Genomic DNA, 56,187 nt, shown 5'->3' with positions numbered 1-56,187 from the left:
GGAGGGCGGCGATGCGGAGCATCGGCAACCGACGACAACGCGGCAGATGCGCGTGCCAGGCCCCGCGTCTGCGATCTGATCCAAACGACAGGCCCAAGGTGTTCCGGAGGTGATCGTCATGATGCACACCACAATGGGATGGCACGTCGAGCTGGAGTTCATGGAGGACGACCAGCACACTCGGGCGGCCGCGATGGTCCGTCTGCCCGACGGCAGCGAGGTACGGGCGCACGGGCACGCGAGCCGGCACCGGTCCGACGCCAATCAGCCCAGGGTCGGGGAGGAGATCGCCGGGGCCCGGGCGCTCAACGAACTCGCCATGCAACTGCTGACCAAGGCGCACGAGGAGATCGACCAGGCGTCCGGGCGGACCTCGCACCCGATCCACGTCTGAAGGACGCGCTCGGAGGCTCTCGTGTCGGGCCGAGGACCAAGGTGTGCCCGGGCGGGCTCGTGGCGGCGGGGCGCGGTCCGGCGGGAGCAGCCCTTCACTCTCCCGGAGCGCCCCGCTGAGCGGTGAGCGCGACCCGGGCCAGGAGGTCTCGGAACTGGACCCGGTCCTCTTCGCTCAACTCCGCGAGCAGCCGTGATTCAGTGGCCGCGACATCGGTTCGCACGCGCTGCAGCTGCGCTCGGCCTTCGTCCGTAAGGATCACGTGGCGAGCCCGCCGGTCCCGCGGATTCGGGCGTCGCGACAGCAGACCCAGCCCTTCCAGGTCGTCGAGAAGGTAGGTCATCACCGTTCGGTCGAGGCCGACCCGGCCGGCCAGTTCGAGCTGCGTGGGGGGTTCCTCGGTCGCGGCCAACGCCATGAGCACCAGGTAGGCGCGTGCTCCGCCGGGCAGTGCCTCCGCGGACTCGTCCGCAGCACGCCGAAGCGCCCCCGAAATGATGCGGATGGCCCACACCAGGTCGTTGTCCAGGTCTGCGCATTCAGCGCTGCCGCTCGCTCGGCCGCAGGGTTCAGAGGACATCCCGTCACCGTAGCAGCATTCGGCATGCCGACAGACAGTCTTGCCTCAAGATGTTCTGCTGGACATACTATCTGTGTCACAGCAGAACTTTGTGGAGGTACCGCACCGTGAACCTGTTCCGTCTCGACGCGAGCATCCGTACCGAAGGATCGGCGAGCCGCGCCCTCGCCGACACCGCCGAGCAGGCGTGGCTCGCCCAGCACCCGGGCGGGGTCGTGACCCGGCGCGACCTCGGCGTCCAGCCCTTGCCCGGGGATGTGTGGACCGCGCTCGCCGGCGCCGTCGTCAACCCCTCCGTGCCGGCCCCGGACGAGGCGCGCGAGCTCCTCGACCGTCTCGGTGCGGAACTCCTCGACGCCGACGCGTTCCTGTTCGCGGTGCCGATGTACAACTGGAATGTCCCGGCGCAGGTCAAGATCTGGCTCGACCTGATCCTGAATCACCCCCGGCTGGGCGTGCACGGTGACTGGCCGCTCAAGGGCAAGCCGGCGATCCTGGCGTTGAGCCGGGGCGGCGGTTACGGGCCCGGCAGCCCGAAGGAAGGCTGGGACCACGCCACGCCCTACCTGCGCAGGATCCTGGCCGACGTCTTCGGCCTCGACCTGCACATAGCCGAGGCGGAGCTGACCCACGCGTTCTGGGATCCGAACATGGAGTCGCTGCGAGGGCTGGCCGAAGAGTCGATGAAGACGGGGCACGAGCAGGCCGCCGAGCACGGCCTGCGGGTCGCCCGGCTGATCACGGCCTGACGCCCCGGGTCTGTCTCGGCCCGAACCTGGCGCAGGGGGCTAGCCCCCCAGCACGCTCCGTACCGCCCGGACCAGCCCCTGCGCCCGTGGGTCCGCCGTCACCGTCTTGCGGAAGCCGTTGGTGACGTAACCGAAGGCGATGCCGGTCTCCGGGTCGGCGAAGCCGAGGGCGCCGCCGCGGCCCGGGTGGCCGAAGGAGCCCGGGGTCAGCATCGGCGAGGCGCTGCCGTGCAGCATGTAGCCGAGGCCGAAGCGGGTGCCGACCACCAGGACCCGGTCGGGGCCCGCCGACTCCTCGGCCCGGGCCAGCTCCACCGTCCCGGGCGTGAAGAGGCGGGCGGCACCGGCCGTGTCACCGATCAGCGTCGCGTAGAAGCGGGCCAGTCCGTCCGCCGTGGCGATGGCGTTGGTCGCGGGCAGGGCCGCCGCGCGGTACGCCGGGTCGTTCTGCTCCGGGAACGGGGTGATGGCGGCGAAGGCGCGGCGGGTGAGGGAGTCCGGGTCCTGGTAGGCCTCGGTGACCGAGCGCTTGGGGCGGGCGCGCAGACCGCCGGCCGGCTCGGGCCCCTCGACGCGGCCCGCCCGTCCGACCCGGCCCGCCTCCGACTCCGGCAGGCCGAGCCACAGGTCCAGGACCAGCGGCCCGGTGATCTCGTCGGCGAGCCACTGGCCGGTGCCCCGCCCGGTCACCCGCCGCACCAGTTCGTCGACCAGCCAGCCGTACGTCAGCGCGTGGTAGCCGTGGTCGGTGCCGGGCTCCCAGACCGGGGCCTGCGCGGCCACGGCCGCCGGGCCCCGCAGCGGGTCGAGGGCCTCCTCGGGGGTGAGGGGCCGGTCCAGGACGGGGAGTCCGGCCCGGTGGTTCAGTACGTGCCGGACCAGCACCCGCTCCTTGCCGCGCGCCTTGAACTCCGGCCAGTAGTGGCCCACGGGGGCGTCCAGATCCAGCTGTCCGCGCTGGTGCAGCAGCAGGAGGACGGCGGCGGCGACCCCCTTCGTCGCCGAGCGCACGACCTGGGCGGTGCCGCGTTCCCAGGGGGCCGTGCCGTCGACGTCCTTGGTGCCGCCCCACAGATCGACGACCTTGTGCCCGTCCCGGTAGACGGCGACCGCCGCGCCCCGGTCACCGAGCGTCGCAAAATTACGTACGAACGCTTCCCTGACCGGCTCGAAGCCCTCGGCGACTGTGCCGTTCACGTCCACGTCGGTACCTCTCGTCTTGCGGGCCGCTCCCCTCTAGCCAAGCAGGATGGTCACGTCGATGTTCCCGCGGGTCGCGTTCGAGTACGGACAGACCTCGTGGGCCGCGTCCACCAGCCTGGTCGCGAGGTCGGCGTCGACGACCGGCAGGGAGACGCTGAGAGCGACCGCGAGGCCGTAGCCGCGCTGTTGGTTGGGGCCGATGCCGACCTTCGCGGCGACCGTGGAGCCGGTCAGGTCGTACCCCTCGCGGTTGCCGACGAGGATCAGGGCGTTGTGGAAGCAGGCGCTGTAGCCGGCCGCGAAGAGCTGTTCCGGGTTGGTGCCGTTGCCGTCGCCGCCGAGCTGCGGGGGCATGGCGACCTTGAGGTCGATCTGACCGTCCTGGCTGGTGACATAGCCGTCGCGACCACCGTGGGCGGTGGCCTCCGCCACGAACATGATCTTCGTCGGGCGGGTGTCGACGGCGGGGCCGTCAGTCATGCTGTCCTCCCCCGGAACCAAGTGCGCACAAACACATCGTGCACAAGGTACTGGCCGGTAACCGACCTGTCGTACCAGGGGGTATGCAACCGGGGGTAACCCTCAGCGGGCCCGGGCTGCCGCCGACTCCGCCCGCTCGGCCAGCCGCCACAGCTCCGCACGCAACCGCCCGGCCTCCGTGCCGTCGAGCCCCGTCGCCGCGACCAGTGCGCCGGGCACCCGCCCCGCCCGCTCCCGGAGTTCCTCCCCGCGGCCCGTCACGGCCACGAGCACCGACCGCTCGTCCCGCGCCGACCGCTCACGCCGGACCAGACCGGCCGCCTCCAGCCGCTTCAGCAGCGGCGAGACCGTGCCGTAGTCCAGACGCAGGGCCGCGGCCAGCTCCTTCACCGGCGTCTCGCCGCGCTCCCAGAGGACCAGCAGCACCAGGTACTGGGGGTAGGTGAGGCCCAGCTCGTCGAGGAGCGGGCGGTACGCCGCCGTCACCGCGCGCTGGGCGGCGTACAGCGCGAAGCACAGCTGGTCGTCCAGCCGTGGTGATCCGTCGCTCTCCTCGTTCGTCACGCGGCCATTGTCACGGACGGGCCGGAGCCGCCGGCACGGAACGCGGATCGAAACCGAACGGCAGCTCCAGACGGTGGGCCCGCATCAGCTCCTCGTCGGAGAGCAGCTCGCCGGTCGGCCCGTCGGCCGCGATCACCCCGTCGCTGAGGATCAGGGAGCGCGGGCACAGCTCCAGGGCGTAGGGCAGGTCGTGCGTGACCATCAGCACGGTCACGTCCAGGGAACGCAGGATGTCGGCCAGTTCGCGGCGCGAGGCGGGGTCGAGGTTGGAGGACGGCTCGTCCAGGACGAGGATCTCCGGCTCCATCGCCAGCACGGTCGCGACGGCCACCCGGCGCCGCTGTCCGAAGGAGAGGTGGTGCGGCGGCCGGTCCTTGAACTCCGCCATGCCGACCCGCTCCAGCGCCCGGTCCACGCGCTGCTCCAGCTCCGGGCCCTTCAGCCCGGCCGCCGCCGGCCCGAACGCCACGTCCTCCCGGACCGTCGGCATGAAGAGCTGGTCGTCCGGGTCCTGGAAGACGATGCCGACCCGGCGCCGGATCTCGGCCATGTGCTGCTTGCCGACGGGCAGCCCGGCGACCTTCACCGTGCCGGTGCCGCCGGTCAGGATGCCGTTGAGGTGCAGCACGAGGGTCGTCTTCCCGGCGCCGTTCGGCCCCAGCAGCGCGACCCGCTCGCCGCGCGCGATCGAGAAGTCGACGCCGAAGAGGGCCTGGTGCCCGTCCGGGTAGGCGAAAGCGAGGCCCGAGACCTCGAGGGAAGCAGTCACAGGGTCCATCCCAGCAGACAGACGGCGAGCGCCGCGCACGGGAGGGCGAGGGCGTACGACCACTGCGCCCGGGACGCGGTCACCTCGTCGATCACCGGCATGGAACCGGCGTAGCCGCGGCTGACCATGGCCAGGTGCACCCGCTCGCCACGTTCGTAGGAGCGGATGAACAGCGCGCCCGCGGACTTGGCGAGCACGCCCCAGTGCTTCACGCCTTTCGCCTCGAAGCCGCGTGACTCCCGGGCGATCCGCATGCGCCGCATCTCGTCCGTGATGACGTCGCCGTAGCGGATCATGAAGGACGCGATCTGCACGAGCAGCGGCGGGAGCTTCAGCCGCTGCAGGCCGAGGAGCAGCTCGCGCAGCTCGGTGGTGGCGGCGAGCAGGACGGAGGCCGCGACGCCGAGCGTGCCCTTGGCCAGCACGTTCCAGGCGCCCCACAGGCCGTTCACGCTCAAGGACATCCCGAGGACGTCGACCCGCTCGCCCTCCGCCACGAACGGCATGAGCACCGCGAACGCCACGAACGGCACCTCGATCAGCAGCCGCCGCAGCAGGAACCCGGCGGGCACGCGCGCGACGGCCGCGACCACGCCCAGCAGCACGGCGTACAGCCCGAACGCCCACATCGCCTCCCGCGGTGTCGACACCACGACCACCACGAACGCGAACACGGCGGCGAGCTTGGTGTGCGGCGGCAGACCGTGCACGGGCGAGTGCCCGTGCCGGTAGAGCCTGTGCGCGTGTCCCGCACCCATGTCAGAGGCTCGTGGTGCTGGTCGTGCTCGTGGTGCTCGTGGTGCTCGTCGTCTCCGACGGGGAGGCGTCGGCCGTGCGGCGCCGGCGCACCGCCCAGAACACCGCGCTGCCCGCGACCACCGTCACGCCCACGCCGATGACCCCCGCCAGCCCCCCGGACAGGCGGGCGTCGTCGACGTCCTTCACGCCGTAGTCGGCGAGGGGGGAGTCGGCCACCGCGTGCTCCTCGGTCTTCCGGTCGATGCCGTGGTCGGCCGCGACCTTCTCCAGGCCGTCGGGGTCGGCGGAGGCGTAGAAGCTGACGAACCCGGCCAGGACCAGGGAGGCGACGAGACCCGCGGCCCACACCTTGCGGTGCGAGGTCCGGGCGGCGGCCGGCACCGGCTCGGGCTCGGCGCCGGGGGCGTCGACCAGCTCGCCGTTCACCCGCAGCTTGAGCTTCCGCGTCAGGCCGCGCGCCCCGTACACCAGGTCCGGGCGTACGGCGATGACCGCGCCGACGGTCAGGGCGGTGATCACGGCCTCGCCGATGCCGATCAGGACGTGCACGCCGACCATGGCGGTGGCGACCTTGCCGATCGAGACGTCGGTGGTGCCGCCGACGGCGTACATCAGCGTGAAGGCCAAAGCGGCGGCCGGGACGGAGACCAGCGCGGCGACGAAGGAGGCCGCGGTGACCGACCGGCGGGTGCGGGGCAGCACCTTCACCAGGCCGCGGAAGAGGGCGTAGGCCACGACCACGGTGACGATGCCCATGTTGGTGATGTTCACGCCGAGCGCGGTCAGGCCGCCGTCGGCGAAGAGGATGCCCTGCATGAGCAGGACGACGGAGACGCACAGGACCCCGGTACAGGGCCCGACGAGTATCGCGGCCAGCGCGCCGCCGAGCAGATGGCCGCTGGTGCCCGCGGCGACGGGGAAGTTCAGCATCTGCACGGCGAAGATGAACGCCGCGACCAGCCCGGCCAGCGGCGCCGTGCGCTCGTCGAGTTCCCGGCGCGCGCCGCGCAGACTCACGGCGATGGCGCCCGCGGCGATCACACCGGTGGCGGCGGACGTGGGGGCGTTGATGAAGCCATCAGGTACATGCACCGTTCGATGATGTGGCTTGATGCGAACGATGTGCAAGAGCGTGACGCTCGTTTTATCTCATCCGTGATATGTGCGGCCTCAGGGAGCGCAATCCGGAAAATATGCGACATTGGAGGGGGAGTGCACGCACAGTTTCTCCATAGATGGCGCACGGTGAAGGGGCCGTCCGATGTCCGTAGTCGAGCAGTACGCGCGAGCCCACATCGTCACGGACGCGGACGTGCCACTGGCGGACGAGCTGGAGGCGGTTCCGGTCACCCTGCGGTACGACCCCGAGCGGGACCCCCGTGCCGTGCGCATCGCACTGCCCGGGGCCGGGGGACGGGAGTGGGCCTTCGACCGGGCGCTGCTGGAGGAGGGGCTGCGGGCCCCGACGGGCAGCGGCGAGGTACGGGTGTGGCCCTGCGGCCGGGTGCAGGCCGTGGTGGAGTTCCACTCCGCGCACGGGGTGTCGGTGGTGCAGTTCGAGCGGCAGGCGCTGCTGCGGTTCCTGCGGCGGACGTACATGGCCGCCGCGGAACCGGTCACGCACTGACCTTCCGAAGCGCCGACCTTGCGGGCTCAGTCGCCCATCTTCAGCAGCGCCGCCACGATCGGGCCGGCCGTCGAGCCGCCGTGCCCGCCCTGCTGGACCACGCCCGCGGCGGCCAGGTCGCCCCGGTAGGCCGTGAACCAGCCGTTCGGCTTCTTCTGGCCGTCGACCTCGGCGGACCCGGTCTTCGCGCCGACGTCGCCGCCGACCCCGGCCATCGCCTCGGCGGCCGTGCCCGCCGCGGCCGTGTACGCCATCAGCTCGCGCAGCTGGGACAGCGTGCCCGCCGACATCGTGCGCGGGGCCGTCGCGAGCTTGCGGCCGTCGACGTCCGGGGAGACCAGGTAGGGCTGGTGGAACGTGCCGGACTTGACCGTCGCCGACACCGCCGCCATGTTCAGCGGGTTCATCCGGACCCCGCCCTGCCCGATCAGCGAGGCACCCATCTGGGCCGCCGACTGCACCGGCACCGCGCCGTCGAAGGACGGCACGCCGATCGCCCAGTTGTTCATGCCCAGTCCGAACACCTGCTGGGCCTGCTTGGTGAGGTCGTCGTCCTTCAGCTTCGGCGCCTGGCTGATGAAGGCCGTGTTGCAGGAGCGGGCGAAGCTCGCCTTGAACGTGCCGCCCTTGATCTCGAACTTGTCGTCGTTCTGGAACTTCCAGTGCCCGTACGTGAAGTACTTCGGGCAGGGGTGCTTCTTGTCCGCCGAGGCGAGGCCCTTCTCGATCAGCATCGAGGCCGTGATGACCTTCATCGTGGAGCCGGGCGCCAGGGAACCCTGGAAGGCGGTGTTGAAACCGGGCGAGGCGTTGGCCGCGGCCAGGATCTCGCCGGTCGAGGCGCGCATCACCACCACCGACGACCGGGCCTTCTTCGCGACCTGCTGCTCGGCCGCCGCCTGGAGCGCCGGGTCCAGGGTGGTCTTCACCGTGCCCGGCGTGCCCTCGCTCAGCTCCAGCAGGGTCTTGTCGGACAGGTCCTTCGCCTTGGAGGCCTTCCCGCGCACGACCCGGAGCTCGATGCCGGCCTTGCCGCCGGCCTTCTTGCCGTACTTCTCGCGCAGCCCGTCCAGCACGGGGCCGATCGAGGCGTACTTCCGCTTGGTCAGTTCGCCGCCGTCCCGGTCGAGCGCCTTGACCGGGGGCGTGCCCGCCTCGCCGGTGACCAGCTCGTCGCCGTCCTTCAGATCGGGGTGGACGACCGCGGAGTGCCAGTCGACCAGCGGTTTGCCGTCGCTCGTGCGGCGGACGACGGTGAGCGCGCTGTCGTAGGCGAGCGGCTTCTCGGTGCCCTTGTAGGACACCGTGGCCTTGACGGAGAAGGGCACCTTGGCGCCGGTGGGCGTGCCCGGGGTGAGGGTGACGTCCTTGATGCGGGCGTCCTTGCCGTAGCCGGTGAGCAGGGCCCGGGCCGCGGCCGCGTCGTCGGTGGCCGCCGCGGCCTGGGGGACCTTGCCCGACTGCCAGGCGGTGAGGAAGGCGCGCGCGGTGGTGGTGACCTCGGAGGGTGACGGCGGGCCCGTCTTCACCTTGGGCTTCTGGTCCGAGGCCGCGCGCGACCCGTCGTCGGCCGCGGCACCGCCGCCGTACAGCGCGTAGGCGCCGGCCCCGGCCCCGACGACGACCACGGCGATCATCCCGCCGATCACGGCGGGCTTCGTCTTCCGTCGCTCGGCGACGCGCCTTCTGTTGCCCACTGCTGTCCGTCCTCCGGTGAATCCCCAGGGTCCCCGTTGCCCTCAGCTGTCCCAACGACGGCCACCACCCTAGAGTCCCGTCACGCGGAGGTGAGATCAGCCACCTGTTCGTAGCACGGCTGCGACAATCGGCCCGGCCGCGTCGCCGCCGTGGCCGCCCTGCTCGGTCATGGCCGCCGCCGCGACGTCGCCCCGGAACCCGGTGAACCAGCTGTTGGACTTGGCGTTGCCGTCGACCTCGGCGGAGCCGGTCTTGGCGCCGATGTCGCCGCCCAGCCCGGCCATGGCCGCCTGGGCGGTGCCCTGGGTCGCGGTGAGGCGCATCATCTGCTTCAGCTGTGCGACGGTGCTCGCCTTCAGGCCCTCGGCCCGGGCGAGCGGCCGGTCGTCGAGCTCCGGCGAGACGAGGTAGGGCTGGCGGAAGGCGCCGGTGATCGCGGTCGCGGTGACCGAGGCCATGTTCAGCGGGCTCATCTGGACCTGGCCCTGCCCGATGGCGCCGGCCGCGCGGTCGGGTCCGCTGACCGTGGGGACGCTGCCGTCGAAGGAGCCGATGCCGGTCTTCCAGTTGTCCTGCCCGAGCCCGAAGTGCTGCTCGGCCTCCTGGGTCAGCGAGGCGTCGGTGAGCGGCTTCTCGTCGATGAGCTTGATGAAGGCCGTGTTGCAGGACCGCATGAAGCTGTTGGCGAGGGTGGCGTTCTCGTTGGGCTCCATGCCCGCCAGGTTCTTGAACGTCTGGCCCTGCCACACGGCGGTGTCCGGGCAGGGCGCGGGGCCGTTCATGGAGGTCACGCCGTTGTCGATGAGCATCGCGGCGGTGATGATCTTCATGGTGGAGCCGGGGGCCGCCTCCCCCTGGAAGGCTGCGTTGAAGCCGTCCGTGCGGTTGTTGGCCACCGCCAGCACCTCGCCGGTGCTGGGCCTGACGGCCACCACCGAGGACTGGGCGAATCGTTTGACCGCCTTCTCGGCAGCGGCCTGCGCGCTCGGGCTGATCGTGGTGGTGAGCTTGCCCGGCTTGCCCTTGGCGAGGGTCAGCAGCGGGGTGTCGGGGGCGCTCTCGCCGGCGTGCCGGATGACCAGCTCGATGCCCGGGGTGCCGCCGGCCTCCTTGCCGTACTTGTCGCGCAGGGCGTCCAGGATCGGGCCGAGGGAGGGGTACTTCTCCTTCGTCAGCTCGGAGCCGTCACGCCCCACGGCCTCGATCGGCGGGTTGGCCGACGTCTCCGTGACGAGGGTGTCGTCCCGTCTCAGCTCGGGGTGCACGACCGACGGCTGCCAGTCGACCAGCGCCCGGCCGGTGGTGAGGCCGCGCACGACCTTCAGCTCGCTGCCGTAGCTCAGGGGCTTGGACTTCCCGCCGTAGGACACCTTCGCCTTCACGGTGTACGGCACGGTGGTGCCCTTCGCCGCGCCGGGCGTGATCCGCACGTCCGTGATGTGCGCGTCGTCGCCGAAGGCCGTCAGCAGCTGCTCGGCGGCCGCGTCGTTGTTCGTGTACGACGCGGCCTGGGCGGCCTCGCCCTTCTCCCAGGCGGTGAAGAACGCGGTCGTGGTCTCCTTGACCTCGTCCTGGTCGGGCGGACCCGACTTCTTCTCCGCGGCCACCCCGCTGGTGCCGCCCCCGTCACCGTCCAGCGCGCTCACGATGTTGAAGGCGCCGTACCCGGCCCCACCCACCATCACCGCGAACACGCCGCCTATGACAGCGGCCTTGACCCCCTTGCCCATTGGGCGGTCCCCTCCCCGTTGAGCTCACGCGCCCTCTTGAACGCGTTCAGAAAGCTCGATCCGGGTGCACTCTATGCGCAGGGGGTGTCAACCGGGACGTGAGTTTCGATTTTTGACCGAACGGAGGTCAAACCCAGGTGTCCAGCCACATCCGCGCCCGCCAGTCGTCGATCGGGATGGCCTGGCCCGTGTACAGGGGCCAGAAGTAGATGAAGTTCCAGGTGATCAGCAGGACCAGGACGCCCGCTGCCGTGGCGCCCGCGACGCGGCGGGTGTCGGAGGAGCGGGGCGGGCCGATGATCGCGCCGAGGAGCATCGCCACCGCCAGGCACAGGAAGGGCAGGAAGACGACGGCGTAGAAGAAGAAGATCGTGCGCTCCTGGTACATGAACCAGGGCAGGTAGCCGGCCGCGATGCCGCAGGCGATGGCGCCCGCGCGCCAGTCGCGGCGGAAGAACCAGCGCCACAGCACGTACAGGACGGCGAAGCAGGCGACCCACCACAGCAGGGGCGTGCCGAGCGCGAGGACCTCACGGGCGCACTTCTCGCCGGCGTCGGCGGGGCAGCCGTCCTTGCCGGGAGCCGGGGACTCGTAGAAGTACGACACCGGGCGGCCTAGGACGAGCCAGCTCCACGGGTTGGACTGGTACGTGTGCGGTGAGGACAGCCCGACGTGGAACTCGTAGACCTGGTGCTCGTAGTGCCACAGGCTGCGCAGCCAGTCGGGCAGGAAGCTCCAGGTGCCGCCCTTGCCGTCGGTCGCGGCCCAGTTGCGGAAGTAGCCGCCGGAGCCGTCCGTGGCGGAGAGGATCCAGCCGGCCCAGGAGGCGAGGTAGGTGAGGAGCGCGACCGGGACCGTGGCGATGAACGCGAGGTTCATGTCACGCCGGATGACGGCCTTGTACGGGTGCCGGGCACCGGCGACCCGGCGCGAGCCGACGTCCCACACCAACGCCATCAGGCAGAACGCGGCCAGGACGTAGAGGCCGTTCCACTTCGTGCCGATGGCCAGGCCCAGCATCAGGCCCGCCGCCCAGCGCCAGGGCCGCCAGCCGAGGCGGGCCGTCTCGGCCGTGTGCCGGTCGGGGCGGACCCGGCCGTCGGCGTCCGCGGGGAGCGCGGCGGCGAGTTTCTCGCGGGCCTTGTCCCGGTCGACGAGCAGGCAGCCGAACGCGGCCAGCACGAAGAACATCAGCACGCCGTCGAGCAGCGCCGTGCGGCTCATCACGAAGTGCAGGCCGTCCAGCGCCATCAGCGCGCCGGCGAGGCAGCCCAGGAACGTCGAGCGGAACAGCCGGCGGCCGATCCGGCACAGCAGCAGCACGGACAGCGTGCCGAGCAGGGCCGTCATGAACCGCCAGCCGAAGGGGTCGAACCCGAACATCAGCTCGCCGAGCCCGATGACGTACTTCCCGATCGGCGGGTGCACGACGTACGCCGCGTCCGTCGGCAGTGTGACGTTCCCGCCCGACGACAGGATCAGGTCGTTGGCGTTCTTGTCCCAGTTGAGCTCGAACCCGCGGTGGACGAGCGCCCACGCGTCCTTGGCGTAGTACGTCTCGTCGAATATCACCGCCCTGGGGCTGCCCAGGTTCCAGAAGCGCAGGACCCCGGCCAGCAGCGTGACCAGCAGCGGGCCGATCCAGCCCGACCAGCGCACCAGCCGGCCCGCGAGCGCGTGCGGGACGCCGAGCGCCGCCCACAGGCGCGGGGAGGGCTCGGTGTACGGCGGCACCAGCCGGTCGCGGACGTCACGGGCGTCGCTTCTGGGCTGCCCCTGGTAGCCGAAGCGGCGCAGCCGCTGCTGCCAGGACGGCCGCTGCTCGTGCGGCGCCTGGCCCTGCCGGGTGTCCGTCGAGGACGCGGTACTGGTCACCGCGCCATCGTAGGGAACCGTTCTGTGTGAGTCCCGTGCATGGCCGGTATGCGTCCCCATCCTCCGCCCCTGGGAGGAGTCCGCGTCCCGCGCCCCTGGGAGGATGGGGGGCGTGACCGGAACCCTCGTACTCGCAGGCACCCCCATCGGCGACATCGCGGACGCCCCGCCCCGGCTCGCCGAGGAACTGGCCGGAGCCGATGTCGTCGCCGCCGAGGACACGCGGCGGCTGCGGCGGCTGACCCAGGCGCTGGGCGTCACGCCCAAGGGGCGGGTGGTGTCGTACTTCGAGGGCAACGAGTCCGCGCGCACGCCCGAGCTGGTCCAGGAGCTGGTGGGCGGGGCGCGGGTGCTGCTCGTCACGGACGCGGGGATGCCGTCCGTCTCCGACCCCGGCTACCGGCTCGTCGCGGCCGCGGTCGAGAGGGACGTGCGGGTGACCGCCGTGCCCGGGCCGTCCGCGGTGCTGACCGCGCTGGCGCTGTCCGGGCTCCCCGTCGACCGGTTCTGCTTCGAGGGGTTCCTGCCGCGCAAGGCGGGGGAGCGGCTGGGGCGGCTGCGGGAGGTGGCCGGGGAGCGGCGGACCCTCGTGTACTTCGAGGCTCCACACCGGCTGGACGACACGCTCGCGGCGATGGCCGAGGTGTTCGGTGCCGAGCGCCGGGCGGCGGTGTGCCGGGAGCTGACCAAGACGTACGAGGAGGTGCGGCGGGGCGGGCTGGCGGAGCTGGCCGCCTGGGCCGCGGAGGGCGTGCGCGGGGAGATCACCGTGGTGGTGGAGGGCGCGCCCGAGAAGGGGCCCGAGGAGATCGGCCCCGAGGAGCTGGTGCGGCGGGTCCGGGTCCGGGAGGAGGCCGGGGAGCGGCGCAAGGAGGCGATCGCGGCGGTGGCCGTCGAGGCCGGGGTGCCGAAGCGGGTCGTGTTCGACGCGGTGGTCGCCGCGAAGAACGCCGGCTGACGGCCGCTGTCGTTCCGCGTCCCGAAGGTCGCACCGTGCCCCGAAGACGGTCGCGTGCCTCGAAGACCGTCCCGGGCCCCGAAGACCGTCCCGTGCCTCGAAGATCGCCCCGTGCCCTAAGCGGGGCGTAAACCCCCTCTGAGCAGGGCGCATGTCGGATGAGCGTGCGCCCCATGGGCCGGCAAAGGCGACCGGGGTCTGGGGCAAGGAACGCCCAAAACAGCGCCAACAGTCGACAGGTCTGCTGCCTTCGGTCCGGCTGAGGAGTCCACTGGGTTGCGGGGACGGAACCGTCCTCACGCCACAGCGGAACAGGAGCTGGCATGAGTGAGATCGCAGGGCAGACCGGGCTCCGCGCCGGTGCGAGCGCCGTCGTCAACGAGTCGTACTCCTTCGCCTGCATGCGCTGCGGGTACGGCTGGGAACAGTCCTACGAGATAGAGCACCATACGGACGCCGCGGGGCACGAGTTCGTCCTCTACGTCGCGGACGGCAAGGTCGTGCCCTCCCCGCTGAGCAAGCCCACGTGCCAGAACTGTGACGGTCACGTCGTACGGATCATGCGGCCCGGCCGGGTCGCGTCGGCGCGCAACGCGGCGCAGCGGCCCGGCCGGGTCGCGTCGGCGCGCAACGCGGCGCACCGGCCTCACCGCGTGCCGCCGCCCGCCGGGCCCGTGGAGGCCCCCGCCACGGCAGCCGAGTCCGCGTCCGGGTCCGGGTCCGAGTCCGAGTCCGTGCAGGACAGGCCCGAGGACCACCACTGGCACCTGTCCGACCTGCTGCACCCCTTCCAGCGCAAGGCGAGCTGACCCGTCCGGCTCCCTTGTCCGACGCCCTCCCCGGTCCTCCCCCATCGGGGAGGGCGTACCCCTTTCGTAGGATCGGGGCATGCCTTCGAACGACTCCGACAAGCACGCCGCGCCCCCGCTGCCGGACCCCCTCCGGGTGCCGGTCGCCGACTCCCACACCCACCTGGACATGCAGTCCGGCACGGTCGAGGAGGCGCTGGCGAAGGCGGCGTCGGTCGGAGTGACGACCGTCGTGCAGGTCGGCTGCGACCTCAAGGGCTCCCGCTGGGCGGCCGAGACGGCCGCCGCGCACGACGCCGTCCACGCGACGGTCGCCCTGCACCCGAACGAGGCGCCCCGGATCGTCCACGGCGACCCCGACGGCTGGTCGCGGCAGGGCGCGCGCGAGCCGGGCGGCCAGGCCGCCCTGGACGACGCGCTCGCCGAGATCGACCGGCTGGCCGCACTGCCCCAGGTCAAGGGCGTCGGCGAGACCGGCCTCGACTACTTCCGCACCGGGCCCGAGGGCAAGGCGGCGCAGGAGCGGTCCTTCCGGGCGCACATCGAGATCGCCAAGCGGCACGGCAAGGCCCTGGTGATCCACGACCGCGAGGCCCACGCCGACGTCCTGCGCGTACTGAAGGAGGAGGGCGCCCCCGAGCGGACCGTCTTCCACTGCTACTCCGGCGACGCCGAGATGGCGGAGATCTGCGCGAGCGCGGGCTACTTCATGTCCTTCGCCGGCAACGTCACCTTCAAGAACGCCCAGAATCTGCGGGACGCGGTGGCGGTCGCCCCGCTGGAGCTGCTCCTCGTGGAGACGGACGCGCCCTTCCTCACGCCGGTGCCCTTCCGGGGGCGGCCCAACGCCCCCTACCTCGTGCCGATCACGGTGCGGGCCATGGCCGAGGTGCGCGGCATCGACGAGGACGCGCTGGCCACGGCACTCGGGGCGAACACGGCACGCGCGTTCGGTTACTGAACCGGCTACTCCCTCCCGCCCCTTCCCACCCTTCCGACCTGCCGCACGACTGTGCGTAGTCGCGTCGCTTTGGAGAGTGACGGCCGCTCCGCTAGGTTCTGGGGGCCCGATCCGGACCCCTCTGGACCCCCTCCGGCCCCTGGAGCGTGTCGGCGTGAGCAACTCGCAGTACGAGACGTACGAGACCTACGGCCCGGCCTACGCGGACCCCGTGTACGGCGGTTTCGACGCACCGCCCACCGATCTGCACAGCGCCGAGACGCTCGGGTATGGGGACACGTACCGGCCCGCCTACGAGGTGCCGACCCTGCCCGGGCTGCCCCGGCAGGGCACTCCCGACGACGAGCCGATGCCCAAGCCGATGCCCGAGCCGGGTACGAAAGGGGCGCGGGCCGGAGCGCGCGCCGCGTCACGCACCGGCTCGCACCGCAGGTCCGCGCGCCGGCGCAAGGCGCGGTACGCCGAGCGCCCGGACGGGTCCATGCGGCGGCTGCTCCCGCAGGCCCTGGTCGTCGCCTTCCTGGCGGGCGGCACCACGGCGTTCGTCGCCAAGGACAAGGCGATCGAGCTGAACATCGACGGCAAGGCGCGCACGCTGCACACCTTCGCCGACGACGTCACCGAGCTGCTCGCGGAGGAGGGCGTCGAGATCGGCGCCCACGACGTGGTGGCGCCCGGGCCCGGCACGGAGATCACCAGCGGTGACGAGGTGGCCGTGCACTACGCCCGCCCGGTGCGGCTCACCCTCGACGGCCACCGGCGCGAGGTGTGGACGACGGCCCGCACGGTGGCGGGCGCGCTGCGGCAGCTGGGGGTGCGGCAGGAGGGCGCGTACGTCTCCACCTCGCGCTCCCGGCGGATCGGGCGCGAAGGGCTCGCGCTGGACGTACGGACCGAGCGCACAGTCACGATCATGGCGGACGGCCGGGCCCGGACCGTCCGCACCAACGCGGCGACCGTGCGGGAGGCCGTCGAGGAGGCCGGGATCACCCTGCGCGGCCAGGACACCACGTCCGTCCCGCAGGGGAGCTTCCCGCGCGACGGGCAGACCGTCACGGTGCTGCGCATCACCGGCGGCAAGGAGGTCCGCGAGGAGGTGATCCCCTTCCAGGTGCGGCGCACGCAGGACCCGACCCTGTTCAAGGGCACGGAGGTCGTGGAGCGCGCGGGCGAGCCGGGCCTGCGCCGGGTCACCTACGCCCTGCGCACGGTCAACGGCGTCAAGCAGAAGCCGCGCCGGGTCGGGTCCGAGGTGGTGCGCGAGCCCCGCCCGCAGGTGGTCAAGGTCGGCACCAAGCCGCGCCCCGCGTCCGTGCAGGGCGCCGACCACCTCGACTGGCAGGGCCTCGCGGCCTGCGAGTCCGGCGGCCGCCCCGACGCGGTCGACCCGTCGGGCACGTACGGCGGCCTCTACCAGTTCGACACCCACACCTGGCAGGCCCTGGGCGGCACGGGCCGCCCCCAGGACGCCCCGGCGGCGGAACAGACGTACCGGGCGAAGAAGCTGTACGTGCGCCGCGGCGCCAGCCCCTGGCCGCACTGCGGGGGACGGCTGCGCGGGTAGGCCGGCTGCACGGACCGGCCGGTCGCACGGGCGGGCGGTGGCACGGGTAGGCCGGTGGCACGGGCGGGCCGGTGGCACGGGCAGGCCGACCGCTCGGGCGGGCGCGAAGGAAACCCCCCGTACCCTTGTCCCCGTGACCAGCCCCGCCCCCGACGCCCTCCTCGGCCCCGCCGACATCCGCGAACTCGCGGCCGCCCTCGGCGTACGCCCCACCAAGCAACGCGGACAGAACTTCGTGATCGACGCGAACACGGTCCGCCGGATCGTCCGCACCGCGCAGGTCCGGCCCGACGACGTCGTCGTCGAGGTCGGCCCGGGGCTCGGGTCGCTCACCCTCGCGCTGCTGGAGGTCGCCGAGCGGGTCACCGCCGTGGAGATCGACGAGGTGCTCGCCGCCGCACTGCCCGCGACCATCACGGCCCGCATGCCCGAGCGCGCCGACCGGTTCGCCCTCGTCCACTCCGACGCGATGCACGTCACCGAGCTGCCGGGCCCCGCCCCGACCGCGCTGGTCGCCAACCTCCCGTACAACGTGGCCGTCCCGGTCCTGCTGCACATGCTCGAGACCTTCCCGACCATCGAGCGCACGCTCGTCATGGTCCAGTCGGAGGTCGCCGACCGGCTCGCCGCCGCCCCCGGCTCGAAGGTCTACGGCGTCCCCTCGGTCAAGGCCAACTGGTACGCCGAGGTCAAGCGCGCCGGCGCCATCGGCCGGAACGTGTTCTGGCCGGCGCCCAACGTCGACAGCGGCCTGGTCTCCCTGGTCCGCCGCAGTGAGCCGCTGAAGACGACGGCCTCGAAGCGCGAGGTGTTCGCCGTCGTCGACGCCGCCTTCGCCCAGCGCCGCAAGACGCTGCGGGCCGCGCTCGCCGGCTGGGCCGGCTCCGCCGCCGCCGCCGAGGAGGCACTCGTCGCCGCCGGTGTCTCGCCGCAGGCCCGGGGCGAGTCGCTGACCGTGGAAGAGTTCGCGCGTATCGCCGAGCACAAGGCGAACCAGCACGAGGAGAAGGAGCCCGCGTGAGCGTCACGGTCCGCGTCCCCGCCAAGGTCAACGTCCAGCTGGCGGTCGGCGCCGCCCGGCCCGACGGCTTCCACGACCTGGCCAACGTCTTCCTCGCGGTCGGCCTCTACGACGAGATCACCGTCACCCCGGCCGAGGAACTCCGCGTCACCTGCGAGGGCCCCGACGCCGACCAGGTCCCCCTGGACCGCACGAACCTCGCGGCGCGCGCGGCGATCGCGCTGGCCGAGCGGTACGGCCGCAGCCCCGACGTGCACCTCCACATCGCCAAGGACATCCCCGTCGCCGGCGGCATGGCGGGCGGCAGCGCCGACGGCGCCGGCGCCCTGGTGGCCTGCGACGCGCTGTGGGAGACCGGCGCCCCCCGCGAGGAACTCCTGGAGATCTGCGCCGAACTGGGCAGCGACGTGCCGTTCAGCCTCGTCGGCGGCGCGGCCCTCGGCATCGGGCGGGGCGAGCGGCTGACGCCCCTGGAGGTCGGCGGCACCTTCCACTGGGTGTTCGCCATGGCCGGCCGGGGCCTGTCCACCCCGGCGGTCTTCCGGGAGTTCGACCGGCTCGGCGAGGGCACCGACATCCCCGAGCCCGTCGCCTCCCAGGAACTCCTCGCCGCCCTCGCCAAGGGCGACCCGGACGCGCTCGCCGCCGCCGTCTCCAACGACCTGCAGCCCGCCGCCCTGTCCCTCTTCCCGGAACTCGCCGGCACCCTGGCCACCGGCCGGGCCGCGGGCGCCCTCGCCGCCCTCGTCTCCGGCTCCGGCCCGACCACGGCGTTCCTCGTCCGCGACCCCGAGTCGGCGGCCGCGGTGGCGCAGGCCCTGGTCGCCTCCGGCACGTGCCGCACCGTTCGGACGGCGTCGGGGCCCGCGCCCGGGGCGACGGTGGCCGGGCGTTAATCACGTGCGGCGGCCGGTCACCGGCGCTTAGGCTCCCCGGGTTCCCAGGGACCTTGGAGGGCGCGGGCGTGCAGGCACTGGTCACGGCGGTACGGCGGGGGGACGCGGACGAGGTCCGGGCCCTGCTGGAATCCGGAGCCGACCCCGAGACCCCCGACGACGGCCTGCCGGTCCTGTGCCGGGCGGTCGCGGCCTACGACGAGGCCGTGACAGAGGCGCTGCTGGAGGGCGGCGCCGACCCACTGCGCCGCCTGCCCGACGGCACCACCCCGCTGCTGCGGGCGGTGGACGGCGGATCACACCTGCTGACCCTCACGCTCGCCACCCACCGGATCCCCGTCCCCGCCCCGGCGCGCGAGGAGATGCTGGCCCGCGCCCGGTCCTGGGTGGAGACCGGCGTGGAGGCGGAGCTGCGGCGCCGCACCGGCCTGACCGGACCGGTCGAGCGGGTCCGGGTCGAGGACGCCGAGATCGGCTGGTGGTGCGAGCAGCTCACCCTCGGCGGGCTGACCGTGCGCGACGAGCACCGGGCCGTCCTCACCTCCCTGGAGGTCCGCTACGGCATCCGCACGCCCTTCGACGAACTCGTCGAGCGGGCCCTGGCCCACCCCGACCGGGACCACGTCGTCTGGTCCGACGTGGTCTTCACGCTCGGCCGCCGCCTCGACGAGGAGACCTGGCAGTGGACCAGGGACCTGCTCAACCACCCGGACCGGCTGTACCGCCTGCTCGCCGCCGAGGTCCTGCTGTTCCTGATCCTCGGAGACGCCTTCCGGGGGAAGGACCCCTTCTGGGAGCGGGGCAGGGAACTGGTGCCCTGGGCCAAGCAGGAGCAGGACCCGGAGGTGCTGGCGGCCCTCCTCAACGCCATGACCCACGACAGTGACCCGGAGATCGAGGCCGTCGGCCTGTCCTTCCTCACCCACCCGGATCCGAGGGTGCGCGCCCTGGTGCCGGACGCCGTGGAGCGGTCGGAGGACGGCCGGTCCCAGGTCCGCCCCGAGAGCCTCACCGCCGTGCTCACCCTGGCCCGCGACGAGCACCCCGACGTCCGCGAGGCGGCGTGCCGCTGGCTCGGGCACTACAAGGGGCGCGAGCCCGAAGTGGGGGACGCGCTGGTCGCCCTCACCCACGACGAGCGGCAGCCCATCCGCATCTGCGCCGTGTCCGGACTGGCCTACCGCGACGATCCGCGCTGCGTGGCGGCCGAGGACCGGATCGGCCCCCTCGACCCGGAGCTGCCGTTCGACCACCGGCTGATGGACGTGTCGCGGTACCGGCAGCGCCGGGAGGCCGCCGCCCGCTCCTGAACACCCCGGCCGGAGCACCCCGCCGCCCGACTACCCTGGAGGGTCGATCCATCCCCCTCGTCAGGAGCGAAATGGCCGTCAACCTGGTCAATGTCGAGAACGTCAGCAAGGTGTACGGCACCCGCGCCCTGCTCGACGGCATCTCCCTCGGCGTCTCCGAGGGGGACCGCATCGGCGTCGTCGGCCGCAACGGCGACGGCAAGACCACGCTGATCCGGATGCTCGCCAAGCAGGAGGACGCCGACACCGGGCGCGTCACCCACTCCGGCGGCCTGCGCCTCGGCGTGCTCACCCAGCACGACTCCCTCGACCCCGCGGCGACCGTGCGGCACGAGGTCATCGGCGACATGGCCGACCACGAGTGGGCGGGCGACGCCAAGGTCAGGGACGTCCTGACCGGCCTGTTCGGCGGCCTGGACCTGCCGGGCTTCCCCAAGGGGCTCGACACCGTCATCGGCCCGCTGTCCGGCGGTGAGCGCCGCCGTATCGCGCTGGCCAAGCTGCTCATCGAGGAGCAGGACCTGCTCGTCCTGGACGAGCCCACCAACCACCTCGACGTCGAGGGCATCGCCTGGCTCGCCCGGCACCTGCAGAACCGCCGCTCGGCGCTGGTGTGCGTCACCCACGACCGCTGGTTCCTCGACCAGGTGTGCACCCGCATGTGGGACGTCCAGCGCGGCACGGTCTACGAGTACGAGGGCGGCTACTCCGACTACGTCTTCGCCCGGGCCGAGCGCGAGCGCATCGCCGCGACCGAGGAGGCCAAGCGGCAGAACCTCGTCCGCAAGGAGCTGGCCTGGCTGCGCCGCGGGGCGCCGGCCCGGACGTCCAAGCCGCGCTTCCGCGTGGAGGCAGCCAACGAGCTCATCGCCGACGTGCCGCCGCCCCGGGACAGCAGCGAGCTGATGAAGTTCGCCTCCACCCGGCTCGGCAAGACCGTGTTCGACCTGGAGGACATCACCGTCCAGGCGGGCCCCAAGGTCCTCCTCAAGCACGTCACCTGGCAGCTCGGCCCCGGCGACCGGATCGGCCTCGTCGGCGTCAACGGCGCCGGCAAGACGTCCCTGCTGCGGGCCATGGCCGAGGCCGCCCGGACCGACGGCGACGCCCAGCCCGCCGGCGGCCGCGTCCGCGTAGGCAAGACCGTCAAGCTGGCCTACCTCTCCCAGGAGGTCGCCGAACTCGACCCGGCCACGCGGGTGCTGGAGGCCGTGCAGCAGGTGCGCGAGCGCGTCGACCTCGGCAAGGGACGCGAGATGACCGCCGGGCAGCTGTGCGAGACGTTCGGCTTCGGCAAGGAGAAGCAGTGGACGCCCGTCGGTGACCTGTCCGGCGGTGAGCGCCGCAGGCTCCAGCTGCTGCGCCTGCTCATGGACGAGCCCAACGTCCTCTTCCTCGACGAGCCCACCAACGACCTCGACATCGAGACGCTGACCCAGCTGGAGGACGTCCTCGACGGCTGGCCCGGCTCGATGATCGTCATCTCCCACGACCGGTTCTTCATCGAGCGCACCACCGACCGGGTGTTCGCCCTGCTCGGCGACGGCGCCCTGCGGATGCTGCCGCGCGGCATCGACGAGTACCTGGAGCGCAGGCAGCGCATGGAGGAGGCCGCGGCCGCCTCGGCCCCCGCCGCCGCGCAGCAGCAGTCCGCCGCCCCGGAGAAGAGCGCCGCCGACCAGCGCGCCGCCAAGAAGGAGCTGCAGAAGATCGAGCGGCAGCTCGACAAGGTCTCCGACCGGGAGACCAAGCTGCACGCCCAAATCGCCGAGAACGCCACGGACTTCGCGAAGGTTGCCGAACTGGACGCGGAGCTGCGGGAGTTGGCCGGTCAGCGCGAGGAGCTGGAGCTGCGCTGGCTGGAACTCGCCGAGGACGCGTGAAGGGTGCGTGAAGGCGCATAACAACGGCATCACGGGCCGGTCCTCCCTTGGGAACAGGGGATGACACGGCCCGGTGTGCTGTCGGTACCGGGTGATAGAAAGAGCCGTCTGAGAACTTTATGAAACGACTCTGAGCCCATCGCGAACCTCAGGGCGTGGCTAGAAATCAGTGATCGAACGGGGGGAGCGACTGATGACTCAGCCGCCCAGTCAGCCACCGCACGGTGGTTTCGGAGCACCGCAGGACCAGCCGCCGCAGGGCGGAGGTCACGGAGCACCGCAGACCCCGCCACCGCCCCAGGGCCCGCCCCAGACGCCACCGCCCCCGCAGGGCCCGCCGCAGCCCGGGTACGGCTACCCCCAGCAGCCCCCGCAGCAGCCCGGACCGTACGGCCAGCCCGGACCGTACAACCCCGGCTCCTACGGCCAGCCCCAGCAGCCGGGTCCCTACGGTCAGCCGCAGCAGCCGGGTCCGTACGGCCAGCCGCAGCAGCCGGGCGCGTACGGCCAGCCCGCCTACGGCTACCCGCCGCAGCCGCAGTACCCCGGCGCGCCCGGCACCCCGCCCCCGGGCGGCTCCCGCAACCCCTTCAAGGGCAAGCCGGCCCTCGTCATCGGCGCGGCCGTCGCCGCGCTGCTCGTGGTCGGCGGCACGGTGTGGGCGGTCACCGACTCCGACTCCGGCGAGGGGCAGAAGAAGCCGGTCGCCCGGACCAGCGACGACGCGAAGCCGGACGCCTCCGCACCGGCCAACCCCGGTGACGGCAGCGGCGACGGCGGCGAGGACCCGGAGAACCTCAACGAGGGCCGCCGGGCCGGCGAGGCCAGGGTCCTCTGGTACAAGGAGGCGCCCGACGCGCCCGGCTCCGGCGCCGAGGCCCCCGGCATGTGGATCACCGGCAAGACGGCGGTGAAGGCGGCGTACAAGCAACTCCTCGCCTACGACGTCGGTGACGGCAAGCCGGCCTGGGACGCCCTCACCTTCCCCCACAAGATCTGCGCGACCACCCCGCAGCAGACGTCCGACGGCAAGATCGTCGTCGCGTACATGAGCGGCAGCAGCAGCCGCGCCAAGTGCAACCAGCTGCAGGAGATCGACCTCGACACGGGCGAGAAGGGCTGGACGCAGAAGGTCGCCGACGGCGCCCTGTTCGACTCCACGCTCTCCGTCGAACTGTCCATCACCGGCAAGACGCTGATGGTGGGCCGCTCCCAGTCCGGCACGGCGTACGACGTGACCAACGGCGACAAGCTCTTCGACAAGAAGCGCTACGGCAACGCCTGCTTCCCCGCCGCGTTCGCCGGCGGCGAGAAGCTCATCGCCGTCTCCTCCTGTGGTGCCGGCACCGACAAGGAGCACGACGAGGTGCAGGAGCTCGACCCGCGCACCGGCAAGGTGAAGTGGACCCAGCCGTTCGACAAGGGCTGGCGGGTCGCGCGCACCTACTCGGTCAGCCCGCTGGTCATCTACAGCACCAACGAGGACAAGAAGGCCTGGAACATCTCCACCTTCACCTCCGGCGGGAAGTTCCGCTCGCAGGTCGGCTTCGACGAGGACTTCGCCCCCGAGTGCGGCTGGGCCATCCTCGAGCGCGACCTCACGGGCTGCCAGGGCGTCGCCGTCGACGACACCACGCTCTACCTGCCGACCGAGGCGACCACCGGCGCCAACGAGATCGTCGCGGTCGACCTCGCGAACGGCAAGGAGAAGTGGCGCGTGAAGTCCCCTGCCGACGAGTCGATGCTGCCGATGAAGACCGAGGGCGGAAAGCTCATCGCCTACGTGCAGCCGTCGTACGACGCGGGCGGCCGGATCGTGTCCATCCCGACCGGCGGCGGCAGCCACAAGCCGGTCACACTGCTGCAGAACCCGCAGGGTGCCGCGGACATCGAGGACAGCTTCTTCTCGAAGGACGTCGACTGGGTCGACGGGCGCTTCTACATCTCGACCACCCGGCTGAGCGGAAACGACGACTCCAAGGAGAAGTTGATGCTCGCGTACGGCAAGTGACGCCGCAGCCTCCTTCTCCTTCGGATCCCCTTCCGCTCGCGCCGCCCGTCCCCTTCCCCGAGGTACTCACGTCATGACCCAGCCGCCGCCTCCGCCGCCCCAGCAGCCCCCGCAGCAGGGCGGCTTCGGACCGCCCCCCGGCCAGCCCCCGCAGTCGCCCCCGCCCGCGCCGCCCCAGCCTCAGCCCCAGCCGGGCTACGGCTATCCGCAGGGCGCGCCGCAGGCACCCCAGCCGCCGCAGGCACCCCAGCCGCCGCAGGCACCCCAGCCGCCGCAGGCACCTCAGCCGCCGCAGGCACCTCAGCCGCCGCAGGCCCCGCCCGGTTACGGCTACCCCGGTCAGCAGCCGGGCCAGTACGGACAACCGCCGCAGGCGCCCTACGGCCAGCCGGGATACGGGCAGCCCGGGTACGGGCAGCAGCCCGGCTACGGCTACCCGCAGCAGACCATGCCGCTCCAGCCGCAGCCCGGACAGCCGGGCGGCGGGGGCAAGTTCAACGCGCAGCTGGCCATCATCGTCGCCGCGGTCGTGGCGATCGCCCTGATCATCGGCGGCGGAGTCTGGTACGCCAACTCCGGCAAGGACGACGGCAAGAAGGACGACACGGCCGGCTCCAGCGGCGGTACCGGAGGCTCGGGCGACAACAAGGGCGGCACCACCTCCGGCAAGGAGAAGGCACCGGCGGACCCCAGCGCCCGCGTCCTCTTCCAGGTCCCGGCGCCCGCGGTGAAGAACGACAGCACGGTCGTCGTCTCCGGCTCGTGGCTCACCGACAAGGCGTACGTCAAGAGCGGCGTCGCCCAGGTCGTCGGCTACGACCGCGACAAGGGCGGCGAGCTGTGGAAGATCCCGCTGCCCGGCCCGGTCTGCCAGGCCAGCCGCCACGTCACCGACGACGGCAAGACGGCGATCCTCTACCAGCCCGCGATGCCGACGAAGGCGGACCCGTCGCACGGGTGCAGCCAGATCGCGGTGATCGACCTCGACGCGGGCAAGAAGCTGTGGACCAAGACGGTCAAGACCGGTGACGATCTGATCAACTTCGACAACGTCACGGTCAGCGGAAAGACGGTCGCCGTCGGCAGCACCAGCGGCGGCGCCGCCTTCGACGTCTCCGGGAAGCTCCTGTGGAGCCCGAAGCCGACCGACACCTGCTACGACGCCGGGTACGGCGGCGGCGAGAAGCTCGTCGCGGTGCGCAAGTGCGGCACGTACGACCAGCGGCAGCTGCACATCCAGACCATCGACCCGAAGTCCGGGAAGGTGATCTCGGAGTACAAGATGGCCGAGGGCATCGAGTACGCGAGCATCGTGTCGACCAACCCGCTGGTCGTGGCCGCCGACGTCGGCGACTCCGCGGGCGACGGCAGCGGCATCTCCGACTTCTTCTCCATCGACAACAAGACCGGCAAGCTGCGCACGCGCATCTCCGCGCCGGGCGAGCAGTTCGCGGCGCGCTGCGAGGGCATCACGCGCATCGAGTACTGCAACCTGCTGGCCGTCGGCAACGACCGGCTGTACCTGCCGACCGAGGAGCACGACGGCACCGGCGAGTACAGCCAGACCAACGAGATCGTCGCCTTCGACCTCGCCACCGGCAAGCAGACCGGGCAGCGCGCCGACGCCGGGGACGGCTACACGATCTCGCCGCTGCGGATGGACGGCGGCAACCTGATCGCGTACAAGCGGCCGCCGTACGACAAGGGCGGACAGATCGTCAGCATCGACGGGGGCAGCTTCAAGCAGACGAAGCTGCTGGAGAACCCCGCCTCGGACCAGGTGCGGGACGTGGAGACCAGCATGTCGCCGGAGTACTCCGAGTTCCTCTACGGCGACGGGCAGCTCTACATGTCCAAGGTGTACGCGAGCAACCGGTCCGCAGGCCGTGACAAGGAGTACCTCGCGGTCGGCTTCGGTACGAGCTGATCATCCGGTGACCGGTTCTTGATCGACCGGTGGCCGGTGCGGCCCCGTCCCTGTTCAGGGGCGGGGCCGTTCGCGTTTGGCTCAGTCAACCTCGAATGAGAGGAATTTCGGCGATCCGGGGCGATTCTCGCGGGTAGGGGGAGCGCAACGTCGAACAAGCGTGTAGCTTCCGGGGGCATGAAGGCGGGGGAGCCGGGGGGCTTCCATTTGGGGGGACCGGGGTGACTGGGGGGTTGCTCGATGGGAGTGCGGCTCATGGTGGTCGACGACCACCGACTGCTGGCGGAGGCGTTGGCCTCGGCGTTGAAACTGCGGGGGCACCGGGTGCTGGCCGCGGCGGCGCCGGCGGCGGGGGCGGCGGAGCTGGTGATCACGCGGGCGCCGGAGGTGTGCCTGCTGGGGACGGCCACGCCGGCGGAGCCGGGGATCTTCGACCCGGTGGTGAGGATCAAGCGGGAGCGGCCGCAGGTGGCGGTGCTGGTGCTGGGCCCGGTCCCCAGCCCGCGCGGCATCGCGGCGGCGTTCGCGGCGGGTGCCTCGGGCTACGTCCGGCACGATGAGCGCATAGAGGGTGTCGAGCGGGCCATCATGAAGGCGCGGGCGGGGGAGGCGGCGGTGGCGCCGCAACTGCTGCAGGGGGCGTTCAGCGAGTTGCTCAACCCGGCGGCCCAACCGGACGACGAGGGCCAGCGGTTGCTGTCCATGCTCACCCCCCGGGAGGTGGAGGTCCTGGTCCGCGTCGCGGACGGCGAGGACACCCGCCTGATCGCGGCGGGCATGGGCATCGCCCCCTCGACGGCCCGCACCCACGTCCAACGGGTCCTCATGAAACTGGGCGTCGGCTCCCGCCTGGAAGCAGCGGCCCTGGCGGCCCGAACGGGGTTGCTGGACCGGGCGGGGCCGGTGTCGCGAGAGCCGTGAGCCGCGGTGCGCGTCTTCGCCTGGCGCCGGGTGGTGGGTCGGGGCCGCGCCGGGGGGTGTCCGTCCTCGGAACGGCGCGATGGACCCACTTACCGACTGACTGGCGTTGACGCGCCAACCGCTGCGGGCGGACACCCCCCGACACGTCCCCTTCCGTGGTCCGGCGGCTGCGGGTGCGTCGTGGCTGCCCTAGCTGCGGGCATGCGTGCCGCTAGGGGCGGCACCCGTCCCAAAGAAGCGGCACTCCGCTGCGCCGGGCTGCGTACCCACCCGGCCCCCGCACCCACGCCGAGCACCGCACAACCCCGGGTTACTCCACCCGCTCGTCCCCCTCCGGCTCCAGTCCCGGCGGTGGTGGAGCCACCGGCCGCAGCTTGAGCCACACCAGGAAGAACAGACCCAGCGCGAGCATCCCCAACCCGGTCCACAGGTTGATGTTCACGCCCTCCGCCTTGTCGATGTCGGCGTCGGACGCCGTGAAGCCCGCGATCGTGACGATGACGCCGTAGACCACGAACAGCCCGCCGATGATCCGCCGGATGTCGAACAGCCGCGCAGCGGTCGCCGACTTGCCCTGCAGCTCGGTGACTTCCCGCTGCACGTCCTTCTCGGAGTAGAACTCGGACATGTTCCGTCAACCTCCACGCGTCAGAACGAGAACGGGATGTAGCAGGCCGCGGCCAGCACGACCGCGCCCCAGCCCAGCAGCGCCGGCTTGCGGTACCACGCCTCGTCACCCGGCGCCGGCGGCTCCGCCATGCCGGGCGAGGTCGTGCCGTACACCAGCCCCTGCAGTTCCTCCACCGGCTTCGGCGCGGTGAACAGCGAGACGGCCACCATGACCACCGCGCCCGCGACGAACCCCGCGATCGCCGAGACGAAGTTCGCCCCCTGGTCGGAGGGGATGTCGACGATGTCCTGCTTGTAGAGGACGAAGTAGTTGACCATCGCGGCCGTGGTGCCGGCGATGAGCCCCCAGAAGCCCGACTTCATGGACGCCCGCTTCCAGAACATGCCGATGATGAAGACCACGAACATCGGCACGTTGAAGAAGGAGAACAGGGTCTGGAGGTAGCTCATGATGTTGGAGAAGGACGACGCCAGGAACGCCGTGCCGATGGAGGCGAGCACGCCGATCGCGGTGATCAGGCGGCCGAAGCGCACGTAGTAGTCGTCCTCGCGGTCCTTCACGACGTACTTCGCCCAGATGTCCGTCGTGAACACGGTGTTGAACGATGACACGTTGGCCGCCATGCCCGCCATGAACGCCGCCAGCAGACCCGTCACGGCGATGCCGAGCACACCGTTGGGCAGGAGCTGTTCCATCAGGTAGGGGATCGCGTCGTTGTACTGCAGGTCGGAGCCGGCCGTGCCGATCTTCGGCACCAGGGCCGCGGCGACCAGGCCCGGGATCATCACCAGGAACACGATGAAGATCTTCGGGAACGCGGCGATCAGCGGGGTGCGCTGGGCCGCCGAGAGGTTCTTCGCGGACAGCGCGCGCTGCACCTCGGCGAAGTTCGTCGTCCAGTAGCCGAAGGAGAGCACGAAGCCGAGGCCGAGGACGATGGTCAGCCAGTTCGCGCCCAGCGGGTTGTCGCTGCCGATGCCGGTGCCGCCCCAGGAGGTCATGAAGTCGCCGCCGTGCTGCGCGGTGAGCTTGTCGGACAGCCCGTCCCAGCCGCCGACCGACTTCAGGCCGAGCACGGTGATGGGGATGAGCGCGGCGAGGATCACGAAGAACTGCAGGACCTCGTTGTAGATCGCCGAGGACAGACCGCCGAGTGTGATGTACGCCAGGACGAAGAAGCCGGCGACCACGATCGCCACCCACTGGGGCCAGCCCAGCAGCGCCTCGACGACGATGGCGAGGGCGTAGAGGTTGACACCGGCGATGAGGATCGCGGCGAAGGCGAAGAGGACCGAGCTGAGCAGGTGCGCCGCCTTGTCGAAGCGCAGCAGCAGGAACTCGGGGACCGAGCGCACCTTGGAGCCGTAGTAGAAGGGCATCATCACCAGGCCGAGGAAGACCATGGCGGGGATGGCGCCGATCCAGTACCAGTGGGTGGTGTAGACGCCGTACTGCGCGCTGTTGGCGGCCATGCCCAGGATCTCGGTGGCGCCCAGGTTGGCCGCGATGAACGCGAGACCGGTGACCCAGGCGGGCAGGGAACGGCCGGAGAGGAAGAAGTCGAGGCTGGTCTTCACCGAACGTCTGGCGGCGAAGCCGATGCCGAGGACGACGACGAAGTAGATGCCGAGGATCGTGTAGTCGAGCCAGTTCGTGGGGAGTCGTAGCTCGGCTGCCAGATATGTGGGGGTATGCACTAGCCCTCGCTTAGGTGCGTGAACTGATACCTCGCGGAATCTACGCCTCCGTGTTCAGTGATTGAACACTTCCGGTGATGCTCTTTGTTGGATTGTGATGTTGACGATTGAGAAGGGTGGTGTTTTGATATGTTCGGTTATGTTTGAAGGATGAGGAGTCCGGCGTGAAGAAGACCTCGACCCGGCTGGCCGACGGTCGCGAGCTCATCTACTACGACCTGCGCGACGACAGCGTGCGCGGCGCGGCCGACCGCCGCCCGCTGGACCGCACCGTCACCACGTCCGAGATCCGCCGCGACCCCCTGCTCGGCGACAGTGTCGCCGTCGCCTCGCACCGCCAGGGCCGCACCTACCACCCCCCGGCCGACGAGTGCCCCCTGTGCCCCTCCGAGGGTGACCGGCTGAGCGAGATCCCGGACTCCTCGTACGACGTCGTCGTCTTCGAGAACCGCTTCCCCTCGCTCGCCGGCGACTCCGGCCGCTGCGAGGTCGTCTGCTTCACCTCCGACCACAACGCGTCCTTCGCGAGCCTCACCGAGGAGCAGGCCGGCCTCGTGCTGGAGGCGTGGACGGACCGTACGTCCGAGCTGTCCCATCTTCCCTCCGTCGAGCAGGTGTTCTGCTTCGAGAACCGGGGCGCCGAGATCGGCGTGACGCTCCAGCACCCGCACGGCCAGATCTACGCCTACCCCTTCACCACCCCGCGCACCGCCCTGATGCTCCGCTCGGTCGCGGCCCACAAGGAGATGACGGGCGGGGAGAACCTCTTCGACGCCGTCCTGGAGGGGGAACTCGCCGGTGAGCGGGTCGTCCTGGAGAGTGAACACTGGGTGGCCTTCGTGCCGTACGCGGCGCACTGGCCGTACGAGGTCCACCTGTACCCCAGGCGCCGCGTCCCCGACCTGCTCGGCCTGGACGAGGAGGCGCGCACAGAGTTCCCCAAGGTTTACCTGGAACTCTTGAGGCGCTTCGACCGGATCTTCGGTGAGAACGAGCCGCCGACGCCGTACATCGCGGCCTGGCACCAGGCCCCGTTCGGCGCGCTGGAGGAGTTCGACGGGGTCGTGCGCGAGGACTTCGCGCTCCACCTCGAGCTTTTCACCATCCGCCGCACTTCCGGCAAGCTGAAGTTTCTCGCGGGTTCCGAGTCCGGCATGAACGTGTTCATCAACGACGTGCCGCCGGAGCGCGCGGCCGAGCGACTGCGAGAGGTAGCGAGTTCATGAGCGGGAAGTACCTGGTGACGGGCGGCGCGGGCTACGTCGGCAGCGTGGTCGCCCAGCACCTGCTGGAGGCCGGTCACGAGGTCGTCGTCCTGGACAACCTCTCCACGGGCTTCCGCGAGGGCGTCCCGGCGGGTGCCGCCTTCATCGAGGGCGACATCCGCGACGCGGCCAAGTGGCTGGACTCCTCCTTCGACGGCGTCCTGCACTTCGCGGCGTTCTCGCAGGTCGGCGAGTCGGTCGTGAAGCCGGAGAAGTACTGGGACAACAACGTCGGCGGCACCATGGCCCTGCTGGCCGCGATGCGCGAGGCGGGCGTCCGCAAGCTGGTCTTCTCCTCGACGGCCGCCACGTACGGCGAACCGGAGCAGGTCCCGATCGTCGAGTCGGCCCCCACCTCCCCGACCAACCCCTACGGCGCCTCGAAGCTCGCGGTCGACCACATGATCACGGGCGAGGCGGCCGCTCACGGCCTCGGCGCGGTCTCGCTGCGCTACTTCAACGTGGCCGGGGCGTACGGCGAGCACGGCGAGCGCCACGACCCCGAGTCCCACCTGATCCCCCTGGTCCTCCAGGTCGCGCAGGGCCGCCGGGACGCGATCTCCGTCTTCGGCGACGACTACCCGACGCCGGACGGCACCTGCGTCCGCGACTACATCCACGTCGCGGACCTGGCGGAGGCCCACCTGCTGGCCCTGGAGGCCGCCGCCCCCGGCGAGCACCTGATCTGCAACCTCGGCAACGGCAACGGCTTCTCCGTCCGCGAGGTCATCGAGACGGTCCGCCGCGTGACGGGCCACCCGATCCCCGAGGTCGTGGCCCCGCGCCGGGGCGGCGACCCGGCGGTCCTGGTGGCGTCGGCCGCCACGGCCCGCGAGAAGCTGGGCTGGAACCCGTCCCGCGCGGACCTCGCGGGAATCGTCGCCGACGCGTGGGACTTCGCGCAGCGGCGCGGCAACTAGTACGTACGGAAGGGTCAGGGGTCAGGGCATGAGCGAGGCTGTTGCCGAGAAGGTCGCCGAGCGGTTCGCGCAGCTGTACGGAGCCGCGCCGCAGGGCGTGTGGGCGGCGCCGGGCCGCGTCAACCTCATCGGCGAGCACACGGACTACAACGACGGCTTCGTCATGCCGTTCGCCCTCCCGCACACGGCGGTGGCGGCGGTGTCACCCCGCGAGGACGGCGTCCTGCGCCTGCACTCGGCGGACGTGCAGGGCGGGGTCACCGAACTCCGCCTGGACGACCTGGCGCCCGAGACGGACAAGAACTGGACGGCGTACCCGGCGGGCGTGGTGTGGGCGCTGCGCGAGGCCGGCCACGCGGTGACGGGCGCGGACGTCCACCTTGCCTCCACGGTCCCGTCCGGCGCGGGCCTGTCCTCGTCGGCGGCGCTGGAGGTCGTGGTCGCGCTCGCCCTGAACGACCTGTTCTCCCTGGGCCTCAAGGGCTGGCAGCTGGCCCGCCTGTGCCAGCGCGCGGAGAACGTCTACGTCGGCGCCCCGGTCGGCATCATGGACCAGACGGCGTCGGCGTGCTGCGAGGCGGGCCACGCGCTGTTCCTCGACACGCGCGACCTCTCGCAGCAGCAGATCCCCTTCGACCTGGCGGCCGAGGGCATGCGCCTCCTCGTGGTCGACACGCAGGTCAAGCACTCCCACAGCGAGGGCGAGTACGGCAAGCGCCGCGCGGGCTGCGAGAAGGGCGCCGCCCTGCTGGGCGTCGACGCCCTGCGGGACGTCCCCTACGCCGACCTGGACGCGGCCCTGGCCCGCCTCGGCGACGACGAGGAGGTCCGCCGCCTGGTCCGCCACATCGTCACGGAGAACGAACGCGTGGAGCGGGTGGTGGCGCTGCTGGAGTCGGGGCAGACCCGCGCGATCGGCCCGGTCCTGGTCGAGGGCCACGCCTCCCTGCGCGACGACTTCCGCATCTCCTGCCCCGAACTGGACCTGACCGTCGACACGGCCCTCGCCTCCGGCGCCCTGGGCGCCCGCATGACCGGCGGCGGCTTCGGCGGCTCGGCGATCGTCCTGGCGGAGGAGGCGGACGTGGACGCCATCACCAAGGCGGTGACGGAGGCCTTCACGGCAGCGGGCTTCACCACGCCCCGGGTCTTCGAGGCGGTGCCCTCGGCGGGGGCACGCCGGGTGCGCTGAGGCGACGGCGCCCTCACTCCGGGAGAGCGAGGGCGCGCCTCACCCCAGCCGCTTCGTCAGCAGGTACTCCGTGATCCCCGGCGGATAGTCCGGCACCGCGCACGCCACCTCGTACCCCTGCTTCTCGTAGAAGCGGGGGGCCTGGAAGTCCCAGGTCTCCAGGCGGGACGCGCGGCAGCCGTGCCGGGTGACCGCGAGGTGTTCCGCCCGCGCGAGCAGCCGGGCTCCCAGGCCCCGGCCCCGGTGGCGGTCGTCCACCCACAGGTACGTGACGTGCAGCCAGGTCGCCCAGGTGTAGCCCACCAGTCCGCCGGCCAGGTCGCCGTCCGCGTCGTTCACAGCCCACACGTGCAACGGCACGTCCCGTTCGTCCGGTGTTCCGCGCAGGGCACGCAGGATCGGAGAGGCGGCTGTGTTCGCGTCCCGCAGGCGTGAGCGGAGCAGATCACGTCGGGCTTTGTCGACTTCTGTCTCAAGACGGAACATGCGGCACACCATAAACGCGCCGGACTGTCAGTTCTGCAAATAACCTTCCGCTCCGGGCCCCCGCCCGTACCCTGATGAACAGCACCGGTGGGGGCCGGTGCCGATCAGGGGGCGAGACAGCCGGGTACGACGCCCGGGGTGGGGGTAGCGGTTCCTGCACGGCGGCGGCCGTGCGGCTGCGGCGACCCGGCCAGGCTGCGGCACAGGACGGACGGACAGCCGCAGCGGTTCCGGACACTCCGGCGTCGTACCCGCGCGGTGTCGTCTGCCGACGATGGGGTATCCCCTGCTCTTCAGGAGCCTGGGGAAGGGGGTTACGTGGTTCGCATCCGAGTCCTGGTCGTCGACGACCATCGCATCTTCGCCGAGTCACTCGCCGCGGCCCTGGCCGCCGAGCCGGACGTCGACGTCTCCGCGGCCGGCAGCGGCCCGGCCGCGCTGCGCAGTCTGGAGCGGGCGGTCGCCGAGGGGCGCCGCTTCGACGTGCTGCTCGTCGACGCCGACCTGGGCGGCAAGGTGCCGGGCGCCCGGCCGGCCGTACCCGTGCAGGAGGGCAACGAGGACGGGCTCGTCGACGGGATCTCCCTCGTCACGGGCGTGCGCTCGGCGCAGCCGAACGTACGGATCGTCGTGCTCGCCGAGAAGGACGACCCGCGGCGGGCGGCGCTCGCCCTGCAGGCCGGGGCCTCCGGCTGGGTCGCCAAGGACTGCTCGCTGTCCCGGCTGCTCACCGTCATCCGGGGCGTGCTGCGGGACGAGACCCATCTGCCGCCCGCCCTGCTGACCGGCGTCCTGCGCGAGCTGACCGCCGCCCGCAAGCACCGCACCGAGAGCGAGCGGCTCGTGGAGTCCCTCACTCCGCGTGAGCGGGAGGTGCTGCGGTGCATGGTGGCGGGGCTGGGGCGCAAGGCCGTCGCCGAGCGCCTGTACCTGTCGCCGCACACCGTGCGGACGCATATGCAGAACGTCCTCGGCAAGCTGGGTGTCCACTCGACCCTCGCCGCCGTCGCCCTGGCCCGCCGGGCCGGGGTCGGGCCCGTCGACCTAGCCGGGGATGTTGTCGAACGGGGCGGTCAGCTGGCGTAGCAGCGCCGCCAGCTCGCTGCGCTGGGCGCGGGAGAGCTCCGCGAGGATCGCGCGCTCCTGGTCGAGCAGACCGGCCAGGGCCTGGTCCGCGCGGTCCCGGCCCTCGACCGTCAGCCGGACCAGCACGCCCCGGCGGTCACTGGGGTCGGGGAGGCGTTCCACCAGGCCCTTCTTGGCCAGGCGGTCGATGCGGTTCGTCATCGTGCCCGATGTGACCAGGGTCTGGGTGAGGAGCTGTCCGGGCGAGAGCTGGTACGGCGTGCCCGCGCGGCGCAGGGCCGTCAGGACGTCGAACTCCCACGGCTCCAGGCCGTGCTCCGAGAAGGCCAGGCGACGGGCCCGGTCCAGATGCCGGGCCAGTCTGCTCACGCGGCTGAGCACCTCGAGCGGTTCCACGTCGAGGTCCGGGCGCTCCCGGCGCCATGCTGCGACCAGCCGGTCGACCTCGTCCTCCATGACGATCAGTGTAGTGGTTGTGTCGACGTAGAGTCTCTTGACGTCCATTATCTTGACATCGAGATACTGTCGGAGTCGCGCTGAGTAGGCGTCCCGTACGGCCGCCATGAAGGACACCAGGAGAGCCCATGCCCGCAGCCGCCCCCACCTGGGACCCCGCCCAGTACCTGCGCCACGCCGGCCACCGCGCCCGTCCCTTCGTGGACCTCCTCGCCCGCGTCCCCGACCTGCCCGACGACCCCCCTCGCGTCGCCGACCTCGGCTGCGGCCCCGGCAACGTCACCACGCTGCTCGCCCGCCGCTGGCCCACCGCCAGGATCACCGGCTACGACAGCTCGACCGAGATGCTCGACAAGGCCCACGTGGAGCACGAGGGGCCCACCCCGGGCGGCGGGCACCTGGACTTCGCCCACGCCGACGCACGCACCTGGACGCCCGCGGAGCCCCACGACCTGATCTTCAGCAACGCCACCCTCCAGTGGGTGCCGGGGCACGTGGAGCGGTTCGGCGACTGGGTGGCCGCGCTGAAACCCGGCGGCACCCTCGCCTTCCAGGTGCCCGGGAACTTCGAGGCCCCCAGCCACCGGCTCATGCGCGACCTCGCCGGCTCACCGCGCTGGCGGGGCCGCCTCGCCGACACCCTGCGCCACGCCGACGCCGTCCTCACCCCCGAGGCCTACCTGGAGCACCTCACAGGCCTCGGCTGCGCGGCCGACGCGTGGGAGACGACGTACATCCACCTCCTCCAGGGTGAGGACCCGGTGCTCGACTGGGTGAAGGGGACCGGCCTGCGGCCCGTGCTGACCGCGCTCGCCGACGACCCCGAGGCCCGGGAGGACTTCCTCGCCGAGTACCGGGCGGCCCTGCGCACGGCCTATCCGGCGGGCCCGCACGGCACACCGTTCCCGTTCCGCCGGGTGTTCGCCGTGGCGCGCAAGGAGAACGGATGATCACCGCCGTCGACCACGTCCAGCTCGCCGCCCCGCCCGGGAGCGAGGAGCTGCTGCGGGCGTACTACGCCGGTGTCCTCGGGATGACGGAGGTGCCGAAGCCGCCCGGGCTCGCCCGCCGGGGCGGGTGCTGGTTCCGGGCGGGCTCCGTACGACTCCACCTCGGGATCGAGGAGGACTTCCAGGCGGCCGGGAAGGCCCACCCCGGGCTGCGGGTGACCGGCATCGACGCCTACGCCGCCCGGCTGGAGTCCCACGGGGTCTCCCTCACCTGGGACGCGTCCCTGCCGGGCCACAGGCGCTTCTACGCGCGTGACCCGGTCGGCAACCGGCTGGAGTTCCTCGAACCCCTCTAGGCCTTGCGGCGCCCTATCAGGTGGGGCCTGGCCTCCAGGCCGTCCAGGCCGTGCCACGCCAGGTTCACCAGGTGCGCGGCCACCTCGGCCTTCTTCGGCTTGCGCACGTCCAGCCACCACTGGCCGGTCAGGGCGACCATGCCGACCAGGGCCTGGGCGTACAGCGGGGCCAGCTTGGGGTCGAAGCCGCGGCTCTTGAACTCGCGGCCCAGGATGTCCTCCACCTGCGTGGCGATGTCCGAGATCAGCGAGGCGAAGGACCCGGTGGACTGGGGGATCGGGGAGTCGCGGACCAGGATGCGGAACCCGTCCGTGTACTCCTCGATGTAGTCCAGCAGGGCGAAGGCCGCCTGCTCGCACAGCTCCCGGGGGTGACCGGCCGTGAGGGAGCTGGTCACCATGTCCAGCAGACGGCGCATCTCACGGTCCACGACGACCGCGTACAGCCCTTCCTTGCCGCCGAAGTGCTCGTACACCACCGGCTTGGAGACCCCGGCCTTCGCCGCGATCTCCTCCACCGACGTGCCCTCGAAACCTTTCGCCGCGAAGAGCGTGCGACCGATCTCCAGCAGCTGCTGGCGGCGTTCGGCACCGGTCATCCGGGTGCGACGCGCTCGCCGCGGCTTGTCGTTGCTGGGGGTGCTGCTCGAGTCGGTCGCCACAGCGACCATCATGCCGCCTCGACGGGCTCCTTCCCGCGCGGGGAGCCGCCTTCCCCGGTGTTACGGCGCGAATCGATACGCGAGCGTGACGGCCAGCGCACGTCGTACGCCCAGCCCGCCATCTCGAACCAGCGGATCAGCCGGGCGGAGGAGTCCAGCTGGCCGCGCATCACACCGTGCCGCGCGGACGTCGGGTCCGCGTGGTGCAGGTTGTGCCACGACTCGCCGCAGGACAGGATCGCCAGCCACCACACGTTGCCCGAGCGGTCACGCGACTTGAAGGGGCGCTTGCCGACCGCGTGGCAGATCGAGTTGATCGACCAGGTCACGTGGTGCAGCAGGGCCACCCGGACGAGCGAGCCCCAGAAGAACGCCGTGAACGCGCCCCACCAGGACATCGTGACCAGACCGCCGATCAGCGCCGGCAGCGCCAGCGACACCACCGTCCACAGGACGAACTGGCGGGAGATGGTGCGGAGCGTCTTGTCCTTGATCAGGTCCGGGGCGTACTTCTCCTGCGGCGTCTGCTCCTCATCGAACATCCATCCGATGTGGGCCCACCACAGGCCCTTCATCAGCGCCGGAAGCGTCTCGCCGAACCGCCACGGCGAATGCGGGTCGCCCTCCGCGTCGGAGAACTTGTGGTGCTTGCGGTGGTCCGCCACCCAGCGCACCAGCGGCCCCTCGACCGCCATCGACCCCGCGATCGCCAGCGCGATCTTCAGCGGCCGCTTCGCCTTGAAGGAACCGTGCGTGAAATGCCGGTGAAAACCGATCGTGATGCCGTGGCACCCGAGGAAGTAGAAGAACACCAGCAAACCGAGGTCCAGCCAGCTCACGCCCCAGCCCCAGGCCAGCGGCACGGCCGCCAGCAGCGCGAGGAACGGGACGGTGATGAAGAGGAGGAGGGCGATCTGCTCGATGGACCGCTTCTGTTCGCCGCCCAGCGTCGCTGAGGCCGCTGCGGCGTCGGTGGCCTGACCGGGCGCCTTCGGGGCGTCCTCGATCACGTCGGAACTACTGGTCATACGCGTCCCCTGGGGGGTATGTGGATGGAGAAGGGGTGGCCGGGCGACGGAACCGTGCGATGGTTCCTACGGTTCCGTAACCTACGGCTTCGTAAGTATGGCAGTGCGTCGCCCGGCGGCAAGAGCCCGCGACCCTGCGCGTCCCGGCCGACACCTATCCTGGAGTCGGTCGGACAGCGCGGTCCGCTCTGATTTCTTCCCGGATGTCCGGACCGTATGCGGCGCCCCGCCGCGCGAGACGCCGTCCGGGTACCCCCTCCCAGACGAGCTTCAACACTGCAAGGAGCCGCACCTGTGAGCAGTGCCGACGACCAGACCACGACGACGAGCAGTGAGCTGCGTGCCGACATCCGCCGCCTGGGCGACCTCCTCGGGGAGACCCTCGTCCGGCAGGAGGGCCCCGAGCTGCTGGACCTCGTCGAGAAGGTCCGCCGCCTCACCCGAGAGGACGGCGAGGCCGCCGCCGAGCTGCTGCGCGGCACCGAACTCGACACCGCGGCCAAGCTGGTCCGCGCCTTCTCCACCTACTTCCACCTCGCCAACGTCACCGAGCAGGTCCACCGCGGCCGCGAGCTGCGCGCCCGCCGCGCCGCCGAGGGCGGACTCCTCGCCCGCACGGCCGACCGGCTCAAGGACGCCGACCCCGAACACCTGCGCGAGACGGTCCGCAACCTCAACGTCCGCCCCGTGTTCACGGCCCACCCCACCGAGGCCGCCCGCCGCTCCGTCCTGAACAAGCTCCGGCGCATCGCCGCGCTCCTGGAGACCCCGGTCATCGAATCCGACCGCCGCCGCCTCGACACCCGCCTGGCCGAGAACATCGACCTCGTCTGGCAGACCGACGAACTCCGCGTCGTCCGCCCCGAACCCGCCGACGAGGCCCGCAACGCCATCTACTACCTCGACGAACTCCACGCGGGCGCCGTCGGCGACGTCCTCGAGGACCTCACCGCCGAGCTGGAGCGGGCCGGCGTCAAGCTCCCCGACGACACCCGCCCCCTCACCTTCGGCACCTGGATCGGCGGCGACCGCGACGGCAACCCCAACGTCACCCCCCAGGTGACCTGGGACGTCCTCATCCTCCAGCACGAGCACGGCATCAACGACGCCCTGGAGACCATCGACGAACTCCGCGGCTTCCTCTCCAACTCCATCCGCTACGCCGGCGCCACCGAGGAACTCCTCACCTCCCTCCACGCCGACCTGGAGAACCTCCCCGAGATCAGCCCCCGCTACAAGCGCCTCAACGCCGAGGAGCCCTACCGGCTCAAGGCCACCTGCATCCGGCAGAAGCTGGAGAACACCAAGCAGCGCCTCGCCAAGGGCACCCCCCACGAGCCCGGCCGCGACTACCTCGGCACCAGCCAGCTCCTCGACGACCTGCGCCTCATCCAGACCTCGCTGCGCGAGCACCGCGGCGGCCTCTTCGCCGACGGCCGCCTCGCCCGCACCATCCGCACCCTCGCCGCCTTCGGCCTCCAGCTCGCCACCATGGACGTCCGCGAACACGCCGACGCCCACCACCACGCCCTCGGGCAGCTCTTCGACCGGCTCGGCGAGGAATCCTGGCGCTACGCCGACATGCCCCGCGACTACCGCGCCAAGCTCCTCGCCAAGGAACTCAGGTCCCGGCGGCCCCTCGCCCCCACTCCGGCCCCCGTCGACGCCCCCGGCGAGAAGACCCTCGGCGTCTTCCACACCGTCAAGCGCGCCCTGGAGGTCTTCGGACCCGAGGTCATCGAGTCCTACATCATCTCCATGTGCCAGGGCGCCGACGACGTCTTCGCCGCCGCCGTCCTCGCCCGCGAAGCCGGACTCCTCGACCTCCACGCCGGCTGGGCCAAGATCGGCATCGTCCCCCTGCTGGAGACCACCGACGAGCTCAAGGCCGCCGACACCATCCTCGAGGACATGCTCTCCGACCCGTCCTACCGGCGCCTCGTCGCGCTCCGGGGCGACGTCCAGGAGGTCATGCTCGGCTACTCCGACTCCTCCAAGTTCGGCGGCATCACCACCAGTCAGTGGGAGATCCACCGCGCCCAGCGCCGCCTGCGCGACGTCGCCCACCGCTACGGCGTCCGCCTGCGCCTCTTCCACGGCCGCGGCGGCACCGTCGGCCGCGGCGGCGGCCCCACCCACGACGCCATCCTCGCCCAGCCCTGGGGCACCCTCGAAGGCGAGATCAAGGTCACCGAACAGGGCGAGGTCATCTCCGACAAGTACCTCATCCCGTCCCTGGCCCGGGAGAACCTGGAGCTGACGGTGGCCGCGACGTTGCAGGCCTCCGCCCTGCACACCGCGCCCCGCCAGTCCACCGAGGCCCTCGCCCGCTGGGACGCCGCGATGGACGTCGTCTCCGACGCCGCCCACGCCGCCTACCGCCGCCTCGTCGAGGACCCCGACCTGCCGACGTACTTCCTCGCGTCGACGCCGGTGGACCAGCTCGCCGACCTGCACCTGGGCTCCCGGCCCTCCCGCCGCCCCGGCTCCGGCGTCTCACTCGACGGCCTGCGCGCCATCCCCTGGGTATTCGGCTGGACCCAGTCCCGGCAGATCGTCCCCGGCTGGTTCGGCGTCGGCTCCGGCCTCAAGGCCCTGCGCGAGGCCGGCCTCGACACCGTCCTCGACGAGATGCACGAGCAGTGGCACTTCTTCCGCAACTTCATCTCCAACGTCGAGATGACCCTCGCCAAGACCGACCTGCGGATCGCCCAGCACTACGTCGACACCCTCGTCCCCGACGAACTCAAGCACGTCTTCGACACCATCAAGGCCGAACACGAACTCACCGTCGCCGAGGTCCTCCGCGTCACCGGCGAGAACGAACTGCTGGACGCCGCACCCGTCCTCAAGCAGACCTTCGCCATCCGCGACGCCTACCTCGACCCCATCTCCTACCTCCAGGTCGCCCTCCTCAAGCGGCAGCGCGACGCCGCCGCCGCCGGCGAACAGGCCGACCCGCTCCTCGCCCGCGCCCTGCTCCTCACCGTCAACGGCGTGGCAGCCGGCCTGCGCAACACCGGCTGACCCCCCGCCCGACACGACCGTGCCCCCGAGCCCGTACAGGCTCGGGGGCACGGTCCTCTCCCACGTCAGCCGCGCCGCGCACTCCGGCGACGGAACACCAGCAACCCGCCCGCCGCGAGCAGCACCGCCGCCACACCCGACAGCAGACCCACCGGGGCCCCGCTGCCCGTCTCGGCGAGATCACCACCCGCCACACCCTGCGGCGACGGCGACGACGACGGCTCACCGCCACCCGCCGACGACCCCGGGGACGCCGACGCGCCCGGCTCACCCGACGGCGCCCCGGACACCCCGGACGACGGCGACGCCGACGCCGACCCGGACGGCGTCCCACCGCCCGGCTCCTCGTCCTCGCAGTCCGTCCAGAACACCTTGTGCTTCGCCGCGCCCTTCTCACCGTCGAAGTTCCAGAACAGCTTGTAGTGCCCGTCGGGCAGCGACAGGTCCTCGCTCCGGCCATGACCCTGACCGTCCAGCGTCAGCGCGCCGGACTTCACCGTCTCCCCCTTGTTCGCACTCGGGGGAATGGCATCGATGTGCCAGTCGACCTGCTGACCACCGTCGAAACCGAAGGCGTCCAGGTAGAACACGCACACGTGCGGCTCGTTGCGACGCAGCTCCTCACCCGTCGAGGCGTCATGGATCTTGACCGTGCCGTTGTCACCGGGAGGAGAGGCCTGAGCGGCCGGAGCGAGCACGAGGACCGCGGAAGCGGCAGCGCAGACAGCGCCGAAACGCATGAGGGTTCGCATCGAGAGTCGTCCATCTTCGAGAAGTGACCGGGAAGATGTGGAGGGGGCGGCTCAGCTTCCAGCCTCGCCCGGCAGCACGTCAATCACGAACGCACAACGCTCGGCCCCTCCACAGACCTGGAGAACGCCGCAACCCCTCAGACGGTCACGAAAGCAGCCGTCAGCAGACCCACACCCGCCAACGCCAGCACCCACGCCGCCCGCGTCCGCAGCAGACCACCCGCCACCACCACCGACGCCAGCAACAGCGCACCACCCAGCGGAATCCACGCGTACAGGACCCCCGCAGGACCCGAACGCACCGCGTCATCACTGTTCGGCTTCACGACCACCGTGTAGGTCCGGCCCTTCTCCACCGCGACCGACTTCTCCAGCTCGACCCTCGCCCGCGGCTGCGCACCCTCCGACAACGGCGTGAACCGGCCCCAGCACATCTCGGACCCACACCGCGCCACCTCGACCGTGCCGCGCTCCCGGCCCTTCGTCAGCATCACGTGCTGCGCCGTACCCCACGACGCCCACACACCCGCGATCAGAATCAGCACCGCCACCGCGCCCATCGCCGCGAACCGCCCCCACCGCAACACGGCGACCGAGACCTGACGAGAGGACGTGGCAGTGGCAGTGGCAGGCATGGCCGGGATCATTGGCCATGCCTGAACGACCCGTCAACCTCACCGGGCGACAAGTCAGGAGTTGTACGTGCTTTGCGCCCGCTCCAACCCCTCGATCACCAGACACTCCACCGCGTCCGCCGCCCGGTCCACGAAGTAGTCCAGCTCCTTGCGCTCCACCGACGAGAAGTCCTTCAGCACGAAATCCGCCACCGGCATCCGCCCCGGCGGCCGCCCGATCCCGAACCGCACCCGGTGATAATCCGAACCGAACGCCTTCGTCATCGACTTCAGACCGTTGTGCCCGTTGTCCCCGCCACCCAACTTCAGCCGCAACGTCCCGTAATCGATGTCCAACTCGTCATGAACCGCCACCACATGCGCCACCGGCACCTTGTAGAAGTCCCGCAACGCGTTCACCGGACCACCCGACAGGTTCATGTACGACATCGGCTTCGCCAGAACCACCCGCCGGCTCCCCGGCCCCGGCGGACCGATCCGCCCCTCCACCACCTGAGCCTGCGCCTTACCGGCCCGCTTGAACCGCCCCCCGACCCGGTCCGCCAGCAGATCCGCCACCATGAAACCCACGTTGTGCCGGTTCCCCGCGTACTCCGACCCCGGATTGCCCAACCCCACGATCAGCCACGGAGCCGCCGCATCGGTCGTCACGTCCATGTCTCCTTCATACGCGTCGGCCGCTGCCCCGCACGGGAACAGCGGCCGACGAAACGACGACGAAGAGGATCAGGCCTCGGCGGCCTCTTCCTCAGCGCCCTCCTCGCCCTCCGGGGCCTCCTCGGCCTGCGCCGACAGCACCTGCAGAACGACGGTGTCGTCCTCGACGGTCAGCGTCGTGCCCTTCGGCAGCTTGATGTCCTTCGCGAGAACGGAGTCACCCGCCGCCAGACCCTCGATGGAGACGGTCACCGACTCCGGGATGTGCGTCGCCTCGGCCTCGACCGGCAGCGCGTTCAGCACGTGCTCCAGCAGGTAACCACCCGGGGCCAGCTCACCCTCGGTGTGCACCGGGATCTCGACCGTGACCTGCTCGCCACGCTTCACCAGCAGCAGGTCCACGTGCTCCAGGAAACCCTTCAGCGGGTCACGCTGCACGGACTTCGGAATCGCCAGCTCGTTCGTCTTGCCGTCGATGTCCAGCGCGATCAGCACGTTCGGCGTACGCAGCGCCAGCAGCAGCGCGTGACCCGGCAGGGTCAGGTGCAGCGGGTCCGAACCGTGCCCGTACAGCACGCCGGGAACCTTGTCCTCACGACGGATACGGCGCGCGGCACCCTTGCCGAACTCGGTGCGCGTCTCGGCGGAGATCTTCACCTCGGACATTTTCACTCCTCGAAGTCAGAAACGGACGTGGTCACCCGGCCACGAACGGCCTGCTACGAAGAGCGCGTCGATAACGGACCACCGCATCCCGCGAAACAACGGGAACGGCCTCCCTCGCCGAGCAACTGCAGCAGTCTACTCGGCGAGGGAGGCCACACCCAAAAGGATCACCACCGCGACCCCGGCCGCGATCCCTACTGCTCGTCGAACAGGCTCGTCACCGAACCGTCCTCGAACACCTCACGCACCGCACTCGCGATCGTCGGCGCGATCGACAGCACCGAGATCTTGTCCAGATCCCGGCTCAGCTCCGCCGGCGTCGGCAGCGTGTTCGTGAACACGAACTCACTCACCCGCGAGTTCTTCAGACGGTCCGCCGCCGGACCCGACAGCACACCGTGCGTCGCCGTCACGATCACGTCCTCCGCACCATGCGCGAACAACGCGTCCGCCGCGGCACAGATCGTCCCACCCGTGTCGATCATGTCGTCCACCAGGACACACACGCGACCCTTCACCTCACCCACGACCTCGTGGACGGTGACCTGGTTCGCGACGTCCTTGTCACGCCGCTTGTGCACGATCGCCAGCGGCGCGCCCAGCCGGTCGCACCAGCGGTCCGCGACCCGCACCCGGCCCGCGTCCGGCGACACGACCGTCAGCTTCTCCCGGTCCACCTTCCGGCCCACGTAGTCCGCCAGCAGCGGCAGCGCGAACAGGTGGTCCACCGGACCGTCGAAGAAGCCCTGGATCTGGTCCGTGTGCAGATCCACGGTCAGGATCCGGTCCGCACCCGCGGTCTTCATCATGTCCGCGATCAGACGCGCCGAAATCGGTTCACGTCCGCGGTGCTTCTTGTCCTGCCGCGCGTAACCGTAGAAGGGCACGATGACCGTGATGGACCGGGCCGACGCACGCTTCAGCGCGTCGATCATGATCAACTGCTCCATGATCCACTTGTTGATCGGAGCCGTGTGGCTCTGGATCAGGAAGCAGTCGGCACCACGTGCCGACTCCTGATAACGCACATAGATCTCGCCGTTCGCGAAGTCGAAGGCCTTCGTCGGGACAACCCCGACACCCAACTGCTGGGCGACCTCCTCGGCAAGCTCGGGGTGGGCGCGGCCGGAGAAGAACATCAACTTCTTCTCGCCGGTCGTCTTGATCCCGGTCACAGCACTGTCTCCTCAGAGGTGTCGCAGCTGGGTGTCGAGAGACCTCTCAGCCGGCTTGCGAGAGGCCGTCTCAGCTGGTGGGGGTGCGGGTGTGCACTTATCACCGTACGCCGTGTTTGAGGCACCGGTTTCCGGTCAGCCCTCGTCGGCCGACTCCCGGGACGCCGCCTCCGCCGCCTTCGCGGCCGCGCTCCCCGGACGCTTACGAGCCACCCAACCCTCGATATTCCGCTGCTGACCACGGGCCACGGCCAGCGAACCGGGCGGTACGTCCTTCGTGATCACCGACCCGGCGGCGGTGTACGCACCGTCCCCCACCGTGACAGGCGCCACAAACATGTTGTCCGAGCCCGTACGGCAATGCGACCCGATGGTCGTGTGGTGCTTCTCCTGCCCGTCGTAGTTCACGAAGACGCTCGCGGCACCGATGTTCGTGTGCTCACCGATCGTCGCGTCCCCCACGTACGACAGATGAGGAACCTTCGTCCCCTCACCGATGGAGGCGTTCTTCGTCTCCACATACGTACCGATCTTGCCCTTCGCACCCAGCCGGGTCCCCGGCCGCAGATACGCGTAAGGCCCGACCGTCGCCCCCGCACCCACCTCGGCACCATCGGCCACCGTGTTGTCCACACGCGCACCGGCACCGACCCGGGTGTCCTTCAACCGCGTGTTCGGACCGACCTCCGCGCCCTCGCCGAGGTGCGTCGAGCCGTGCAGCTGCGTGCCCGGGTGGACGACCGCGTCCTGCTCGAATGTGACGGTGACGTCGATCCACGTGGTCGCCGGATCGATGACGGTCACACCGGCCAGCATGGCCTCCGTCAGCAGCCGGTCGTTCAGGATCCGGCGGGCCTCGGACAACTGCACCCGGTTGTTGATGCCGGCGATCTCGCGATGGTCCCCCGCCACCGAGGCCCCGACCCGGTGCCCGGCCTCCCGCAGGATGCCCAGGACGTCCGTCAGGTACTCCTCGCCCTGGCTGTTGTCCGTCCGCACCTGCTTCAGCGCGTCCGCGAGCAGCTGACCGTCGAACGCGAACACACCCGAGTTGATCTCACGGATCGACCGCTGGGCGTCCGTGGCGTCCTTGTGCTCGACGATGGCGGTGACCGCACCCGTGGCGTCGTCCCGCACGATCCGCCCGTAGCCCGTCGCGTCCGGCACCTCGGCGGTCAGCACGGTGACCGCGTTGCCGTCTTCCACGTGGGTGGCGGAGAGGGCCCGCAGCGTGGCGCCGGTCAGCAGCGGAGTGTCCCCGCACACGACCACGACGGTCCCGTCGACGGACCCGCCCAGCTCCTCCAGGCCCATCCGGACGGCGTGCCCGGTGCCGTTCTGCTCCGCCTGCACGGCGGTACGGACGTCGGGGGCGATCTCACCGAGGTGCGCGGTGACCTTCTCACGCGCGTGGCCGACCACGACGACCAGGTGCTCGGGGTTCAGCTCGCCCGCGGCGGCGAGCACGTGGCCCACGAGGCTGCGGCCGCAGAGCTCGTGCAGGACCTTGGGTGTGGCCGACTTCATACGGGTGCCCTCACCCGCTGCGAGAACGACGACGGCTGCCGGGCGGTTGGCGCTCACGGGATGCCCTTCGGCTGTGGATGGGGTGGGGTGACATCCGCAGGATACCGGGGGGTTTTGTGGGGGGTGTGGGTGTGGGGCCTGACCGAGGGGTCATCGGCCAGGACCCGAACTCCGGCTGTAGGTGCCGCTGGCTCCCCCGCAAGGATTCGAACCTTGTCCTGCTAGATCCAAAATCTAGTGTGCTGCCAGTTACACCACGGGGGACAGCGCCTCAGACCTTACCGGAGACGTGCCTGAGCGTGGGCGACGATGCCGCTCCACCAACCCTCGATGCGGTTGTACAGCTCGGCACTCCGCGCCACGGCGATGACGAGGCAACCGTGGTAGTTGTCGCCGGTGTTCTTGCGGACCGTTTTCGGGTTGTGCTTCTTCAGCGTCGGCTTGGCGAAGACCGACGGGTCGATGTCGGCAAGGCCTGCCCAGAAGCGGTGCGCCGCGTCCACGTCCGCCGACTCGTGGATGAGGATCCGGAAGCCCAGGCGTTCCCGGCTCACCCCGAGCAGGTCGAGCCAGGCGAGGTAGACCTGGATCACCCCTGGGTCGCTGTTGACGAAGATGACCCGCTCGCGCCGGTCGTACGGCTTGCTCTTGGCGCCCTCGGCCCAGTACAGCGCGACGCCCGCGAGGAACAGCTCCCTGTCCGTGAGTTCGCCGATCTCCCGTGCGGCGCTTTCCTTGGTGCGCCTGCGCTCCTCGTCCTGCGTCGCGCGCAGGCGGGCGAGGCCGGCCTGCATGAGTGCTCGCTGTTCCTCCGGGGTGTACCGGGGCTCCGGCTTCGGCAGGTCCCTCACCCACAGGGACACCGAGCTCCTGGAGCACCCCAGCTCCGCCTCGATCTGGTCGTACGTCCACCCCTGGAGTCGTAGTTCCCTGGCCCTCTCGCGGAGGTCGTCCTTCGCGTTCGGGCGCTTGGTCCAGGCCGGTGGCGGTTCCCCCTTCACCAGCTGGTTGAGGATGTCGTTGTTGAAGATCTTCAGCTCGTCGCGGATCTGGCGGAGGCTGTAGCCCGCGCGTCGCAGCTCCACGGCCCGTTCCCGTAGGCCCTCGAAGTCGGCGTATTTGCCTGTGGCATGTGTCATACGCATACCGTCCGGGCGGAATCGCGGCTTCCGGGGTCGAACGGTGTGCGATTCAGCAGTTCGAGGGATATCGGGCGGTATTGCAGCCGAACGGTCACGGAGTGTGGTGTGGGCCAGTCCGGGAAACTCACCGGAAAACCGGCGGCGGGCGCCCGTAGGCTGGAGGCATGACCGCGACGGGGGAAGACCATGTGACGGCCCGGGGAGGGCCGTGGTGGTGGGCCAGGCGGCGCAGTGCCGTGTTCGATGTGAGCCTGGCGGTGGTGTCCGCGCTCGAGTGCGGGCTGGAGGGGTTTCCGTTCGCCCGGGACGCCGGGATCCCGGTGGCGGCGGGGGTCGTGTTCGGGCTGCTGGCCGGGGCCGTGCTGGTCGTGCGGCGGCGGTGGCCGATCGCCGTCGTGCTGGTCTCGATCGCGATCACGCCCGCGCAGATGGGTTTCGTGCTGGGCGTCGTCGGCCTGTACACGCTGGCCGCTGCCGAGCTGCCCCGCCGCATCATCGCCTCGCTGGCGGGGATGTCGCTGGTGGGGACGCTGATCGTGACGTTCGTGAAGACGCGGCAGGACATGGTCCGGGGGGATCTGGACCTGGGTGACTGGTTCGTGCCGTTCGCGGCGATCACGATGTCGCTGGGGTTCACGGCGCCTCCGGTGCTGCTGGGTCTGTACGTGGGAGCGCGGCGGCGTCTGATGGAGAGCCTGCGGGAGCGGGCGGACAGTCTGGAGCGGGAGCTTCAGCTGCTGGCCGAGCGGGCGGAGGAGCGGGCCGAGTGGGCCCGGAACGAGGAGCGGACGCGGATCGCCCGGGAGATGCACGACGTCGTGGCGCATCGGGTGAGTCTGATGGTGGTGCATGCCGCGGCCCTGCAGGCGGTCGCCCGGAAGGATCCCGAGAAGGCTGTGAAGAACGCCGCGCTGGTGGGGGACATGGGGCGGCAGGCGCTGACCGAGTTGCGGGAGATGCTCGGGGTGTTGCGCAGCGGTGGGGACGAGCGGCGGGAGCGTGCCGCGTCGGTGCCGTTGGCGGCGGTGGGGGTGGCCGCGGCGGCTGCGGCGTCGCGGGCCGTGGACGACGAGGGGCCGTGTCTGGCGGAGATCGAGGAGTTGGTCGGGCAGTCGGCTGCCGCGGGGATGGTGGTCGATCTGTCGGTGGAGGGGGATGCCCGGTCGTATGCGCCGGAGGTGGAGCAGACGGCGTATCGCGTGGTGCAGGAGGCGTTGACGAACGTCCACAAGCACGCGGCGGGGGCGAAGACGTATGTGCGGCTGGCGCATCGGGTGTCGGAGATCGCGATGCAGGTGGAGAACGAGCCGCCCGAGGAGGCGGCGTCGTCCGCGCGGTTGCCGTCCGGGGGAAACGGTTTGGTGGGGATGAAGGAGCGGGTGTCGGCGCTGGGCGGGGTGTTCGTGTCGGGGCCGACGGACGCGGGGGGTTTCCGGGTGTCCGCGGTGATTCCGGCGTCGTAGTTCGCTGTGGGTCCCGGTCGGGGGGTCAGCCCGCTGTCAGGCGCAGGGGTTCGGTGCCGGCGATGAGGGTGGTCAAGGCCTGGTCGATGTCGGCGCCGAGGTACCAGTCGCCGGTGTGGTCGAGGGTGTAGACGCGGCCGGCGGTGTCGATGGCGAGGAGGGCTTGGCTGTCGGTCTCGGCGCCGAGGGGGCAGACCTCGGTGTCGAGGGCGCGGCCGAGGTCGCCGAGGGTGCGGGCCATGTGGAGGCCGTGCAGCGGGTCGAGGTGGAGGGTGGCGGGGGCGACCTGGCGGCCGGGGCCGGTGGGGGTGATGTGGAGTCCGCCGAATTCGGCCCAGGCCTCGACGGCCGCGGGGAAGACGGTGTGGCGGTGGCCCGCGGGGGAGGCGTGGTCGCGCAGGGCGTCGGCCCAGATCTCGGCCTGTTTGATGTCCCAGCGTCCGGGTTGCCAGCCGGCGGCGCGCAGGGCGGCGTCGACGGGTACGGCGAAGCGGGTGGTGGAGGTGCGGTCGGTGTGCATCTGCCCTTCGTCTCGTCGAGGTCATGGGGTGGCGCGGTGCGTGCCGGGTGTCTCTGGTGCTTTGGGGTGTGGGGGTGGGGTGGCGTCAGCCGTTCTGGGGCGCCGGGTCGACTATGCGGACCCCGAAGTGGGCGCTGAGCGCGGTGCAGGCGCGGCAGGGGGTGGCGAAGCTGCCGTGGAGGGGGTCGCCGTCCTCGCGGATGCGTCGGGCGGTGAGTTTGGCCTGCTTGAGGGCTTTGCGGGCTTCGCCGTTGGTCATGGGTTTGCGGGCGGCGCGTTTGCTGCGGGCGGCGTCGGCGGCGGCGATGTGGCGGGAGATGAGGATGGTCTCGGCGCAGCGGCCGGTGAAGCGGTCGCGTTGGGCGCTGGTGAGGGTGTCGAGGAAGTCCTGGACGAGGGGGTGCAGGGCGGGGGGTGTGTCGCCGCGGGCGGCGGTGCCGGTGAGGGTGGCGCCGCGGACGGAGAGGGCGGCGGCGACGGTGGGGAGGATGCCGTCGCGGCGGTGGTGGAGGACGGGGGTGTGGGCGGCTTCGGCGGCGCTCCAGCCGATGCGGGGGTCGCCGGCTCGGGGGTCGCCGGTCCGCGGGCTGCCGGTTAGTGCGCTGCCGGTTCGCGGGTCGCCGCCTCGCGGGTCGGCGTTTCGCGGGTCGCCGCCTCGGGGGCTGCCGTTTCGTCGGTCGCCGTTTCGTGGGTCGGCGGACCTGCCGGTGTGTGGTCCCGTCTGTGTCGCGTTCATGATCGTCTTCCCCTCCGTGCATCCCCCGGGAGGTCACAGACTGCCAAATGCCGTGGCTGGAGCGGAAGCTGGGGCGGGGCGACACGCCCGTACCGGGGCGTGCCGTCACGGTGGGGTGACGGCTGGTCACGGAAGCGGAGGGGGCGGTTGCCGGTGCCGGTGACCGGTGTCGTCGTACCGCATAGGCTGTCGGCACCGCGGGCGATGCGGTGATCCGTTCGGAGATCGATGCAGTGAACCGGAGGGTGATCCGTGGGGTCGGGGCGTGCAGTGAGGTGCAGTGATGTGCGCCGAGGTGCAGTGAAGTCGAGAAAGAAGACGTGACAGTCGATACGGGCCGTAATGCACCGAAGGTGGTCAACGCGGGTCGTACAGAGTGCCGCAGGGGGCAACCGCCATGACGACAGGTCGGCTCGGGCAGCAAGCCGCGCCGCCGAACGCGGCCTACGCCGGGCAGGTCGTGCATTTCCCGGACCCGGTCCGGGCGGCCCGTCACCCGAGAGGGGTACGGGTCGACGAGCGTGGTTACCCCGACTTCTCGCCCTACGCGCGCGCGGCCGCGGAGATCGCGGAGCCCCCGGAGGGCTTCGGTGTCGACGAGTTGCGGCTGACGGACTACGTGTCGGCGAACACGGCGCTGTCGGCGTCCGGGCACGAACTGTGGGACACGGTGCCGGCGGTGGCGACGCCGCACGGCTGGACGTGGCACCACGTGGTGGGCACGCGGCGGCTGGAGCTGGTTCCCGTCGAGGTGAAGGCGCTGCTGCGGCACCACGGGGGCGTGGCGACGTCCGGTGTCGACCAGGCCAAGCGGGGCACGCGGCCGTTGCAGGAGACGCGTCCGGCGCACTTCGGGCTGCCGAAGTCGGGCGTGGCGGTGACCGAGTCGCAGGTGCAGGGTGTCGAGGAGGACCTCGGCTACCGGCTGCCGGGTGCGTACCGGTCGTTCCTGAAGGCGGCGGGCGGCTGCGCGCCGGTGGGTGCCGCGCTGGACGCGGAGCTGGGGCTGCTGGTGGACCAGCCGTTCTTCACGGTGCGCGACGAGGCCGCGGTCAACGACCTGGTGTACGTCAACAAGTGTCTGCGTGACCATCTGACCAAGGACTACCTGGGCATCTCCTTCGCGCAGGGCGGGTTGCTGGCCGTGAAGGTGAAGGGCGACCGGGTCGGTTCGGTGTGGTTCTGCTCGTACGACGACGCGCGGGACGTGGATCCCTCGTTGCCGCCGGCGGAGCGGGTGGAGCGGTTGCTGCTGCCGTGCGGGGACGACTTCGACGTCTTCCTGTCGCGACTGGCCGGTGATCCGCCGGAGTTGGAGACGGTGGCGAACCTGATGGTGGACGGTGGGTTCGCGCGTGTGGTGCCGGTGGGCGCGGTGTCGTCCTCGGCCGTGGGGGAGTGACTTCAGCGATGGTGACCTTCGCGCAGGCGCAGGAGCGCGCGGAAGAGTGGATCAACGGGGACGTGCCGTCGTACCAGCATCGTGAGGTGCGGGTGCGGGAGTTCGACCTGGGCTTCGTGGTGTGGGCCGAGGACCGGGCGGACGGGCCGCGCTCGGACGGGGGCGCGCAGCGGCTGGTGATCGCGCGGGACAGCGGTGAGGCGACGTTGTGGCCCGGGCTGCCGGTGGGTGAGGTGATCCGCCGGTACGAGGAGCGGTACGGCCGTCCGGGCGCGGCGGAGGAGCCGGCTCCGGCGGCGCCTGCCGCGCGGGTTGATCTGAACCAGACGTCGTTCCTGCTGACTCCGCCGGAGTGGTTGCAGGACGCGGCCGACAAGTTGGGGATTCCGGATCGGCGGGGGGTCGGGGCCGGGTCCGGGGCCGGGGGGACTTCCGGTGGGACCGGGAGTGGGGCTTCGGGCGCGGTTTCGGAGGGTGCGTCGGGAGTGGCGGCTGCTTCTTCCGGCGCCGGTTCCGCCTCGACGGGCGCTGCCGCTGCTTCGGCCGGTGAGGCGGCTGCTTCCGCGCAGGGGGCGGCCGTGGCGCCGGGGAGTGGTGCGTCGTGGCCGGCTGCCGGGGGGAGCGATGAGGGCGCCGAGTCGGGGGCTTCCGTGGCGTCTGGGGCTTCGGGGGTGCCCGGGGCTTCGGGAGTGCCTGGGACTTCGGGCGTGCCGGCCGCGCCTGCCGGGGCGACGCCCTGGGCCGGTACGGACACCAACGCCGATGCCGGGGACGACCGTTCCGTGCCGCTGCCCGCGACGGTCTTCGCGCCGCCGCTGAGCGAGGCCGGAGACGACACGCCGCCGTCGACGACGGCTGATGCCAAGACGGCCCTGATGTCGGGCGGCAGTCAGCTGCCGCCGACCGCGGTCACGCCGGCGGTGGACGAGCCGGGCGCGCCCGCTCCCGCTGCCGGGCCTTCCGGTCCGGGGTACGGCTATCCGCCGGGGGCGCCGCAGGGCAGCACGCCTCCGCCCGGGCCGGGTGGGCAGTCGTACGGGTATCCGCAGGGCCACCAGGGGAGTACGCCTCCGCCTGCTCCGGCGCCTGACGGGGCGTCGTACGGGTATCCGCAGGGGGCCGGTGGCGTGCAGTCGCCGGCCGGGCCGGGTACGGCCGGCCGGCCGCTCGCTCCGAACGCCGGGGACATCGCCGACGCCGCGACCAGCAAGGCGACTCCGCCGCCGGGGCGTGGCCGGGGCGCGGGCGCGACCACGCCGCCTCCGCCGGGTGCCCCCGGGGCGCCGGGTGCGCGGCCGGGTGCCACGCCTCCGCCGTCGGGGCCCGGGGCACCGGGTACTCCGGCGGGCGGTTACGTGCCCACGCAGCTCGTGTCGGCGCTTGGCCCCGAGGGGCCTGGCGGACCGGCTGGTCAGGGGGGCGCTCCTGGTCACGAGGGTCCGGGTGGGCCGGGGAGCCATGGGGGTCCCTCGGGGGCCGGGGCCGCGCAGGGGCAGGGTGCGCCGCTGCCTCCTCAGCAGCCGCCGGGGCAGCCGGGGGCGCCGCAGCCTCCTGCCGCGCAGGGTATGCCGCAGCCGTCTGGTCCTCCTGGTGCGCCGAATCCGCCTGGACCTCCCGGTGCGCCGCAGGCTCCGGGCGCTCCGAACCCGCCGGGTGCCCCGAACCCGCCCGGTGCGCCGAACCCGCCTGGCGCTCCCGGTGGTACGCCTCCCGGTGGTGTTCACCATGCCGCCACGATGCTGGCCGACCCCGGTCGGATGGGCCCGGGAGTGCCTCAGCCTCCGCAGCCGCCGGGGCCTCCGGGTGCGCCTGGTGCTCCTGGTGCACCAGGTATGCCGCAGCCTCCGGGCGCCCCGAACCCGCCTGGCCCTCCCGGTGCGCCGCAGCCTCCGGGTGCCCCGGGTGCGCCCGGTGGTCCGGGTCCCGTGCACCACGCGGAGACCATGCTGGCCGCGCCCCCGCCGGGCGGCCCCGGCGTGCCTCCGCCGCCGCAGGCCCCGGGCGCACCGCCCGGTGCGCCGCCGATGCCTCCTGGTGCGATGCCGCCTGGCGCGGTGCCGGGTGGGATGCCTCCGGGCGCGGTGCCTCCCGGCGCGATGCCGCCCCCCGGACAGCCCGGGCCCGGCCGGCCGCCGGCGTACGGCTATCCGCAGCAGCCCACCGGGCAGCCGACGGTCGGTCCCGGCTACCAGGCCGTGCTGCGCTACCGCGCGCAGGACGGTTCCGAGCAGCAGCTGATCCGGCGTTCGGCGCCGGGCACGCCGCACCCGGAGTGGCAGATCTTCCACGAGCTGCGGGCCATGAACGTGCCCCCGGACCAGGTGCTGGAGCTGCACACCGAGCTGGAGTCGTGCGAGCTGCCGGGCGCGTACTGTGCGCGGATGATCCGGGAGCAGTGGCCGCAGGCGCGGATCACGTCCATCGCGCCGTACGGTACGGACCACGCGAGCCGGCAGCAGGGCATGCAGCAACTGCTGGCCCATCAGGGCGAGTTGCACCAGGTGGCGGACGGCCCGGCGCGTCCGGCCCCGGTGCGTGCCCCGCTGCCGCCGGTGCCGGCGGCCCCGCCGATCCCGCCGGAGGGCATCGCGCAGGAGCTGGCGGCGGCGTTCGGGCCGGGGGTGTTCCGGTTCGAGCAGGCCGCCGTGTCCCGGCAGGGTGTGCCGCCGGTCGTGGCGCACACGCTGGTCGCGGCCGGTCTGCCGATGGACATGGGTCCGTTCTTCTGGGCGCAGGCACAGCCGGGGCGGCCCGTTCCGACGCTGGCGGAGCTGGCGGCCGAGCGCGGTGTGCAGCCGGCCTCGGACGCGGGCTCGTACCTGGTGATGGGCAGCGACTTCGGCAAGGCGATCTGCGTGCAGTACGGCACCGCCAACATCGTCGCCGTGCCGGTCGAGGCGGGGCCGGGCGGGGCGCCCGTACCGCCGCAGTTCGTGAACACCGGGCTGCCGGAGTTCGCGCGCTGCCTGGCGCTGCTGGGCCGGATGTGGCGGCTCAGGTTCGGGCTGAACCAGGAGCAGGCGGGCCGCTGGACCGTCGACTTCCAGGCCCAGTTGGCCGCGCTCGACCCGGCGGCGCTGGGGTCGCCGGAAAGCTGGTGGTCGGTGCTGCTGGAGCAGATGTGGGACGGGTTGCTGTGACGCCGTGACGCCGTGACGCTGTAACGCCGTGACGCGTCGCCGCTGACGTGCCGTGAGGAGCCGGGCCCGGTCGCTCGTACGACCGGGCCCGGCTCTTTTCGTGCCCGTACGCATGCATGCTCGTACGAATTCGTGCTCGTACGAAAAAACTTCGCGCCGGGCTGTCACACCTGCCGCCGCCGCTCCGTCAGTGCAGTGACAGCGACGCACCGCCGACACAGGAGGCACAGATCATGCAGGCACGGATGAAGAACCCGGCGTTCGTCCTTCCCGGCGCGATGAAGGGCATCGGCACCCTGTTCCAGGCGATCGGGGAGGGCGGCCTGGCGCAGGACGTGGCGGAGATCGTCGGGCTGCGCGCCAGTCAGATCAACGGCTGCGGCGCCTGTGTGCACGGGCACGTCGAGAACCTGCGCAAGGCCGGGGCGAGCGAGGAGCGCATCGCGGCCGTCGCCGCCTGGCGGCACGCCCCGTTCTTCTCGGACGCCGAGCGCGCCGCGCTGAAGCTGACGGAGGCGATGACGCGGCTCTCCGACCTCTCGGGGGAGTCGGTCCCGGACGCGCTGTGGGACGAGGTGGCCGACCACTTCGACGAGAAGGAACTCTCCGCGCTGATCCTCACCGTCGCGGTCACCAACCTCTTCAACCGCATCAACACCACCATCCAGGAGCCCGCAGGCACCACCTGGGGCTGACGGTCAGCCGACGGCCGTACGGCCCGGTCGTGAGCCCGTGACCCCGGTGCGGAGTGTCGCGTTATGAACACTTCCGTCTGATCCACCAAGATGTGCGCGAAATCATCCCATTTCTTGCGCGGTGTCGCGTCGGTGTGGTGGAGAGGGGTCCAGGATGAGCAGCGCATCGGTGTCGCCGCGCGGCTTCACGGCCGTGCGGGGGCGCGGCTACCGTCCCGAGCAGGTCGACGCGTACGCCGGGGCCCTCTCCGCGGAACGCGACGCGGCCTGGGAGAGAGCCGCCCGGCTGACGGTCCTCGCCCGACAGATGGGTGAGGAACTGGGGCGGCTGCGGGAAGCCGCGGCCCGAATGGCCCCGCAGACCTACGAGTCGCTCGGGGAGCGGGCGCACAGGCTCTTCGAACTCGGCCGGGACGAGGCCGCGGCCGTACGGGAGGGGGCGCGGCGGGAGGCGCGGGAACTCGTCGACGGGGCGCGGGAGTCCGCGGCCGGCGTGCGCGAGTCCGCACAGGCGTACGCCGATGCCGTACGCGCCGACGCCGACGAGCGCGCCCGGCAGCGGCTGCTCGCCGCGCGCGCCGAGGCCGACGAGATCCGGGGCTCGGCCCGGGATGAGGCCCAGGAGCAGCGGGGTGAGGCGCTGGCCGCGCTGCGGGAGATGCGGCAGCGCACGTCCGGGATGCTGGCCGAGCAGGCCAAGGAACGCGACGAGCGGTGGGCCGAGGCGGAGCGGGAGGAGGCCGGCCGCGCGGCGGCGCTGGACGCGGACCGTGCGGAGGCGGTGGCGCGTGCCGAGGCCGCGCTGTCCGACGCCGAGCAGGCCTTCGCCGACGCGGAGGACTCCGCCCGGCTCCTGGAGGAGGAGGCGCACGCGCGTGCCGCGGAGTTGGTGGACGGGGCCAGGGCGCGGGCGGCGGCCGCCGAGAAGGAGACGGAACGGGTCCTTCGCGAGCACGCGGAGCGCGCGGACGACGTACGGGACCACATCGACCGCGTCCACACCAGCCTGACGGCGTGGGCGGGGCAGACCACGGAGTGACCGGCCGGACGCGGCAGTGCAGCGTGCCGAAGGCCTGGCGCCTGGGGTGGCTGTGGCGGCGGGCCCTAGTTGTATTGATCACGAGCGTTGTTAACGCGGGCAGGGCTTGATCATGGCGAAGACCTCCGGTGTGGTGGAGCTGTCTAGGACTGCACCGCACGGAGGTCTTCGTGTCCCACCGTAATGCCCGGC

At 71.6% G+C, this 56,187-nt stretch carries 51 protein-coding genes and 1 tRNA gene; 26 read left to right on the top strand and 26 right to left on the bottom strand.

Annotated elements, in window-relative coordinates; genetic code table 11:
• Positions 1 to 118 precede the first annotated feature (118 nt).
• Positions 119 to 394 (top strand): DUF1876 domain-containing protein, encoded by a 276-nt coding sequence (locus tag ABZ948_RS30375; RefSeq protein WP_359764861.1) that lies wholly within the window; start codon positions 119 to 121, stop codon positions 392 to 394.
• 94 nt (positions 395 to 488) lie between these two features.
• Here the strand turns inward: ABZ948_RS30375 and ABZ948_RS30370 are convergent, their stop codons facing one another.
• The gene (locus ABZ948_RS30370) at positions 489 to 974 is read right to left on the bottom strand and encodes a MarR family winged helix-turn-helix transcriptional regulator (protein ID WP_359764859.1); all 486 of its coding nucleotides are present in this window, start codon (positions 972 to 974) and stop codon (positions 489 to 491) included.
• 107 nt (positions 975 to 1,081) lie between these two features.
• On the opposite strand from ABZ948_RS30370, the gene ABZ948_RS30365 reads away from it, so the two are divergent.
• Complete coding sequence (locus ABZ948_RS30365; protein ID WP_359764857.1) at positions 1,082 to 1,723, top strand: FMN-dependent NADH-azoreductase; 642 nt, start codon at positions 1,082 to 1,084, stop codon at positions 1,721 to 1,723.
• Between the two features lie 39 nt (positions 1,724 to 1,762).
• On the opposite strand, the gene ABZ948_RS30360 is transcribed toward ABZ948_RS30365, so the two are convergent.
• From ABZ948_RS30360 to ABZ948_RS30335, 6 genes are all read right to left on the bottom strand, one after another.
• Complete coding sequence (locus tag ABZ948_RS30360) at positions 1,763 to 2,926, bottom strand: serine hydrolase domain-containing protein (protein ID WP_359764855.1); 1,164 nt, start codon at positions 2,924 to 2,926, stop codon at positions 1,763 to 1,765.
• A gap of 33 nt (positions 2,927 to 2,959) precedes the next feature.
• Positions 2,960 to 3,406, bottom strand: a complete 447-nt coding sequence (locus ABZ948_RS30355) for an organic hydroperoxide resistance protein (protein ID WP_184847257.1) — start codon at positions 3,404 to 3,406, stop codon at positions 2,960 to 2,962.
• 102 nt (positions 3,407 to 3,508) lie between these two features.
• The gene (locus tag ABZ948_RS30350; protein ID WP_355834682.1) at positions 3,509 to 3,970 is read right to left on the bottom strand and encodes a MarR family winged helix-turn-helix transcriptional regulator; all 462 of its coding nucleotides are present in this window, start codon (positions 3,968 to 3,970) and stop codon (positions 3,509 to 3,511) included.
• 10 nt (positions 3,971 to 3,980) lie between these two features.
• On the bottom strand, positions 3,981 to 4,748 hold the full coding sequence (locus ABZ948_RS30345; protein ID WP_359764852.1) for an energy-coupling factor ABC transporter ATP-binding protein: 768 nt from the start codon (positions 4,746 to 4,748) through the stop codon (positions 3,981 to 3,983).
• Positions 4,736 to 5,497, bottom strand: a complete 762-nt coding sequence (gene cbiQ, locus ABZ948_RS30340) for a cobalt ECF transporter T component CbiQ (RefSeq protein ID WP_359764850.1) — start codon at positions 5,495 to 5,497, stop codon at positions 4,736 to 4,738. The genes ABZ948_RS30345 and cbiQ overlap by 13 nt, the downstream gene beginning before the upstream one ends.
• Position 5,498: 1 nt before the next feature.
• Positions 5,499 to 6,590: an energy-coupling factor ABC transporter permease gene (locus ABZ948_RS30335; RefSeq protein WP_359764848.1), complete on the bottom strand. Its 1,092-nt coding sequence runs from the start codon at positions 6,588 to 6,590 to the stop codon at positions 5,499 to 5,501.
• Positions 6,591 to 6,759: 169 nt separating this feature from the next.
• Between ABZ948_RS30335 and ABZ948_RS30330 the strand changes: the two genes are divergently transcribed.
• On the top strand, positions 6,760 to 7,125 hold the full coding sequence (locus ABZ948_RS30330; protein WP_359764846.1) for an SsgA family sporulation/cell division regulator: 366 nt from the start codon (positions 6,760 to 6,762) through the stop codon (positions 7,123 to 7,125).
• Positions 7,126 to 7,151: 26 nt separating this feature from the next.
• On the opposite strand, the gene ABZ948_RS30325 is transcribed toward ABZ948_RS30330, so the two are convergent.
• The 3 genes from ABZ948_RS30325 to ABZ948_RS30315 form a co-directional block, all read right to left on the bottom strand.
• The gene (locus ABZ948_RS30325) at positions 7,152 to 8,822 is read right to left on the bottom strand and encodes a penicillin-binding transpeptidase domain-containing protein (protein WP_359764844.1); all 1,671 of its coding nucleotides are present in this window, start codon (positions 8,820 to 8,822) and stop codon (positions 7,152 to 7,154) included.
• Between the two features lie 96 nt (positions 8,823 to 8,918).
• A complete protein-coding gene (locus tag ABZ948_RS30320; RefSeq protein ID WP_359764842.1) occupies positions 8,919 to 10,553 on the bottom strand; it encodes a penicillin-binding transpeptidase domain-containing protein in 1,635 nt (544 codons plus the stop codon).
• 127 nt (positions 10,554 to 10,680) lie between these two features.
• Positions 10,681 to 12,429: a dolichyl-phosphate-mannose--protein mannosyltransferase gene (locus tag ABZ948_RS30315; RefSeq protein ID WP_359764840.1), complete on the bottom strand. Its 1,749-nt coding sequence runs from the start codon at positions 12,427 to 12,429 to the stop codon at positions 10,681 to 10,683.
• A gap of 112 nt (positions 12,430 to 12,541) precedes the next feature.
• On the opposite strand from ABZ948_RS30315, the gene rsmI reads away from it, so the two are divergent.
• From rsmI to ABZ948_RS30260, 11 genes are all read left to right on the top strand, one after another.
• On the top strand, positions 12,542 to 13,387 hold the full coding sequence (rsmI, locus tag ABZ948_RS30310) for a 16S rRNA (cytidine(1402)-2'-O)-methyltransferase (protein ID WP_359764838.1): 846 nt from the start codon (positions 12,542 to 12,544) through the stop codon (positions 13,385 to 13,387).
• A gap of 323 nt (positions 13,388 to 13,710) precedes the next feature.
• Positions 13,711 to 14,196, top strand: coding sequence for a hypothetical protein (locus ABZ948_RS30305; RefSeq protein ID WP_359764836.1), 486 nt, complete (start codon positions 13,711 to 13,713; stop codon positions 14,194 to 14,196).
• 79 nt (positions 14,197 to 14,275) lie between these two features.
• Positions 14,276 to 15,157, top strand: a complete 882-nt coding sequence (locus tag ABZ948_RS30300) for a TatD family hydrolase (RefSeq protein WP_359764834.1) — start codon at positions 14,276 to 14,278, stop codon at positions 15,155 to 15,157.
• A 154-nt stretch (positions 15,158 to 15,311) separates the two neighbouring features.
• Entirely contained in the window at positions 15,312 to 16,721 is a 1,410-nt protein-coding gene (locus tag ABZ948_RS30295; protein WP_359764832.1) for a resuscitation-promoting factor, read from the top strand.
• Between the two features lie 133 nt (positions 16,722 to 16,854).
• A complete protein-coding gene (rsmA, locus tag ABZ948_RS30290) occupies positions 16,855 to 17,742 on the top strand; it encodes a 16S rRNA (adenine(1518)-N(6)/adenine(1519)-N(6))-dimethyltransferase RsmA (protein ID WP_359764830.1) in 888 nt (295 codons plus the stop codon).
• The gene (locus tag ABZ948_RS30285) at positions 17,739 to 18,638 is read left to right on the top strand and encodes a 4-(cytidine 5'-diphospho)-2-C-methyl-D-erythritol kinase (RefSeq protein ID WP_359764828.1); all 900 of its coding nucleotides are present in this window, start codon (positions 17,739 to 17,741) and stop codon (positions 18,636 to 18,638) included. The genes rsmA and ABZ948_RS30285 overlap by 4 nt, the downstream gene beginning before the upstream one ends.
• A gap of 68 nt (positions 18,639 to 18,706) precedes the next feature.
• Entirely contained in the window at positions 18,707 to 19,948 is a 1,242-nt protein-coding gene (locus tag ABZ948_RS30280; RefSeq protein ID WP_359764827.1) for a HEAT repeat domain-containing protein, read from the top strand.
• Between the two features lie 71 nt (positions 19,949 to 20,019).
• Positions 20,020 to 21,831 carry an ABC-F family ATP-binding cassette domain-containing protein gene (locus ABZ948_RS30275; protein ID WP_359764825.1) on the top strand — a complete coding sequence of 604 codons (1,812 nt, stop codon included), beginning with the start codon at positions 20,020 to 20,022 and terminating at the stop codon, positions 21,829 to 21,831.
• A 193-nt stretch (positions 21,832 to 22,024) separates the two neighbouring features.
• Complete coding sequence (locus ABZ948_RS30270) at positions 22,025 to 23,842, top strand: outer membrane protein assembly factor BamB family protein (protein ID WP_359764824.1); 1,818 nt, start codon at positions 22,025 to 22,027, stop codon at positions 23,840 to 23,842.
• 73 nt (positions 23,843 to 23,915) lie between these two features.
• Positions 23,916 to 25,769 carry an outer membrane protein assembly factor BamB family protein gene (locus tag ABZ948_RS30265; protein ID WP_359764822.1) on the top strand — a complete coding sequence of 618 codons (1,854 nt, stop codon included), beginning with the start codon at positions 23,916 to 23,918 and terminating at the stop codon, positions 25,767 to 25,769.
• Positions 25,770 to 26,009: 240 nt separating this feature from the next.
• Positions 26,010 to 26,690 (top strand): helix-turn-helix transcriptional regulator, encoded by a 681-nt coding sequence (locus tag ABZ948_RS30260; protein WP_078650658.1) that lies wholly within the window; start codon positions 26,010 to 26,012, stop codon positions 26,688 to 26,690.
• Positions 26,691 to 27,000: 310 nt separating this feature from the next.
• On the opposite strand, the gene ABZ948_RS30255 is transcribed toward ABZ948_RS30260, so the two are convergent.
• The gene (locus ABZ948_RS30255) at positions 27,001 to 27,318 is read right to left on the bottom strand and encodes a hypothetical protein (protein WP_031117908.1); all 318 of its coding nucleotides are present in this window, start codon (positions 27,316 to 27,318) and stop codon (positions 27,001 to 27,003) included.
• A 20-nt stretch (positions 27,319 to 27,338) separates the two neighbouring features.
• Positions 27,339 to 29,018: a sodium:solute symporter family protein gene (locus tag ABZ948_RS30250; protein WP_359764819.1), complete on the bottom strand. Its 1,680-nt coding sequence runs from the start codon at positions 29,016 to 29,018 to the stop codon at positions 27,339 to 27,341.
• A 164-nt stretch (positions 29,019 to 29,182) separates the two neighbouring features.
• Here ABZ948_RS30250 and galT point away from each other — a divergent pair, with 164 nt between their 5' ends.
• From galT to galK, 3 genes are read left to right on the top strand one after another with little or no spacing between them, the layout of a single operon-like run.
• Entirely contained in the window at positions 29,183 to 30,244 is a 1,062-nt protein-coding gene (galT, locus tag ABZ948_RS30245; protein ID WP_359764817.1) for a galactose-1-phosphate uridylyltransferase, read from the top strand.
• The gene (gene galE, locus ABZ948_RS30240) at positions 30,241 to 31,203 is read left to right on the top strand and encodes a UDP-glucose 4-epimerase GalE (RefSeq protein ID WP_359764815.1); all 963 of its coding nucleotides are present in this window, start codon (positions 30,241 to 30,243) and stop codon (positions 31,201 to 31,203) included. Before galT ends, galE begins: the two co-directional genes overlap by 4 nt.
• A gap of 28 nt (positions 31,204 to 31,231) precedes the next feature.
• The gene (gene galK, locus ABZ948_RS30235) at positions 31,232 to 32,395 is read left to right on the top strand and encodes a galactokinase (protein WP_359764813.1); all 1,164 of its coding nucleotides are present in this window, start codon (positions 31,232 to 31,234) and stop codon (positions 32,393 to 32,395) included.
• Between the two features lie 39 nt (positions 32,396 to 32,434).
• On the opposite strand, the gene ABZ948_RS30230 is transcribed toward galK, so the two are convergent.
• Complete coding sequence (locus tag ABZ948_RS30230; protein ID WP_359764811.1) at positions 32,435 to 32,881, bottom strand: GNAT family N-acetyltransferase; 447 nt, start codon at positions 32,879 to 32,881, stop codon at positions 32,435 to 32,437.
• 318 nt (positions 32,882 to 33,199) lie between these two features.
• Here ABZ948_RS30230 and ABZ948_RS30225 point away from each other — a divergent pair, with 318 nt between their 5' ends.
• The gene (locus ABZ948_RS30225) at positions 33,200 to 33,967 is read left to right on the top strand and encodes a LuxR C-terminal-related transcriptional regulator (protein ID WP_031117914.1); all 768 of its coding nucleotides are present in this window, start codon (positions 33,200 to 33,202) and stop codon (positions 33,965 to 33,967) included.
• Here ABZ948_RS30225 and tamR read toward each other — a convergent pair.
• The gene (gene tamR / locus ABZ948_RS30220; protein ID WP_031117915.1) at positions 33,926 to 34,423 is read right to left on the bottom strand and encodes a MarR family transcriptional regulator TamR; all 498 of its coding nucleotides are present in this window, start codon (positions 34,421 to 34,423) and stop codon (positions 33,926 to 33,928) included. The two genes, ABZ948_RS30225 and tamR, sit on opposite strands and share 42 nt — an antisense overlap.
• A gap of 128 nt (positions 34,424 to 34,551) precedes the next feature.
• Between tamR and ABZ948_RS30215 the strand changes: the two genes are divergently transcribed.
• Positions 34,552 to 35,373: a trans-aconitate 2-methyltransferase gene (locus ABZ948_RS30215; RefSeq protein WP_359764808.1), complete on the top strand. Its 822-nt coding sequence runs from the start codon at positions 34,552 to 34,554 to the stop codon at positions 35,371 to 35,373.
• Positions 35,370 to 35,729 carry a VOC family protein gene (locus ABZ948_RS30210; RefSeq protein ID WP_359764806.1) on the top strand — a complete coding sequence of 120 codons (360 nt, stop codon included), beginning with the start codon at positions 35,370 to 35,372 and terminating at the stop codon, positions 35,727 to 35,729. Before ABZ948_RS30215 ends, ABZ948_RS30210 begins: the two co-directional genes overlap by 4 nt.
• Here the strand turns inward: ABZ948_RS30210 and ABZ948_RS30205 are convergent.
• Entirely contained in the window at positions 35,726 to 36,403 is a 678-nt protein-coding gene (locus ABZ948_RS30205; RefSeq protein WP_031117917.1) for a TetR/AcrR family transcriptional regulator, read from the bottom strand. The genes ABZ948_RS30210 and ABZ948_RS30205 overlap by 4 nt on opposite strands.
• The gene (locus ABZ948_RS30200; RefSeq protein WP_359764804.1) at positions 36,400 to 37,419 is read right to left on the bottom strand and encodes an acyl-CoA desaturase; all 1,020 of its coding nucleotides are present in this window, start codon (positions 37,417 to 37,419) and stop codon (positions 36,400 to 36,402) included. Before ABZ948_RS30200 ends, ABZ948_RS30205 begins: the two co-directional genes overlap by 4 nt.
• A 294-nt stretch (positions 37,420 to 37,713) precedes the next feature.
• Between ABZ948_RS30200 and ppc the strand changes: the two genes are divergently transcribed.
• Positions 37,714 to 40,446: a phosphoenolpyruvate carboxylase gene (gene ppc / locus ABZ948_RS30195; RefSeq protein WP_359764802.1), complete on the top strand. Its 2,733-nt coding sequence runs from the start codon at positions 37,714 to 37,716 to the stop codon at positions 40,444 to 40,446.
• 65 nt (positions 40,447 to 40,511) lie between these two features.
• Here ppc and ABZ948_RS30190 read toward each other — a convergent pair whose 3' ends face one another.
• The 8 genes from ABZ948_RS30190 to ABZ948_RS30155 form a co-directional block, all read right to left on the bottom strand.
• Positions 40,512 to 41,198 carry an LPXTG cell wall anchor domain-containing protein gene (locus ABZ948_RS30190; protein WP_359764800.1) on the bottom strand — a complete coding sequence of 229 codons (687 nt, stop codon included), beginning with the start codon at positions 41,196 to 41,198 and terminating at the stop codon, positions 40,512 to 40,514.
• A gap of 137 nt (positions 41,199 to 41,335) precedes the next feature.
• Entirely contained in the window at positions 41,336 to 41,845 is a 510-nt protein-coding gene (locus tag ABZ948_RS30185) for a hypothetical protein (protein WP_389626652.1), read from the bottom strand.
• Between the two features lie 42 nt (positions 41,846 to 41,887).
• Entirely contained in the window at positions 41,888 to 42,490 is a 603-nt protein-coding gene (gene pth / locus ABZ948_RS30180) for an aminoacyl-tRNA hydrolase (RefSeq protein ID WP_359764796.1), read from the bottom strand.
• A gap of 69 nt (positions 42,491 to 42,559) precedes the next feature.
• Positions 42,560 to 43,156: a 50S ribosomal protein L25/general stress protein Ctc gene (locus tag ABZ948_RS30175; RefSeq protein ID WP_359764794.1), complete on the bottom strand. Its 597-nt coding sequence runs from the start codon at positions 43,154 to 43,156 to the stop codon at positions 42,560 to 42,562.
• Positions 43,157 to 43,350: 194 nt separating this feature from the next.
• A complete protein-coding gene (locus ABZ948_RS30170) occupies positions 43,351 to 44,331 on the bottom strand; it encodes a ribose-phosphate diphosphokinase (RefSeq protein WP_031117924.1) in 981 nt (326 codons plus the stop codon).
• A 135-nt stretch (positions 44,332 to 44,466) separates the two neighbouring features.
• Positions 44,467 to 45,915 (bottom strand): bifunctional UDP-N-acetylglucosamine diphosphorylase/glucosamine-1-phosphate N-acetyltransferase GlmU, encoded by a 1,449-nt coding sequence (gene glmU, locus ABZ948_RS30165; RefSeq protein ID WP_359764792.1) that lies wholly within the window; start codon positions 45,913 to 45,915, stop codon positions 44,467 to 44,469.
• 131 nt (positions 45,916 to 46,046) lie between these two features.
• Positions 46,047 to 46,122 (bottom strand) — tRNA-Gln (locus ABZ948_RS30160).
• 14 nt (positions 46,123 to 46,136) lie between these two features.
• Complete coding sequence (locus tag ABZ948_RS30155) at positions 46,137 to 46,997, bottom strand: terminase gpP N-terminus-related DNA-binding protein (RefSeq protein WP_359764790.1); 861 nt, start codon at positions 46,995 to 46,997, stop codon at positions 46,137 to 46,139.
• A 167-nt stretch (positions 46,998 to 47,164) separates the two neighbouring features.
• Between ABZ948_RS30155 and ABZ948_RS30150 the strand changes: the two genes are divergently transcribed.
• Positions 47,165 to 48,463: a sensor histidine kinase gene (locus ABZ948_RS30150; RefSeq protein WP_359764788.1), complete on the top strand. Its 1,299-nt coding sequence runs from the start codon at positions 47,165 to 47,167 to the stop codon at positions 48,461 to 48,463.
• 25 nt (positions 48,464 to 48,488) lie between these two features.
• On the opposite strand, the gene ABZ948_RS30145 is transcribed toward ABZ948_RS30150, so the two are convergent.
• Together ABZ948_RS30145 and ABZ948_RS30140 are read right to left on the bottom strand one after the other, a co-directional pair.
• Positions 48,489 to 48,983, bottom strand: a complete 495-nt coding sequence (locus ABZ948_RS30145) for an SUKH-3 domain-containing protein (protein ID WP_359764786.1) — start codon at positions 48,981 to 48,983, stop codon at positions 48,489 to 48,491.
• An 85-nt stretch (positions 48,984 to 49,068) separates the two neighbouring features.
• Complete coding sequence (locus tag ABZ948_RS30140) at positions 49,069 to 49,719, bottom strand: YwqJ-related putative deaminase (RefSeq protein WP_359764785.1); 651 nt, start codon at positions 49,717 to 49,719, stop codon at positions 49,069 to 49,071.
• Between the two features lie 397 nt (positions 49,720 to 50,116).
• Here ABZ948_RS30140 and ABZ948_RS30135 point away from each other — a divergent pair, with 397 nt between their 5' ends.
• The 4 genes from ABZ948_RS30135 to ABZ948_RS30120 all read left to right on the top strand — a co-directional run bounded on the left by ABZ948_RS30135 (position 50,117) and on the right by ABZ948_RS30120 (position 55,995).
• The gene (locus tag ABZ948_RS30135; RefSeq protein WP_359764783.1) at positions 50,117 to 51,121 is read left to right on the top strand and encodes an SMI1/KNR4 family protein; all 1,005 of its coding nucleotides are present in this window, start codon (positions 50,117 to 50,119) and stop codon (positions 51,119 to 51,121) included.
• 8 nt (positions 51,122 to 51,129) lie between these two features.
• Entirely contained in the window at positions 51,130 to 54,261 is a 3,132-nt protein-coding gene (locus tag ABZ948_RS30130) for an SUKH-4 family immunity protein (protein ID WP_359764782.1), read from the top strand.
• 233 nt (positions 54,262 to 54,494) lie between these two features.
• Positions 54,495 to 54,956 (top strand): carboxymuconolactone decarboxylase family protein, encoded by a 462-nt coding sequence (locus ABZ948_RS30125; RefSeq protein ID WP_031117932.1) that lies wholly within the window; start codon positions 54,495 to 54,497, stop codon positions 54,954 to 54,956.
• Between the two features lie 154 nt (positions 54,957 to 55,110).
• Positions 55,111 to 55,995 carry a cellulose-binding protein gene (locus ABZ948_RS30120; protein WP_359764780.1) on the top strand — a complete coding sequence of 295 codons (885 nt, stop codon included), beginning with the start codon at positions 55,111 to 55,113 and terminating at the stop codon, positions 55,993 to 55,995.
• Positions 55,996 to 56,187: the final 192 nt, after the last annotated feature.

The organism is Streptomyces olindensis (assembly GCF_040645895.1).
GTDB classification, from domain to species: domain Bacteria; phylum Actinomycetota; class Actinomycetes; order Streptomycetales; family Streptomycetaceae; genus Streptomyces; species Streptomyces olindensis.
Note: the sequence above shows the minus strand (reverse complement) of the source record. Positions and strands in the feature narration are given on the sequence as shown.

Excerpts from the sequence above, each read along its gene's own strand:
- ABZ948_RS30375 (WP_359764861.1), top strand. The coding sequence starts at position 119 with ATGATGCACACCACAATGGGATGGCACGTCGAGCTGGAGTTCATGGAG.
- ABZ948_RS30370 (WP_359764859.1), bottom strand. The coding sequence starts at position 974 with ATGTCCTCTGAACCCTGCGGCCGAGCGAGCGGCAGCGCTGAATGCGCA.
- ABZ948_RS30355 (WP_184847257.1), bottom strand. The coding sequence starts at position 3,406 with ATGACTGACGGCCCCGCCGTCGACACCCGCCCGACGAAGATCATGTTC.
- ABZ948_RS30345 (WP_359764852.1), bottom strand. The coding sequence starts at position 4,748 with ATGGACCCTGTGACTGCTTCCCTCGAGGTCTCGGGCCTCGCTTTCGCC.
- cbiQ (WP_359764850.1), bottom strand. The coding sequence starts at position 5,497 with ATGGGTGCGGGACACGCGCACAGGCTCTACCGGCACGGGCACTCGCCC.
- ABZ948_RS30330 (WP_359764846.1), top strand. The coding sequence starts at position 6,760 with ATGTCCGTAGTCGAGCAGTACGCGCGAGCCCACATCGTCACGGACGCG.
- ABZ948_RS30320 (WP_359764842.1), bottom strand. The coding sequence starts at position 10,553 with ATGGGCAAGGGGGTCAAGGCCGCTGTCATAGGCGGCGTGTTCGCGGTG.
- ABZ948_RS30305 (WP_359764836.1), top strand. The coding sequence starts at position 13,711 with ATGAGTGAGATCGCAGGGCAGACCGGGCTCCGCGCCGGTGCGAGCGCC.
- ABZ948_RS30300 (WP_359764834.1), top strand. The coding sequence starts at position 14,276 with ATGCCTTCGAACGACTCCGACAAGCACGCCGCGCCCCCGCTGCCGGAC.
- ABZ948_RS30275 (WP_359764825.1), top strand. The coding sequence starts at position 20,020 with ATGGCCGTCAACCTGGTCAATGTCGAGAACGTCAGCAAGGTGTACGGC.
- ABZ948_RS30270 (WP_359764824.1), top strand. The coding sequence starts at position 22,025 with ATGACTCAGCCGCCCAGTCAGCCACCGCACGGTGGTTTCGGAGCACCG.
- ABZ948_RS30265 (WP_359764822.1), top strand. The coding sequence starts at position 23,916 with ATGACCCAGCCGCCGCCTCCGCCGCCCCAGCAGCCCCCGCAGCAGGGC.
- ABZ948_RS30260 (WP_078650658.1), top strand. The coding sequence starts at position 26,010 with ATGGGAGTGCGGCTCATGGTGGTCGACGACCACCGACTGCTGGCGGAG.
- ABZ948_RS30255 (WP_031117908.1), bottom strand. The coding sequence starts at position 27,318 with ATGTCCGAGTTCTACTCCGAGAAGGACGTGCAGCGGGAAGTCACCGAG.
- galE (WP_359764815.1), top strand. The coding sequence starts at position 30,241 with ATGAGCGGGAAGTACCTGGTGACGGGCGGCGCGGGCTACGTCGGCAGC.
- galK (WP_359764813.1), top strand. The coding sequence starts at position 31,232 with ATGAGCGAGGCTGTTGCCGAGAAGGTCGCCGAGCGGTTCGCGCAGCTG.
- ABZ948_RS30230 (WP_359764811.1), bottom strand. The coding sequence starts at position 32,881 with ATGTTCCGTCTTGAGACAGAAGTCGACAAAGCCCGACGTGATCTGCTC.
- tamR (WP_031117915.1), bottom strand. The coding sequence starts at position 34,423 with ATGGAGGACGAGGTCGACCGGCTGGTCGCAGCATGGCGCCGGGAGCGC.
- ABZ948_RS30215 (WP_359764808.1), top strand. The coding sequence starts at position 34,552 with ATGCCCGCAGCCGCCCCCACCTGGGACCCCGCCCAGTACCTGCGCCAC.
- ABZ948_RS30210 (WP_359764806.1), top strand. The coding sequence starts at position 35,370 with ATGATCACCGCCGTCGACCACGTCCAGCTCGCCGCCCCGCCCGGGAGC.
- ABZ948_RS30205 (WP_031117917.1), bottom strand. The coding sequence starts at position 36,403 with ATGATGGTCGCTGTGGCGACCGACTCGAGCAGCACCCCCAGCAACGAC.
- ABZ948_RS30200 (WP_359764804.1), bottom strand. The coding sequence starts at position 37,419 with ATGACCAGTAGTTCCGACGTGATCGAGGACGCCCCGAAGGCGCCCGGT.
- ABZ948_RS30190 (WP_359764800.1), bottom strand. The coding sequence starts at position 41,198 with ATGCGAACCCTCATGCGTTTCGGCGCTGTCTGCGCTGCCGCTTCCGCG.
- ABZ948_RS30185 (WP_389626652.1), bottom strand. The coding sequence starts at position 41,845 with ATGATCCCGGCCATGCCTGCCACTGCCACTGCCACGTCCTCTCGTCAG.
- pth (WP_359764796.1), bottom strand. The coding sequence starts at position 42,490 with ATGGACGTGACGACCGATGCGGCGGCTCCGTGGCTGATCGTGGGGTTG.
- ABZ948_RS30175 (WP_359764794.1), bottom strand. The coding sequence starts at position 43,156 with ATGTCCGAGGTGAAGATCTCCGCCGAGACGCGCACCGAGTTCGGCAAG.
- ABZ948_RS30155 (WP_359764790.1), bottom strand. The coding sequence starts at position 46,997 with ATGACACATGCCACAGGCAAATACGCCGACTTCGAGGGCCTACGGGAA.
- ABZ948_RS30150 (WP_359764788.1), top strand. The coding sequence starts at position 47,165 with ATGACCGCGACGGGGGAAGACCATGTGACGGCCCGGGGAGGGCCGTGG.
- ABZ948_RS30145 (WP_359764786.1), bottom strand. The coding sequence starts at position 48,983 with ATGCACACCGACCGCACCTCCACCACCCGCTTCGCCGTACCCGTCGAC.
- ABZ948_RS30140 (WP_359764785.1), bottom strand. The coding sequence starts at position 49,719 with ATGAACGCGACACAGACGGGACCACACACCGGCAGGTCCGCCGACCCA.
- ABZ948_RS30135 (WP_359764783.1), top strand. The coding sequence starts at position 50,117 with ATGACGACAGGTCGGCTCGGGCAGCAAGCCGCGCCGCCGAACGCGGCC.
- ABZ948_RS30130 (WP_359764782.1), top strand. The coding sequence starts at position 51,130 with ATGGTGACCTTCGCGCAGGCGCAGGAGCGCGCGGAAGAGTGGATCAAC.
- ABZ948_RS30125 (WP_031117932.1), top strand. The coding sequence starts at position 54,495 with ATGCAGGCACGGATGAAGAACCCGGCGTTCGTCCTTCCCGGCGCGATG.
- ABZ948_RS30120 (WP_359764780.1), top strand. The coding sequence starts at position 55,111 with ATGAGCAGCGCATCGGTGTCGCCGCGCGGCTTCACGGCCGTGCGGGGG.